Source organism: Roseovarius sp. THAF9 (genome assembly GCF_009363715.1).
Classification (GTDB): domain Bacteria; phylum Pseudomonadota; class Alphaproteobacteria; order Rhodobacterales; family Rhodobacteraceae; genus Roseovarius.
In genome coordinates, this window is the sequence record NZ_CP045404.1 from 3883793 (window position 1) to 3938785 (window position 54993).

Consider the following 54993-nt stretch of genomic DNA (forward strand, 5'->3'; position numbering starts at 1 on the left):
AAGTGAAAGGCGACGGGCATGACAGAGCATCAGACGACACATCAGGCGGAAGAGGATGCGCGGAACGAAGAGATCCTGATCTGGCTGAACGGGCGGATTGTGCCGAAGGCGGAGGCGGTCGTCAGTGTCTATGACAGCGGGTTCATGCTGGGTGATGGAGTTTGGGAAGGTTTGCGGCTGTATGACGGGAGGTGGGCCTTTGTTGAGGAGCATCTTGATCGCCTGTTCGAGGCGGCGAAGGCGATCGACCTTGATATAGGTCTGTCGCGCGAGGAGGTGTTGCAGGCGCTTCTGGATACGCAGAAAGCCAACGAGATGACGAGCGACGCGCACGCACGCCTGATGGTCACGCGCGGTATCAAGACACGACCGTTCCAGCATCCCAGCCTTTCGCGGCAGGGGCCGACGATTACGATCATCATGGAGCATTCGCGTCCCAAGATCGCGCGGCCCATACGATTGGCCACGGTGCCGCATCTCCGGGGCTTGCCGATGACGCAGGACCCGAAGCTCAACTCCCATTCCAAACTTAACTGCATCCTGGCCTGCATCGCGGCGGAAAAAGCGGGAGCGGACGAGGCGTTGATGCTGGATGTGCATGGCTTCGTGAACACCACTAATGCCTGCAATTTCTTTATCGTTCGTAAAGGGGCCGTTTGGACCTCGAACGGGGACTACTGCATGAACGGGATCACGCGGCAGAAAGTGATCGACCTGTGCCGTAAAAACGACATTCCGGTTTACGAGCGGAATTACTCGCTGGTGGACACCTATGGCGCGGACGAAGCGTTTCTGACCGGCACGTTCGGCGCGCAGACACCGGTGAGCGAGATCGACGGGCGACCGATTGGCGACGGTGAGGCCGGGCCGGTGACGCGGCGAATCCAAGCGCTTTACGAGGATCTGATTGCCAAGGAATGCGCCTGATGCGGATCGCGATGTGGTCGGGGCCGCGCAATCTGTCGACGGCGATGATGTATTCGTTTGCGGCGCGAGGGGATTGTGCCGTGATCGATGAGCCGTTCTATGCGGCCTACCTGACGATGACGGGGCTGGAACACCCGATGCGGGATGAGATCATCGCCTCGCAGCCGAGCGACCCAGGCAAGGTGGTCGAAGGGCTGATGGGGCCTATCCCACGGGGAAAGCAGCACTTTTACCACAAGCACATGGCGCAGCATATGATTGACGGTATGCCGCGCGACTGGATCAGGGACGTGGTGAACGTGTTCCTGATCCGGCATCCGGCGCGGGTGGTGGCGAGTTTCTCGGCCAAGTACGAAAAGCCCACGCTCGACGATATCGGCTTTCGCCAGCAGGCAGAGCTGTTCGAGCTGGTCAAGGCGCTGGGCGGCGACCCGGTGGTGATCGACAGTGCCGATATCCGGCGTGATCCAGAGGGTCATTTGCGGAGCCTTTGTGAGCGGATCGGGCTGGACTGGACGCCGGACATGCTGCGCTGGCCCAAGGGCGGACATGCGGATGATGGTGTCTGGGCCAGTCACTGGTATGGGGCGGTACATGGCTCGACCGGGTTCGCGCAGGCGGAGGGTGATGTGCCGGAATTGACCGGGTGGAAAGCGGATTTATCCGCCGCCGCGATGCCCTATTACGAGGCGTTGCGCGGGGAAGAGGTTAAAGCACCGTTACAGGGTTAATGGCCGAATCAGAGCCTGAAATGGCACGTCGGTATCGCATCGGTATTTCAGTGGTATTCCGACGGTGCCAGTTTTGCCGGGCTCCGTGGTGAACGGGCCGAACTTTTGTCGGCCCGACTGGGCTGCCTTGCTTAACCTTTCAGACGCCGGTTGCGCGCGGCGAGCAATTTCAGGCGCAGGGCGTTCAGTTGGATGAAACCAGCGGCGTCTTTCTGGTCGTAGGCGCCGGCGTCTTCCTCGAAGGTCACGTGGGCCTCGGAATAAAGCGAGTGATCCGACCAGCGGCCGACGCAAGTGGCCGACCCCTTGTAGAGTTTCAGCCTAACCATGCCGGTGACGTGTTCCTGGCTCTTGTCGATGGCGGCTTGCAGCATCTCGCGCTCGGGGCTGTACCAGAAGCCGTTGTAGATGAGTTCGGCGTAGCGGGGCATCAGGCTGTCTTTGAGGTGGCCCGCGCCGCTGTCGAGGGTGATCTGTTCGATGCCGCGATGCGCCTCGAGCAGGACGGTGCCGCCGGGGGTCTCGTAGATGCCGCGAGATTTCATGCCGACAAAGCGGTTTTCCACGAAATCGAGACGGCCAATGCCGTGCTTGCCGCCCAGCTCGTTCAGCTTGGTCAGGATCGTGGCGGGCGACATCGCCTCGCCGTTGATCGAGACGGCGTCGCCTTTTTCGAACCCGATCTCGACGAGTTCGGGGACGTCTGGCGCATCCTCGGGATTGGTGGTGCGCTGGTAGACATAATCGGGTGCGGGCTCAGCCGGGTCTTCCAGCACTTTTCCCTCGGACGAGGTGTGCAGGAGGTTGGCGTCGACGCTGAATGGGGCCTCGCCGCGTTTGTCCTTGGCGATGGGGATCTGGTTCTTCTCGGCGAACTCGATCAGGCGCGTCCGCGAGGTTAGGTCCCATTCCCGCCAGGGCGCGATGACCTTGATATCGGGGTTGAGCGCGTAGGCGGCGAGTTCGAACCGGACCTGGTCATTGCCCTTGCCGGTGGCACCGTGGGCAATGGCATCGGCGCCGGTCTCGGCGGCGATTTCGACGAGGCGCTTGGAAATGAGCGGGCGGGCGATGGAGGTGCCGAGCAGGTACTGGCCCTCGTAAAGCGCGTTGGCGCGGAACATCGGGAAGACGAAGTCGCGGACGAACTCTTCGCGGATATCCTCGATATAGATGTTGTCGGGGTTGATACCGAGCAGTTCGGCCTTCTTGCGGGCCGGATCGAGCTCTTCGCCCTGGCCGAGATCGGCGGTGAAGGTTACGACCTCGCAGCCATATTCGGTTTGCAGCCACTTGAGGATGATCGACGTATCGAGGCCGCCGGAATAGGCCAGCACGACTTTCTTGGGCGCGGACATCTTGGTACCCCTTTGCATGATGTTGCAGGGGCGATTACCGGGTTTTCACAGGCGGGGCAAGGCGGCGGAGGCTTGTCACGCGGGCCGCGATGGGCGAAGGACGAGGCATGAGCGATTTCAGAACCCAAGCCCGGGCTGCAGAGGCCGAAATGCGCGCCGTCTTCGAGCCGACGCCGTTGCAGCGCAATGCGCACCTGTCCGACAAGTACGGCGCGGAGGTGTACCTGAAGCGCGAGGATCTGAGCCCGGTGCGGAGTTACAAGCTGCGCGGGGCGTTCAACGCGATGCGCAAGGTGATGGCTGCGGGCGAGGATGCGCCGGTGTTCGTTTGTGCCAGTGCCGGGAACCATGCGCAGGGCGTGGCCTTCATGTGCCGGTATTTCGGAGTGAAGGGCGTGATCTTCATGCCGGTGACGACGCCGCAGCAGAAGATCGGGCAGACGCGCAAGTTTGGCGGCGATGCAGTAACGATCCGCATGGTTGGAGACTATTTCGACGATACGCTGGCACAGGCGCAGGGCTATTGCAGCGATGTGGGCGGGTATTTCCTGTCGCCCTTCGATGATGAGGACGTGATCGAAGGGCAAGCCTCGGTCGCGGTGGAGATCGAGGCACAGCTTGGCGCGGTGCCGGACCGGATCGTGCTGCCGGTGGGTGGCGGCGGGCTGTCGTCGGGCGTACGCAGTTACTTCGGGCCGGAGGCGAACATGGTGTTCGTGGAGCCGGTGGGCGGGGCCTGCCTTGCCGCTGCATTGGAAGCCAAAGAGCCGGTACGGTTGAACCATGTGAATACCTTTGCCGACGGGGCGGCGGTGGCGCAGATCGGGGCACGGACGTTTGCGCGGTTGCGCGATGTCGATCCCGCGAGCGTTCTGGCCGTGGCCGAGGATCGGGTCTGCACCACGATGCTGGAAATGCTGAACATCGAGGGCATGGTGCTGGAACCGGCAGGCGCGCTGGCGGTGGATGCGTTGAAGGATCTCGACATCAGCCCGGGCGAGACGATCGTTTGCGTGACTTCGGGCGGGAATTTCGATTTCGAGCGGCTACCGGAAGTGAAAGAGCGGGCGCAGCGGTTCGCGGGGCTGAAGAAATACTTTGTTCTGCGGATGCCGCAGCGACCCGGGGCGTTGAAGGATTTCCTGACGATCCTTGGCCCGGACGACGATATTGCGCGGTTCGAGTATTTGAAGAAATCGGCGCGCAACTTTGGCTCGGTCCTGATCGGGATCGAGACGAACGATGCCGCGAATTTCGAGCGGATCGAGGCAGAGATGACCGCAGGCGGGTTCGAGCACCGCGATATCACCAATGACCAGATCCTGGCGGAATTCCTAATCTGAGGTGAGGTGCGGCAGCTCGCCCAGGAACTTGGTCTTGGAAGAGGTGTAGGTCTCGACGATATGGGCGAGGTCGATATCCGTGGCGTCGCCGCGGGCGGCCGTGAGTTCGCCATCCTTGCAGAGTTTGGAAAAATCGTCGAAGCCGAGGTTGAGCGCGCTGCCCTTGAGGAAATGCAGCTTGGCCTCGAGCGTTTCGGGGGCCGGGTTGGCGCGAAGTTCGGCGATCTCCTCCTCGACCTCCTCAAGGAAGATCTCGACCACTTCGTCGAAATCCTCGGCCCCGATTTCGTCGCGCAGTTGGGTCACACGGTTCCAATCGATCATGGTATCCTCCTTTGCCCCGGACGCTAGGCGCGGCGAATTAAGGGCGCGTGAAGGATGAGTGTGAATTAGACAGCATTTTACGCTTCACATGGCATTAAGAGGCGCGTGGTTGCATATGGGCGAAAACGCATAGGCAAGACCGTGTCGGCCCACCCCAGAAAGGCGATAGATCCGCCGCCCGATCAGATGAGCATACGCCGTGTGCTGGTTGTCGACGACAGCCGGTTGCAGCGGCGTATCATCAACGCGGCCCTGTCGCGACTGGGGCTGGATGTGGTCGAGGCGGGGTCGGGCACCGAGGCACTTGCCATTTGCGAAGCGGCGCCGCCGGACCTTGTGATCAGTGACTGGATGATGCCGGGGATGAACGGGCTGGAGCTGTGCCGCGCGTTCCGCGCGCTGGCGCGAGAGGATTACGGGTATTTCATCCTCGTCACCTCGAAAAGCGAGAAGGAAGAAGTGGCGCTGGGCCTGGATGCAGGGGCGGACGATTTCCTGACCAAGCCGATCAACCCCGGTGAGCTGCGCGCCCGGATCGCGGCGGGGGACCGGATCGTGCGGATGCAGCGGGAACTGAGCGAGAAAAATCGACTGGTGCGCGAAACGCTGGAAGAGCTGCAGGGTCTTTACGATTCGCTCGACAATGACCTGATCGAGGCGAAAAAGCTGCAACAGTCCTTGATCTCAGAGCGGTTCAGGGACCTTGGGCCGGCGCAGGTGTCGTTGCTGTTGCGCTCGGCGGCGCATGTGGGGGGCGACCTTGTTGGGGTCTTTCCGGTCAACGAGACGCGGATCGGCTTGTATGCAATCGACGTGTCGGGGCATGGCGTGAGTTCGGCGCTGATGACCGCAAGGCTGGCGGGATACCTTTCGGCGACGTCACCTGAGCAGAACGTGGCGCTGGCGCATGGCCCGGACGGGTTTCTGCCTCGACCGCCCGACGAGGTACTGGCGGACCTGAACCACATGTTTTTGGGAGAAATAGAGACTGAATTGTACTTTACGATGTTGCTGGCAGATGCGGATCTGGCGACCGGGCGCGTGACCATGGCACAGGCGGGGCATCCGTGCCCGGCCATCCAGCGCGCCGATGGGCGGGTCGAGATCGAAGGCCCCGGGGGATTGCCCGTCGGCCTGATCGACGGCGCAACCTATGAGCGGTTCGACGTGCAGCTTTATCCCGGTGATCGGTTGTTCCTGCATTCCGACGGGGTGGACGAATGCGCGGATGGCACGGGCACGCTGTTGGGCGAGGACGGGGTGCGCCGCATCCTGCAGGAGTTGCGGCAGACCGAAGGCATGGCGTTTCTGGAGTCTGTGATCTGGAAGCTGGCGGAATATGCCGGGCGCGACGATTTCGACGATGACGTGTCGGTGGCGTTGCTGGAGTTCAAGCCAGTCGGAAAAGCGCCCTGACGAAGTGCCTGTCGCCGGGATTACCGACATGACGCGCGGCGGTTTCGGGATCGGCGAAAAAGGCGGTATGGCCCGGCTCGGACGGCGCAGAGAGCGGCCGGACAGGTTGGGCATGGTAGATGATGCAGATCTTGTCGGCCCAAAGGTCGTATTCCGGCATGTAGACGAAGCGCCGGAACGCCCCCAGCCGCCGGGGCGCGGCAACGCGCCAGCCGGTTTCCTCGAACACTTCGCGATGAAGGGCCTGCAGGGGCGATTCGCCGGGGTCGATGCCGCCGCCGGGTAGCTGCATCTCGGGCTTGGGCTCTTCCTGCCATGTCAGCAGGAGTTTTCCGTTGCGCGGCAGGATGGCGTAGGCGCCGGGGCGGGCGGTGTAGCGGATGTCGGGTCTTGGCGGCTTGCCGAAGCGTCGCATGGCGGGCCCCCCTTGGAGTATGCCTTGTTGCGCATATATAGTCGCGATATGCCAAGAACGGGCGCCCAAGAAAACCCCCTTAAGGATACGCGATGACACTCGGCCAGAAGATCGCCTGGGACGATACCGTCCTGCCATTTCAATTGGATCAATCGGACGTGCGCGGCCGCGTGGTGCGGCTGGACGGTGTGCTGGATGGTGTGCTGAAGCAGCATGACTATCCCGCACCGGTCGAGGCGCTGATCGCGGAAATGGCGCTGATGACGGCGCTGATCGGCCAGACGATCAAGCTGCGCTGGAAACTGTCATTGCAGGTACAGTCGCAAGGCCCGGTGCGGATGATCGCCACCGATTACTTTGCGCCGGAGGAAGAAGGCGAGGCCGCGTGGATCCGCGCCTATGCCAGTTTCGATCCAGATGGGATTACCGACGCGCCCGCGTTCGAGCAGCTGGGCGAGGGGTATTTCGCGGTGATTCTGGACCAAGGTCAGGATACCGCGCCTTATCAAGGGATCACGCCGATTGCGGGCGAGCGTCTTAGTGACTGTGCCGAGGCGTATTTCGCGCAGTCCGAACAACTGCCGACGCGGTTCGCGCTGAGCTATGGACGGTCGACCGAGCGCGATGGGCGCGAGCATTGGCGCGCCGGTGGCGTTTTGTTGCAGCTGATGCCCAAGGCGTCGCCCTTTGCCACGGGAGGCGGCAGCGGCGAGGATGGGTTGTTGCAGGCCTCGGATATTTTGGACGAGGACAGCGAAGAGAACTGGAACCGGGTGAACACGCTGTTGGACACGGTGGAGGATCTTGAGCTGATCGGGCCTTCGGTGTCGTCCTCGGACCTGCTTGTGCGGCTGTTCCACGAGGAGGTGCCTCGGGTGTTCGACGTTCAGGCGGTGCGGTTTGGATGTACCTGCTCGGAGGAGAAGGTACGCAGTAGCCTGTCGATCTATTCGGCCAAGGACATCGCGACGATGACGACCGAAGAGGGCATCGTGACTGCCGATTGCCAATTCTGCGGGGCGCATTACGCGATGGATCCCAAGACGCTGGGGTTCGAGGCCGAAGCGCAAGACGGCGATGAAGAGTGACCTTGTCGCGACCCTGCGCGCAGCGTTGCAGGGCGAAATGGCGCCCTCGTCGGATTACGACCTGAACCCGGACGTGGTTTTGCCGGAGGGGCGCAAACTGCGGCCCGCCGGGGTGCTGGTGCCGATCGAGGTGACGGAGGCGGGCGCAAGGCTGTGGCTGACCAAGCGGTCCTCGGCCTTGCAGCATCATCCGGGGCAGGTGGCCTTTCCCGGTGGCAAGCAGGAGGACGGCGACGCCGATATCGTGGCCGCCGCGCTGCGCGAGGCGCATGAGGAGATCGGGTTGGCACCGGACATGGTGGAGGTTCTGGGCACGTTGCCGCCGCATGAGACGGTGACGAGCTTCTACGTCACGCCGGTGATCGGGGTGATCTCGGGGCCGTTTTCGCCGGTGCCAGAGGCGGGCGAAGTGGAGGAAGTATTCTCGGTTCCGCTTGAGCATGTGTTGGAATTGACCCGGTTCAGGGTCGAATCCCGGCGCTGGCGCGGGACGCGGCGGCACTATTTCGCGGTGCCCTACGGGCCCTATTACATCTGGGGCGCGACTGCGCGGATGTTGCGCGCGATGGCCGAGGCTGTACGGTTGCAGCATGACGCTGACGGGTGACTGGATCGACGCGGGCGAGACGCAGGATGTGTGCCGGATGCTGGAGGCCGCCGGGCATAGGGCGTTGATGGTCGGCGGCTGCGTGCGCAACGCGCTGTTGGGCGTGGCGGTGAACGACATCGACATCAGCACGGATGCGCGCCCCGAAACCGTGGTCGCGCTGGCCAAGGCGGTAGGGATGAAGCCGGTGCCGACGGGTATCGAGCATGGCACGGTGACGGTCGTCTGTCGGGGTGTGCCGTTCGAGGTAACCACCTTTCGCAAAGACGTGGAAACGGACGGGCGGCGGGCCGTGGTCGCCTTTGCCGATGACGTGGAAAGCGATGCGCGGCGGCGGGATTTCACGGTGAACGCCCTTTATGCGACGCGGGAGGGCGCGGTGATCGACCCGCTGGACGGGCTGCCCGATATTGAAGCGCGGCGCATCCGGTTCATCGACGATGCCGAGACGCGGATACGAGAGGATTACCTGCGTATCTTGCGGTTCTTTCGCTTTCACGCGGTTTATGGCGACCCTGCCGAGGGGTTGGATCCTGACGGGCTGTCGGCCTGCGCGGCGCTGGCGGACGGGATCGACGGGTTGTCGAAAGAACGGATTGGGGCGGAGATGGGCAAGCTGCTGGCGGCGCGCGACCCTGCGCCGTCGGTTGCGGCGATGCGGCAGGCGGGGGTGCTGGCGCATGTTTTGCCAAGGGCAAATGACCGGGCGCTGGCGCCGCTGGTGCATCTGGAAGAAATGCATGGGATCTCGCCCGACCCCGTGCGGCGACTGGCGGCGCTGGGCGGGAAAAGCCCGGTTGAGGCCTTGCGGCTGAGCCGGAAGGACGCGCGGCGGCTTGAGGTGTTGCACGATGGGGCCGCTGGCACGCAGACACCCGAGGCGCTGGGCTATTTCCACGGGTCGGAGATGGCGCGGGATATCGTGCTGTTGCGCGCCGCCCTGTTCGAGATGCCTGTTCCGCGTGATGCTTTCGCTGCCGCGGAGCTGGGCGCCAATGCGGTCTTTCCTGTCAGCGCGCAGGACCTGATGCCGACGCTGGAAGGCCCGGCATTGGGCAAGGCTCTGAAAACGCTGGAGGAGGCGTGGATCTCATCCGGCTTTACGCTCGACCGGCAGGCATTGCTACGCCTGGCGACATGAAACGGTCATTTGACTTCGCCGTGGTTTGGCGGCATCTTTTACGCACCACATGGAGGTTGAGACATGTTTATCGGGGATTTTGAACGCTCATAAGCGCCGGATCGCAGGAGTGATCCCGTGCGCGGCGTCGCGCCCCTTTGCCATGTCTTTCCCTTCGCGGAGTTTCCTCCATGTTCAAGCTTTTCGAAAACCTCGTTGATCCCTATGTGCCGTATGAAGAGACGGACAGGCCGCCGACGCGGCTGTGGCCGTTCATGCGGCTATACATGGCGCCGTTTCGCCGCGTGTTCTGGGCGGCCGGGATCATGTCGGTCGTCGTGGCCGCCATCGAGATCTGGCTGATCTACTACATGGGACGGATCGTCGATATCTTGGCGGGCGACCCGATGGAGGTCTGGGCGCAATATGGCACCGAGATCATCGTCGTGGCGGTGTTCATTCTCTTGATCCGCCCCGCGATACAGGCGGTGGACGTCCTGATCCTGAACAACACGATCCTGCCGAATTTCGGCACGCTGATCCGCTGGCGGGCGCACAAGCATGTGCTGCGGCAGTCGGTGGGATGGTTCGAGAACGACTTTGCCGGGCGTATCGCCAACCGGATCATGCAGACCCCGCCCGCGGCGGGCGAGGCGGTGTTTCAGGCGTTTGACGCCATCGCCTTTTCCATCGCGTACATCATCGGGGCGGGCATATTGCTGAGCGATTCCGATCCGCGGCTGATGCTGCCGCTGGTGGGGTGGCTGGTGCTGTACGGCTGGCTTGTGCACTGGACGGTGAAGCGGGTGCAGCCAGCGTCAAAGGCGGCGTCGGACGCGCGGAGCCAGGTCACGGGCCGGGTGGTGGATGCCTATACCAACATTCATTCTGTGAAGCTTTTCGCGCACAACACGCGCGAGGTGGAATACGCCAAGGAGGCCATCGAGCATGCGCGGCAGACCTTCCAGAACGAGATGCGGATATACACGGTGATGGACGTGGTGCTGACGCTGCTGAACGGTCTTTTGATCGTGGCGGTCGTGGGCTGGGCCATGTGGCTGTGGATGCAGGGGCAGGCGAGTGTCGGCGTGGTGGCGGCGGCGACGGCGCTGACCCTGAGGTTGAACGCGATGACCGGGTGGATCATGTGGGCGCTGACCTCGTTCTTTCGTCAACTGGGTGTTGTGGCCGAAGGGATGGAGACGATTGCACAGCCGATTACGCTGGTGGATTCCAAAGGCGCGAAGCCGCTGGATATGCAGCAAGGTCGGATCGAGCTGCGCGAGTTGTCGCATCATTTCGGGCGTGAGAGTGGCGGGCTTGACCGGATTTCGCTGAGCATTCAGCCGGGCGAGAAGATCGGGCTGGTTGGCCGGTCCGGGGCCGGGAAATCGACCCTGGTCAAGCTGCTTTTGCGGTTTTACGACGCCGAGAAAGGCCAGATCCTGATCGACGGACAGGACATCTCCGAGGTGACCCAGGACAGTCTGCGCGACCGGATCGGGATGGTGCAACAGGACAGTTCGCTGCTCCACCGCTCGGTGAGGGACAACATCCTTTATGGCAAGCCCGAGGCGAGCGAGGCGGACATGCTGGAGGCCGCGAAGAAGGCGGAAGCGCATGAGTTCATCCTCGATTTGCAAGACCCGCAAGGCCGCACGGGCTATGACGCACATGTGGGGGAACGCGGTGTGAAGCTGTCCGGTGGCCAGAGGCAAAGGATCACGCTTGCGCGGGTGATCCTGAAGGATGCGCCGATCCTGTTGCTGGACGAGGCGACAAGTGCGCTGGACAGCGAGGTGGAGGCGGCGATACAGGAGACGCTTTATGGCATGATGGAGGGAAAGACCGTGATCGCGATTGCCCACCGCCTGTCGACGATCGCGCAGATGGACCGCATTATCGTGCTGGATCAGGGTCGAATTGTCGAGGAAGGCGGCCATGCGGAACTGCTGGCGCAGGGCGGGCTTTATGCCCGGTTCTGGAGCCGTCAGTCGGGCGGGTTCATCAATGCGGACGAAGCGGCGGAGTAAGTCATGTCCGAGTTTGTGATCGAGCGGTTGGGCTATCTGGGCGACGGGATTGCCGAGGGCCCGGTCTATGTGCCCGGTGCCCTGCCCGGCGAGCGTGTGACCGGGACGCTTGAGGGCAACGTGGTGCGCGATGTGAAGATCGTGGAGCCGTCGGGGACGCGGGTGAAGGCGCCGTGCCGACACTACAAGTCCTGTGGCGGCTGCCAGTTGCAGCATGCGGAGGATGCATTTCTGGCCGAGTGGAAGACAGGGATCGTGCGCGAGGCGCTGACAGCGCAAGGGATCGAGACCGAGTTTCGTGAGATCGCCGTGTCCCCGGCAAACGCGCGGCGCCGGGCCGGGTTTTCCGCGCGACGCACGAAGAAGGGCGCGACGGCGGGGTTTCACGCCAAGGGATCGGACCTGATCGTGGAATTGAGCGAATGCCACGTGGTGGCGCCGAAGTTGCTGGAGGGCGCGCGGGTGGCGCAGGAGCTGGCCCGGATCGGCACAAGCCGGAAGGGCGAATTGAGCGTTGCGGTCACGCTGTCGGAGGCGGGGTTGGACGTGCGCGTAGAGGGCGGCAAACCGCTGGACGGGCCGCTGCGGATCGCTCTGGCGCAACTGGCCGAGAGTGAAGACCTGGCGCGGCTGGCCTGGGACGATGAAACTGTGGTCACGCGGCGGCCGCCGATGCAGCGTTTCGACGGCATCGCCGTGACGCCGCCGCCGGGGGCGTTTTTGCAGGCGACTAAGGAGTCCGAGCGCCTTTTACAGAAGGAAGTCGCGGCGATTTTGGCTGGAACAGAGCCTGCTATCGACCTGTTCGCCGGGTGTGGCACCTTTGCCCTGCCGCTGGCGCGGGAGCGAGCGGTGCATGCCGTCGAAGGCTCCGCGGCGATGACGCGGGCGCTGGATGAAGGCTGGCGGCACAGTGAGCGGCTGAAGCAGGTCACGGTCGAGGCGCGGGACCTGTTTCGACAGCCGATCATGGCCGAAGACCTGAAACGCTTCGGTGGTGCCGTGATTGACCCGCCACGCGCCGGAGCCGAGGCGCAGTGCCGCGAGCTGGCCGAAGCGCAGGTGCCGGTGATCGCCTATGTCTCCTGCAACCCGGTGACATTTGCCCGCGATGCGAAGATCCTGACCGATGCGGGCTACGTGGTGGAATGGGTGCGGCCCGTCGACCAGTTCCGCTGGTCGGTACATGTTGAGCTTGTTGCAGCGATTCGCCGCAAAATAGGCTGACCGGCACAAATTTGAAATGACGTAGCGGGTCGGACGCGGTAAAACGCTGCCAGGGACAGGCAACAGGTTTATCGAGCAATGAATCGCAGGAATTTCGTACTTCTGTCGGTCGCCAGCGCATTTCTGGCGGCCTGTGGGTCCAAGTTCAAATCGTACAACGGGCCCGAGGTGACTCAGGTTCTGATAAGCAAGAGCCGGCGGCGGATGTATCTGTTTCACCACAACAAGGTGCTGAAAGCCTACGATGTCGATCTGGGCTTTACCGCTGCGGGGCACAAGCAGTTCGAGGGGGACGGCAAGACGCCGGAGGGCGATTACACGATCGATCGTCGCAATCCGAACAGTTCCTTCCATCTGTCGCTGGGAATTTCTTACCCCAACGAGGCCGACCGCGCCTTTGCCAAGAAGCACGGCAAGAAGCCGGGCGGAGACATCTTTATCCACGGAGAGCCCAATGATCTGGGCTGGATCCGCAAGCGGCGTTTGGGCCGGGACTGGACTGCGGGATGCATTTCCGTGCGGAACAAGGAAATGGAAAAGATCTATGCGATGGTGCGGAACGGCACCCCGATCCGTATCACGCCGTGACGGGTGGGCTTATTTGCCCATCACCAGCGTCCACCAGATCTTGCCGTTGGGTTCCTGCTCCCATGAAAAGCCCATTTGGCGGGCATCGGGGGCCATGATGACCTGCTTGGTTGACGGCTCGTCCATCCAAGCAGTCAGGGTTTCAAGCTCGGTTTCATAGGTTTCCGAGATGTTTTCGCCGACAAGTTCGCCGCTATAGCCGACGCGGCGCACACGGTCGATCGGAGAGGAGCCGTCGGAGCCGAAATGCCAGGGGCGGTTCTGGACCGACATGTCGCGTGAATGCGTGGCGGCGGCGGCGTTCAGTTGCGCGTTCAGTTGAACGGCAGGCCGCCCGGCCGCCTGGCGCAGGGCGTTGACGGCATCGAGCATCCGGTACTGGATTTCGGCGGTCTGGCCCGAGCGGATGCGGTAAACCTGGGGCAACGGCTCGCCATTGGGGCCGACAGTGGTTTGCGGCGGCGGCGGGGCGCAGGCTGACAAGAACACAAGTGCGGAAACCAGAAGGCCGAAAATACGCGTCATCAGTGTCTACCACCCAGAAGTTCGTTCGACTCGCCTCTTATCGCGGGTCGCGTGGTGTTTCAAACCCACAACCGCGTCAGGTGGGCGAATGTTGCCGGTTTGAATTGCGACTGAGGCATTCGCGCCATATGATCTGGTCAGTTCCAAAGCAGACAATTGGAAGACAGACATGTCCTTTGATCCCCAAAACACATTCAGCCGGCGCGCTTTCCTGGCCGGAACCGCCGCAGCGCTGGGCGCGCCTGCGTTGGCGCAGACTGGCACGACCGAGATGGAGAGCGCGATTACCCGATCGGTACAGCGCAACATCTCGAGCTTTCGCGCCGCGGACTGGCGGCCGCATTTCAGCAGCCTGAGGAATGGCGCGATCCTGGTCGATATCTCCTCCCGCGCGCTGCATTTCTGGGACGAGGACGGGCAGACGAAGTTCCTGTTCCCGTCGAGCATCCCGATGTCCGAGGAATTGACGCGGCGGGGCCGGACGCGGGTGGTGCGCAAGGTCGAGGGCCCCGACTGGCGTCCGACGCCGTCGATGCTGAAGCGGAACCCTGAGTGGCCGTCCTATGTGCCGCCGGGGCCAAACAATCCGCTTGGGACACATGCGCTTTATCTCGGTTGGACCTATTACCGGATCCACGGCACGCATGACACGCGCAAGATCGGGCGTCGATCGTCGAACGGGTGTATCGGGCTTTACAACGAGCACATCGCGCAGCTGTTTGCGCGGGCCAAGGTCGGTACGCAGGTTCTGGTGATCTGAGGCATTTTGCGCTGGAATAGAGACGAATGTAGGCAGCGTTTCGGCGCTGCCTTTTGTCTTTCCAACGGGCGGATCGCTTTTCTACGCGCGGAATCAAGGCCGCAGGCCGCCGCGCATCGGACGGGCCGCCCCCCGGGCTGGCGATTGGGTGAAGTTGGCGTTTAGAACCGAGGTTATGCGGATGCGGCTGCCATAAAGCGCACCGAAGCATCGTCAGATCGCCATCCCGCGGTTTGGTAATCGCGCGGCTTTAGTCCAGCCAGCCCTTGAGGTTGTCCTCGATCACCGTGCTCAGCGCCTTGATATGGGCGTCGCTGTCATTGAGGCAGGGGATATAGAGGAATTCTTCGCCGCCGGCCTCTTCGAAGCTTTCCTTGATCTCTTCGTTGATCTCTTCGAGGGTCTCGATGCAGTCGGCGGAAAAGGCCGGGGCGATGACGGCGATGTTCTTCTTGCCGTCCTCGGCCAGCTTGGCGACATGCTCGACCGTGTAGGGGCGCAGCCATTCCTCGGGGCCGAAGACCGATTGGAACGTGGTGGTGATCTGGGTATCGTCCCAGCCAAGCCGTTCTTTCAGCAGGCGCGTCGTTTTCTGGCACTGGCAGTGATACGGGTCGCCCTGTTTGAGGTAGCGCTGTGGCATCCCGTGATAGGAGACGACAAGGATTTCAGGCTTGTTTTCAGTCTCTGCATAGGCCTTTTCGACCGATTGGGCCAAAGCCTCGATATAGAGCGGATGCTCGAAATAGGGTTCGACAACGCGGGCGATGGGTTGCCAGGTTTCCTCCATCAGCGCGCGAAAGAACTGGTCATTCGCAGTGGCGGAGGTGGCGCCGGCATAATGCGGGTAGAGCGGGAAAAAGAGGATTCGGGTGCAGCCGGCCTCGACCAGCTTGCGGACCTTGGATTTGGTCGAGGGGTTGCCGTAGCGCATGCAGAAATCGACCATGACATTGTCGCCGTAGCGCGCCTGCAGCGCCTCGGACAGCTTCGTCGTCTGGTCGCGGGTGATGGTCATCAGAGGGCTTTCCCCCTTGTCCTCGTTCCAGATGGATTTGTAGGCCTCGCCGCTGGTGAAGGGGCGTTTGGACAGGATCACCAGTTGCAGAAGCGGCTGCCAAAGCCAGGGCGAATAGTCGATCACGCGGCGATCCGACAGGAATTCGTTCAGGTAGCGCCGCATGGACCAGTACCCGTAATCGTCCGGCGTGCCGAGATTGGCGATGAGAACGCCTGTCTTGGGCTCCGGAATGGCCGGATGGTCGGACGGAGCGTGGACAGGACAGGTCTTGTTCTTGGCGGCGTCAAACATGGGCGGGCGTCTTTTCTTGTCGGATTGGATCACGGACACATAAAGGATTGCGGTCGGTCGTCAATCTTTGAGCTTGGTCTCGTACGTGCCGAGCGCGTCGGCGAGACGTGTTGTCGCGCTTCCGGGGCGCAGGGGCCGGGGCTGATCCTCGGACGGGGCCCAGCCGGTGAGGGTGATGAGCTCGAACGTTGCGGGGATGCGGCCGTCGGGGGTGCCGAAGGTTTCGACGTAGAGCTCCGCAGCGCGCAATAGGACGTCGCGTCGCGTGAAAGTGCGAGGCCGCGCATCGAGCGCGTTGGCCTCGCCCATGGCGCGCAGGTCGTGCATCAGGGCGATGAGGTTTTCGTAGCTGACATCGAGCGGGAGGGTATCTGCGACTGGCAGCGCGAAACCGGCGCGTTGCAGAAGCGCGCCGAGGTCGCGGATATCGCCCATCGGGACGACCCGGGGCGAGAGGCCGCCGCGCAGGTCGGATTCGGCCTGGGCGAGGACGGCACGCAGCTGGTGCAGGGTCTGGCCGCCGAAGAACACCGCGATGAACAGGCCATCGGGGCGCAGGGCGCGGCGGGATTGGATCAGCTGGCCAACCGGGTCGTCGGCCCAGTGCAAGGACATGGCGTGCAAAATCAGGTCGCGTGATTCAGGCTCTAACGCGAGGGTTTCGGCGTCTTCGATGATCTGCGCGTCGGGAAACGCGGCCTTCCAAGCGTCGGGTAGCCCGGTGACAATGCTTGTATCCGTAAAGGATTTTTTAACGAAACTCAGCCGATCCTGCACCTCGTCAATCGCGGTCTCGTGCAGGAACAGCGCGGGGTCGCGGCTGGCCCGTTGGCGGTTGCGCTGAAGCGCGCGGCGATCGGTGAGGGTTCTGGTCATGGTGGCTAAATAGAGTGGCTTTCGAGGCAATTCAAACGGCGCTTCGCGTGGTGTATCCGCCGCGCTGCACGCTATGCGGCGGGCTGGTGGACAGCGAGTTTGGCCTGTGCGGGCCGTGCTGGCGCGATACGCCGGTGCTGGCCGGGTTGGTGTGTGATCTGTGCGGCTGTCCACTCCCCGGAGAAGACGCGGGCGGGGATGCGCGGTGCGACGACTGCCTGCGCGTGGCGCGGCCCTGGCAGAAAGGGCGGGCGGCGCTGATCTACAAGGACAACGCGCGCAAGCTGGTGCTGGCTTTGAAACACGGCGACCGGCATGACGTGGTGCCTTTGGCGGCGACATGGATGAAACAGGCGGCGGGGCCGCTGCTGGTGCCGAATTGCCTGTTCGTGCCTGTGCCGTTGCACTGGACACGGCTGTTGAAACGGCGGTTCAACCAGTCGGCGCTGCTGGCGCAGGCGGTGGCGAAGGAGGTGAACGCGCAGTGGTGCCCCGACGTGTTGGAGCGGGTGCGGCGCACGCCATCGCTGGACGGGATGGGCATGGAGGCGCGGTTCGCAACGCTGGATGCCGCCATAGGCGTGCGGCAGGGGCGTCGGGTGCGGATCCAGGGGCGCGTGGTGATCCTGGTGGATGACGTGATGACCTCGGGCGCGACATTGGCGGCCTGCGCGGGCGCCTTGCTGGCGGGCGGCGCGGCGGAGGTCAGGACACTGACACTGGCGCGGGTGGTCAAGGATGCTTAGATAGGGGTCAGTCACGGAAAGGATTGGACCCTGTCATGAAACCCGTCGAAATCTACACCTCGCAGCTTTGCGGATTCTGCCACGCGGCCAAGCGGCTGTTGTCGCAAAAGGGCGTCGAGTACAACGAGATCGACGTGGGCCGGGAGCCCGACAAGCGGGCCGAGATGACGCAGCGTGCCAAGGGCGGGCGGACGGTGCCGCAGATTTTCGTGGGGGACGTGCATGTGGGCGGCTGTGACGAGCTTTATGCGATGGATCGGGCGGGGAAGCTGGATGCGTTGCTGAAGGCATGAAAACGGCTCTGATCCAGCTGAATTCGTCGGATAGCCCGGACGAGAACCTGCCGGTCACGCAAGGTCTGATCGACGAGGCGGCGGCAAGCGGCGCGGGGTTCGTGCTGACCCCGGAAGTGACGAATTGCCTGTCGGCCAGCCGGACGCGGCAGAAGGAAGTGCTGCGCCACCAGAAAGATGATCCGACGCTCGCGGGCCTTCGGGAACAGGCGGAACGACTGGGGATCTGGGTGCTGATCGGGTCGATTGCGGTTAAGACGGATGATGCGGACGGAAGGTTTGCCAACCGGTCTTTCCTGATCGACCCCAAGGGCGGGATCGCGGCGTGGTATGACAAGATTCACATGTTCGACGTGAAAGTCTCCGAGACGGAGCAGTACCGGGAATCAGCCGGCTATCGTCCGGGCGACAGGGGTGTGACGGCAGATACGCCGTTTGGCACGGTTGGCCTGACCGTGTGCTATGACCTGCGGTTTCCAAAGCTGTACAGGCGGTTGGCGCAGGCCGGGGCGGAGATCCTGACGGTGCCGTCCGCCTTTGCCGTGCCCACGGGCGAGGCGCATTGGGAAACGCTGCTGCGGGCGCGGGCGATCGAGACGGGGTGCTTCGTGCTGGCTCCGGCACAGACCGGGCAGCATTCGGCTACGCGCGGCAAGGAACGCCGCACTTATGGGCATTCGCTGGCCGTGGGACCGTGGGGTGACGTATTGGCAGATGCCGGAACCGAGCCGGGTGTGGTATTCGTGGACGTGAACCGGGAAGAGGTGACCCAAGCGAGGGCACGGATACCGGCAGTAAACAGTGAGGTCGATATCACTTGGTCGTAACCACGGATAACACGCTGCATTCGATTGCCGTTTCGCTGTTCAGCGAGGTTCTGGCGAACGAGCAGTTGATCCGGAGCCGGCTGAGCCGGGTGCTGCCGAAAGGCATGGAGATTTCGCATTTCTCGGTTCTGAACCACCTGGCGCGGGCCAATGGCGAGCGGAGCCCGGCGCAGCTGGCCAAGAGTTTTCACGTCACGCGCGGGGCGATGACCAACACGCTGAGCAAGCTGGAATGGGCGGGGTATGTGCATATCCGGCCCGACTGGGACGATGCGCGGCGCAAGATGGTGTCGATCAGCCCGGCCGGCACGCGCGCCAGGGATGCCGCGATTTCCGCCATCATGCCGCTGATCACAGAGGTGGTCGAAGAGTTGGGCGAGAGCAATGTGCGCGCCACCCTGCCCGTCCTGCGCGAAATGCGGGCGAAGCTGACGGATGAAAACTAGAACTTAATTCAGGGCTTCACGCTGGTCGTGACGTAGTTCACGGCCAGGTCGCGGTCCGAAAGGGACCACGACCAACTGATTGGATTGAAGACGAACCCCTTGCGGTCGACCGGGTCGAGGCCGGCGTCGCGCAGAAGGCCGTAAAGCTCTTCCGGGGTGATGAACTTGTTCCAATCGTGAGTGCCCTTGGGCAGCCAGCGCATGATGACCTCCGCGCCGACGATGGCAGCGGCGAAGCTCTTGGCGGTCCGGTTGAGGGTGGAGCAGATATGCAGGCCGCCCGGTTTCAGGAGGCGCTGGCAGGCGGTGAGGTAGGTGGCGGGGTCGGCCACATGCTCGACCACTTCCATGTTCAGCACAACGTCGAACTGCTCGCCCGCGGCGGCAAGCGCCTCGGCGGTGGTGTTGCGATAGTCGATGTCGAGGCCGGATTGCGCGGCATGGACCTGTGCCACCGGAATGTTGCCTGCCGCCGCGTCCGCCCCGACGACCGTCGCGCCGAGGCGGGCCATCGGTTCGGCCAGCAATCCGCCGCCGCAGCCGATATCCAGCAACCGCAGGCCGGTGAACGGTTTCGCCGTTTTCAGGTCGCGGTCGAATTCCGCCGCGATCTGGGAGGTGATATAGTCCAGCCGGCAAGGATTGAGCATGTGCAGTGGCTTGAACTTGCCGTTCGGGTCCCACCATTCGGCGGCCATCGCCTCGAACTTGGAGACTTCTTCGGTGTCGATCGTGGTCGAGTTGGGTTGCATTCCGCGTTCCATGTGCTCAATGTCTCAGACGGTCTATATAGGACATTCATGGACAAGTTTTCGAGCCAAAAGAGCGCAGCGCAATTCCTGTATCCGTCGATCGAGCCGTTCGACCGGCGAATGATGGACGTGGGTGATGGGCACACGATCTATGTCGAGCAGTCGGGCAATCCCGAAGGCACGCCCGTTGTGGTGCTGCATGGCGGACCGGGAGGCGGGTGCAGCCCGGCGATGCGGCGGTATTTCGACCCCAACCATTACCGGATCGTGCTGTTCGACCAGCGCGGCTGTGGCCGGTCGAAGCCGCATGCGAGCGTCGAGGACAACACGACATGGCACCTTGTGGCGGATATCGAGCGGATCCGCGATGCGCTGGGCATCGAGACATGGATCGTCTTCGGCGGAAGCTGGGGAGCGACGCTGGCGCTGATTTACGGCCAGAGCCATCCCGACGCGGTGGCGCATCTTGTGTTGCGCGGCGTCTTTACCATGACGCAGCGGGAGCTGGACTGGTTCTATGGCGGAGGTGCCGGGCGGTTCTGGCCCGAGACATGGGCAAAGTTCCGGTCGCTGATCCCCGAGGATGAACAGGACGACATGATCGGGGCCTATAACAAGCGCCTGTTTTCCGGCGATCGGGCCGAGGAGGTTCGGTTCGCCAAGGCGTGGAGTGCTTGGGAAAACGCGCTGGCCACGGTCAATTCTAACGGCCAGAGCGGTGACAGCCCGGCGGATTATGCCCGTGCCTTTGCACGGCTGGAGAACCATTATTTCCGGCATGGTGGGTTTTTAGGGCAGGACGGCTATATCTACGATAACATGGACAAGCTGGCGGAAACGCCCGGTGTGATTGTGCAGGGGCGGTATGACATGATTTGCCCGCCCGAGGCGGCGCACCGGCTGTCAGGGCTGTGGCCGAAAGGCGATCTGCGGATCATTCCGGTGGCGGGGCATGCCTTGTCGGAGCCGGGGATCAGCGCCGAACTGGTGAAGATCATGGACCGGATGGTAACCGGGCGATAGGGCCCTAGTCGAGGGAATACCGGAGGCAGTTTCTCTATGTCCCGGCTTTACCCCTTGCAGACTCACCCCGACGGGCGTATATCCCCTTTCAACAGCGGCGCGCTGGGGTCCACACCCGACGCTCCACCGGGAAAGACCAACGGGCCGCGCGCCCGTTTTTTTGTGTTTGAAAGACCCATGAGCAACGACCTGATTGCAAAATCCTCGATGGATCGGCGGCTGGCCGAGATCGTCACCCCTGTCATAGAGGACATGGGGTTCGAGTTGGTGCGCGTGCGTCTGATGGGCGGAAAGACCGCGACTTTGCAGATCATGGCCGAGCGGCCCGAGGGTGGTATCGAGGTGGACGAGTGCGCCGAGATTTCCACCGCCATCAGCGCCGTGCTGGATGTGGAAGACCCGATCGTCGATGAGTATACGCTGGAAGTGTCGAGCCCCGGCATCGACCGGCCGCTGACCCGGCTGAAGGATTTCGACGAGTTCGAGGGCTATGAGGCGAAGCTGGAGACCCACGAGCTGATCGACGGGCGCAAGCGGTTCAAGGGCGTTCTGGCCGGGACCGAGGGCGGCGAAGTGCTGATCAACGTCGAGGAAGGCACCATCGGGCTTCATTTCGACTGGCTGGCGGATGCCAAGCTGGTTCTGACCGATGAGCTGATCAAGGACATGCTGAAGGCGCGCAAGGAAGCGGGCGTTCTGAACGAAGACAATTTTGACGACATAGAGACTGACTCGTCCGAGGAGACCTGAGACAATGGCTATTACCTCTGCCAACCAGCTTGAGCTTTTGCAGACCGCCGAAGCGGTGGCGCGGGAGAAGATGATCGACCCGAGCCTTGTGATCGAGGCGATGGAAGAAAGCCTTTCGCGCGCGGCCAAGAGCCGGTACGGCGCCGAGATGGACATCCGCGTCAGCATCGACCGCAAGACCGGCAAGGCGACGTTCACCCGCGTGCGCACCGTGGTCGAGGACGAGGAGCTGGAGAATTACCAGGCGGAGTTCACGGTCGAGCAGGCCAAGCAATACCTGGATGACCCCAAGGTCGGTGACACGTTCGTCGAGGAAGTGCCCCCCGTGGACATGGGCCGGATCGCCGCGCAGAGCGCCAAGCAGGTGATTTTGCAAAAGGTGCGCGAGGCCGAGCGCGACCGCCAGTACGAGGAGTTCAAGGACCGTGCCGGCACGATTATCAACGGCGTGGTCAAGCGCGAGGAATACGGCAACGTCATCGTCGATGTGGGTGCGGGCGAAGCGATCCTGCGCCGGAACGAGAAGATCGGGCGCGAAAGCTATCGCCCGAATGACCGGATCCGCTGCTACATCAAGGATGTGCGCCGCGAGGCCCGTGGGCCGCAGATTTTCTTGAGCCGCACCGCGCCGGAGTTCATGGCGGAACTGTTCAAGATGGAAGTGCCGGAGATTTATGACGGCATCATAGACATCAAGGCCGTGGCCCGCGACCCAGGCTCCCGCGCCAAGATCGCGGTGATTTCCTATGACAACTCGATCGACCCCGTGGGCGCCTGCGTCGGTATGCGCGGCAGCCGTGTGCAGGCCGTGGTGAACGAGCTTCAGGGTGAGAAGATCGACATCATTCCGTGGAACGAGGACCAGCCGACCTTCCTGGTGAACGCACTGCAACCCGCCGAGGTGAGCAAGGTGGTTCTGGACGAGGAAGCCGAACGGATCGAGGTTGTCGTGCCGGAAGATCAGCTTTCGCTGGCGATCGGGCGGCGTGGTCAGAACGTGCGTCTGGCAAGCCAGCTGACCAACCTTGACATCGACATCATGACCGAGGCCGAGGACAGCGAGCGCCGTCAGAAGGAATTCGAAGAGCGCACCAAGCTGTTCATGGACACGCTGGACCTTGATGAATTCTTTGCGCAGCTTCTGGTGTCGGAAGGCTTTACCAACCTCGACGAGGTTGCCTATGTCGAGATCGAAGAACTGTTGGTAATTGACGGCGTCGACGAGGATACGGCCAACGAATTGCAGGCGCGTGCGCGTGACGTTCTGGAGGCACAGGCCAAGGAAGCGCTGGAAAAAGCCCGCGCGCTAGGAGCCGAGGACAGCCTTATTGAATTCGAGGGCCTGACACCCCAGATGGTACTGGCGCTGGCCGAAGATGACGTGAAAACGCTGGAAGATTTCGCCACCTGCGCCGACTGGGAACTGGCGGGTGGCTGGACCACCGTGGATGGCGAGCGCGTCAAGGATGACGGCGTGTTGGAACCTTTCGAAGTATCGCTGGACGAGGCGCAGGACCTTGTAATGACCGCGCGGGTCATGCTTGGCTGGGTCGATCCGGATGATCTGCACGCCGACGAGGACGCCGAGGACGAGGCCGGCGCTGAAGGTGACACCGCAGAGGAGGCCGAGGCCTGATGCGTCAGGCCTCGTAGGCGTTGATATGGGGCGCGGTGGACAGCCCAAGGACCGGACGAATGGTCCCGAGCGCAAGTGTATTGCCACCGGCGAGGTGCGCCCGAAACATGGGTTGATCCGGTTCGCCATCGGCCCCGAAGGTCAGGTGGTTCCGGATATCCTGGAGAAACTGCCGGGCCGGGGCATCTGGGTAAGCTCCACGCGGCAGGCGCTGGAAACGGCGGTGAAGAAGGGCCTGTTCTCGCGCGGTGCCAAGCAGAGCGTCACGGTGCGCGACGGGCTGGTCGAGCAGGTCGAGGCAATGCTGGCGCGACGGGTCGTGGAATTACTGAGCTTGGCGCGCAAAGGCGGGCAGGCGGTGGCCGGATACGAGAAGGTCAAGGACTGGCTGGCCAAGGAAGAGGCCGAAGTTCTGATCCAAGCGAGCGACGGGTCCGCGCGCGGGAAGACGAAACTGAGCACGCCCTATGGCGGTAGCTGGATCGGCTGGATCACCGCCGATGAGCTGGGCCAGGCCTTTGGGCGTGAAACAAGCATCCACGCTGCACTCGCTGCTGGCGGTTTGTGCGAGCGTGTTGTAGAGGAGGCGGCAAGACTCAAGGGCTTGCGCGTCACGGACGGGGAACGACCCCGCCGGAAAGGAAGTTGAGATAGATGAGCGACAACGACGGAAAGAAAACTCTGGGTGTGCGTGGTGGTGGCGGTCCTCGGTCGGGGAACGTCAAGCAGAGCTTTAGCCATGGCCGCACCAAGAACGTCGTGGTGGAAACCAAGCGCAAGCGCGTCGTGAAGCCCAAACCGGGTGCTGCGGCGCCTGCGCCGGGTGGCGCCAAGGCGGGTGCGCCCGGATCTGCATCGAAACGCCCGGCGGGGATCTCTGACGAGGAGATGGAACGCCGGATGAAGGCGCTTGCCGCCGCCAAGGAACGCGAGGCGGAAGAGGCCGCCCAGCGCGAGGCCGAGGCGAAGGACCGCGAGGAAGAGAAACAGCGCCGCCGCGAGGAGGCCGAGGCCAAGGAGCGCGAACAGCGTGAGGCCGAGGAACGCGCCAAGGCGAAGGCCGACGAGGAAGAGCGCAAGAAGCGTGAGGAAGCGGACGCCGCCAAGCAGGCTGCCGCCGCTGCCGCGGCCCCGCCGGCAGAAGAGACGCAGGCGCGTGCACCCAAGCAGGCCCCACGCAGCAAGGCGCCGGAGCGCGACCAGCGCGGCGATGATGGCCGTGGCAAGAGCAAGGGCCGTGGTGGCGACGATGGTGGCCGCCGGTCCGGGAAGCTGACGCTGAACCAGGCGCTTTCGGGTGGTGAAGGCGGCCGACAGAAATCCATGGCTGCCATGAAGCGCAAGCAGGAACGCGCCCGGCAAAAGGCCATGGGCGGCACGCAGGACCGTGAAAAGGTCGTGCGCGATGTGCAGGTGCCCGAGGCGATCGTGGTCAGCGAGTTGGCCAACCGTATGGCCGAACGCGTGGGCGACGTGGTCAAAGCGCTGATGAACAACGGCATGATGGTCACGCAGAACCAGTCGATCGATGCCGATACCGCCGAGCTGATCGTCGAGGAATTCGGTCACCGTATCGTCCGGGTCAGCGATTCGGACGTGGAAGACGTGATCGATTCGGTCGATGACAAGGAATCTGATCTGCAGCCGCGTCCGCCGGTGATCACGATCATGGGTCACGTGGACCACGGCAAGACATCTCTGTTGGACGCAATTCGCGATGCCAAGGTCGTGGCTGGCGAGGCCGGGGGCATCACCCAACATATCGGCGCCTACCAGGTGACGACCGATGGCGGGGCTGTTCTGAGCTTCCTCGACACACCGGGTCACGCCGCGTTCACCAGCATGCGCGCCCGCGGTGCGCATGTGACCGACATCGTGGTTCTGGTGGTGGCTGCCGACGATTCGGTGATGCCGCAGACGATCGAGGCCATCAACCACGCCAAGGCCGCCGAAGTGCCGATGATCGTGGCGATCAACAAGTGCGACAAGCCCGAGGCGAACCCCGACAAGGTGCGCACCGAACTGCTGCAGCACGAGGTGATCGTCGAGGCGATGTCGGGCGACGTGCAGGATGTCGAAGTGTCGGCCCAGACGGGCCAGGGCCTGGACGAATTGCTGGAAGCCATCGCGCTGCAATCCGAGATCCTGGAGCTGAAAGCGAACCCGGATCGCGCCGCCGAAGGTGCAGTGATCGAGGCGCAGCTGGATGTGGGCCGTGGCCCCGTGGCGACGGTTCTCGTGCAGCGCGGGACGCTGAAACAGGGCGATATCTTCGTGGTGGGCGAGCAGTACGGCAAGGTCCGTGCGCTGATCAACGACCGCGGTGAGCGCGTGAAGGAAGCCGGCCCGTCGGTGCCCGTCGAGGTTCTTGGCCTCAATGGCACGCCCGAGGCGGGTGACGTTCTGAACGTGGTGAAATCCGAAGGTCAGGCGCGTGAGATCGCCGAGTACCGCGAGAAGGCCGCGAAGGAAAAACGCGCGGCTGCTGGTGCGGGTACGACGCTTGAACAGCTTCTGGCGCAGGCCAAGGAGAACGAGAACGTCAAGGAACTGCCGATTCTGGTCAAGGCCGACGTGCAAGGCTCTGCCGAGGCGATTGTTCAGGCGATGGACAAGATCGGCAACGACGAGGTGCGCGTGCGCGTGCTGCACTCGGGCGTTGGCGCGATCACCGAATCCGATATCGGCCTTGCTGAAGCGTCGGGTGCGCCTGTGATCGGCTTTAACGTGCGGGCCAATGCGCCGGCGCGGAATTCAGCGAACCAGAAGGGCGTCGAGATCCGTTATTACAGCGTGATCTATGACCTTGTGGATGACGTGAAGGCGGCCGCCAGCGGCCTGCTGGGGGCGGAAATTCGCGAGAACTTCATCGGGTACGCCGAGATCCGGGAGGTCTTCAAGGTCACGGGCGTCGGCAAGGTTGCGGGCTGTCTGGTGACCGAAGGTATCGCCCGCCGGTCGGCCGGTGTGCGCCTGCTGCGTGACGATGTGGTGATCCACGAAGGCACGCTGAAGACGCTGAAGCGCTTCAAGGACGAAGTGTCCGAGGTGCAATCCGGCCAGGAATGCGGCATGGCGTTCGAGAAATACGAGGACATCCGCGAAGGCGACGTGATCGAGATTTTCGAGCGTGAGGAGTTTGAGCGTAAACTCGATTGAGGCTTGTCAGAGACTGATTTGGAAAAGGGCGGCCTGTTTGGCCGCCCTTTTTTGTACGGCGCGCCAAATCTTTTGGGAAAATATTTGGCAAAAGCTTTCATAAAGCTTTTACGGGTGTCAGAGCCAGTCGCGGAGGATCGGAATGAGGGGGATGTCCGCGGGTGGCATCGGGTAGTCGCGCAATGCGTTGGGCCGGACCCATTTCAGCGCCTGTTCTTCACGCGATTGGGGCATGCCGTCCCACTTGCGGCAGGCAAAGAGCGGCATCAGCAGGTGAAAGTCGTCGTAGCTATGGCTGGCGAAGGTCAGCGGCGCGAGGCAGCTTTCCCAGGTATTGATGCCAAGCTCTTCTTCCAGTTCGCGGATAAGCGCGACCTCGGGCGTTTCACCCGGTTCGACCTTTCCGCCGGGGAATTCCCAGAGGCCGGCCATGGATTTGCCCTCGGGGCGTTGTGCCAGAAGGATGCGACCGTCGACGTCGATCAAGGCGACGGCAGACACGAGTATCGTTTTCAAGACCGATAATCCGCGTTGATCGAGATATAGCCGTGGGTCAGGTCGCAGGTCCAGACATGGGCGGTGCCGCCGCCCAGACCGAGATCGACATGGATGGTGATCTCCTGGTTCTTCATGTGCGCGGCGCCGTCCTCTTCGCGGTAATCGGGACTAACCCAGCCTTTCTCGGCCACCAACGTGTCGCCGAACCAGATCGACAGCGTGTCGCGATCGGCAGGCGCGCCGGATTTGCCGATGGCCATGACGATCCGCCCCCAGTTGGGGTCTTCGCCGGCGATTGCGGTTTTCACCAGCGGCGAGTTGGCGATGGCGAGGCCGTGGGTCTTGGCGTCATTGTCGCTGGAGGCGCCGGTCACGGAGATGGTGACGAACTTGGTCGCCCCTTCGCCGTCGCGGACAACCTGGTGGGCGAGATCGAGCATGACGCCGCGCAGCGCCTCCATGAAGCCGACGCTGTGATCGGTGACGCGGACGCCCGAGGCGCCGGTGGCGGCAACGAGAAGCGTGTCGGAGGTGGAGGTGTCGCTGTCGACGGTGATGCAGTTGAACGTTTTCTCATTCAGAGCCGAGACCATCTGTTGCAGATGCTCTCGGTCGATGGCGGCGTCCGTGAAGATGTAGACCAGCATGGTCGCCATGTCCGGCGCGATCATGCCGGAGCCCTTGGCGATGCCGGCGATGCGCACCTCCTGCCCTTCGAACATGAGGGTCGCACTGGCCCCCTTGGGATAGGTGTCGGTGGTCATGATCGCGCGCGCGGCGTCCTCGATACCGTCGGGGGAAAGCTTGTGCTCAAGTTCGGACAGTTTCGCGGTGATGCGCTCGTGTTTCAGAGGCTCGCCGATGACACCGGTGGAAGAGCTGAAAATACGCGATTCCGGCAGGGATAGGGTCTGTGCGACGGCATTCGTCACCGCCTTGACCGACTCCGCTCCGTTGCGCCCGGTAAAGGCGTTGGAATTGCCGGAATTGACGATGATCGCCGCACCCTCTGCGGATTGGAAGGCGATCTTTTCCTGGCAGTCGAGCACCGCGGCGGAGCGCGTCGCGGACCGGGTAAAGACCCCCGCCATGGCCGTGCCCGGCGCCAGCCGCGCCAGCATCACATCCGTGCGGCCGACATAGCGCACGCCGGCCTCGACGCTGGCAAACTCCACACCGCCGATGGCGGGAAGTTCCGGAAATTTAGCAGGCGCCAGTGGCGACACGGCGAGGGTCTTGGCCATTGTCAGTTCTCCAGAAGTTCGAGCGCGTCGATCACGGTGGGGTCGATTTCCTCGAGATCGATGCGGTCGATCTCGGCGTTGGACTCCAGGCTTTCGATATGGGCTTCGAGTGCGCCCTGCTGAAGCTGCGCTGTCAGTTCGTCGCGCACGGTGTCCAGCGCGGGACGTTCCTTGTTGCGTGTCTCGGCCAGCGTTATCACGTGCCAGCCGAAATCGGTTTTCACCGGGTCGGAGACTTCACCCGGTTCGAGCGCCGCCACGGCGTCGAAGAACGTGGCGACCATGTCGCCGGCGCCGAACCAGCCGAGATCGCCGCCTGAGGCACCGGAGGGCCCGGTGGATTTTTCGCGGGCCAAGGCGGCGAAATCGGCATCGCCTTCGAGCGCGGTCACCAGTTCCTGCGCCTCTTCCTCGGTTTCCACGAGGATGTGCGAAGCGCGGTATTCGGTTTCCTGCACATCAGCGGGGTATTGCTCTTCGTAGGCCGCTTGCAGGTCTTCGTCGGAGGGGGCCTGCTGCATCACGCCGGCCATGACCTCGCCGGCGATGATGGCGCGTTCCTCGTTCTCGATCGAGACCTGGCTGCGCAGGGAAGGCTCGCCCTCCAGCGACTGGTTCAGCAGGGTATGCTGGATCAGTTGGTCGACGATGCCCTGCAACAGGAGGTTCGGCGGGAACTGGTTGTATTGCTGTGGCAAGGTGGCGCGCAGCGCGATGACGTGGGCCAGAGTGATCTCGGTGCCGTTGACCGTGGCGACGACCTGGCCGACATCTGCGTCGGGCGCCGCGTCAGTCTCTGTCTCGGCCGTTTCCTGGGCCAGGGCGCCATGAGCGAGCATGGCGGTGGCGCAGGCGGCGGTCAGAAGCGACTTGATCGGATGTGACATGGAAAACCCTTTGCTTTCTCGCGCCGGGACGCGGCGCGTTGTGACGTTGACAGTCCATGAGCGGCCCCTTACATCGCCTTATGATCAAAGGCAGGGCCGTCCCCTTGGGCCCGTTCTAGGGCGGTGCGGCGGACGGGGCAAGCGATTGCCTTTCACGAGATAGTCAAAGACCGGAACGGATAGGATATGCTGGGTATTGGAACGGTTGCCAGAAAGGTTTTTGGCACTCCGAACGACCGAAAGGTCAAGACGACCCGCCCGCTGGTGGAGAAGATCAACGCGCTGGAGCCCGAGTACGAGGCCTTGGACGACGCCGGGCTGATCGCCAAGACCCAGGAATTCAAGACGCGCGTCGCGGATGGTGAAAAGCTGGACGCGATCCTTCCCGAAGCCTTTGCCAACTGTCGTGAAGCCGCCCGGCGGGCGCTGGGCCTGCGGGCCTTCGATGTGCAGTTGATGGGCGGGATTTTCCTGCATCAGGGCAATATCTCGGAGATGAAGACGGGTGAGGGCAAGACCCTTGTGGCGACTTTTCCGGCCTATCTGAACGCGCTGACCGGCAAGGGCGTGCATATCGTCACGGTGAACGATTACCTCGCCAAGCGGGATGCCGAGTGGATGGGCAACGTCTTTTCCGCGCTGGGGATGACCACGGGCGTGGTCTATCCGCAGCAGCCGGATGAGGAGAAGAAAGGCGCCTATGCCGCCGACATCACCTATGCCACCAACAACGAGCTTGGCTTCGATTACCTGCGCGACAACATGAAATCGAGCCTCGAGGAAATGGCACAGCGCGGGCATAATTTCGCGATCGTCGACGAGGTGGACAGCATCCTGATCGACGAGGCGCGCACGCCGCTGATCATCTCGGGCCCGGCGCAGGACCGCAGCGAGCTGTACGTGACGGTCGACAAGCTGATCCCGGATCTGGAAGAAGATCATTACAAGATCGACGAAAAGACCAAGAACGTCACCTTTACCGACGAAGGCAACGAGTATCTCGAAGAGCTTTTGCATCAGAAAGGTCTGCTTGAGGAAGGTCAGTCCCTGTACGATCCCGAGAGCACGACCATCGTTCACCACATGAACCAGGGCCTGCGGGCGCACAAGCTGTTCCTCAAGGACAGAGACTATATCGTGCGGGACAACGAGGTCGTCCTGATCGACGAGTTCACCGGGCGGATGATGAGCGGGCGGCGCCTGTCGGACGGTCTGCACCAGGCGATCGAGGCTAAGGAAGGCTGCGAGATCAAGCCGGAGAACGTGACGCTGGCGCAGGTGACGTTCCAGAACTATTTCCGCCTTTATGACAAGCTGTCGGGGATGACCGGGACGGCGTCGACCGAGGCCGAGGAGTTCGGCCAGATCTATGGGCTGGGTGTGGTCGAGGTGCCGACGAACAAGCCGATTGCCCGGGTCGACGAGGACGATGCGGTTTATCGCACGGCGCAGGAGAAGTTCGACGCCATCGTGACGACGATCAAGGAAGCGCACGAGAAGGGTCAGCCGATCCTTGTCGGGACCACCTCGATCGAAAAATCCGAAATGCTGAGCGAGTTGCTGAAGAAGGCAGGGGTGAAGCACAATGTGCTGAACGCACGCCAGCACGAGCAGGAAGCGCAGATCGTCGCGGATGCGGGCAAGCTGGGTGCGGTGACGATTGCCACGAACATGGCCGGGCGCGGCACCGACATCAAGCTGGGCGGGAACCTGGACTTCCAGATCATGGAGGCGATTGCCGCCGATCCCGAAGGTGACCACGAGGAGCTGCGCAAGCGGCTGGAAGCCGGGCACAAGGATGATGAGCAGGCGGTGATCGATGCCGGTGGTCTGTTTGTTCTGGCCACGGAACGGCACGAAAGCCGCCGGATCGACAACCAGCTTCGCGGCCGGTCGGGCCGCCAGGGTGACCCGGGGCGGTCGGCCTTCTTCCTGTCGCTCGACGACGACCTGATGCGCATTTTCGGCTCTGAACGGCTGGAAAAGGTGCTGTCGACGCTGGGTATGAAGGAAGGCGAGGCGATCATTCACCCGTGGGTGAACAAGAGCCTGGAGCGCGCGCAGGCGAAGGTCGAGGGGCGCAACTTTGACATCCGCAAGCAGCTGCTGAAATTCGACGACGTGATGAACGAACAGCGCAAGGTGATCTTCCGCCAGCGTCTGGACATCATGGAGGCGACCGACCTGTCGGAGACCGTCAAGGACATGCGTGGCGAGGTGATCGACGACCTGATCGACCAATATATGCCGCCCAAGACCTATGCCGACCAGTGGGATATGGAAGGGCTCTATGCCGCCGTGATAGAGCGGTTGAACCTGGATGTGCCGGTGATGGCCTGGGGCGACGAGGAAGGCGTGGACGACGACGTGGTCGCCGACCGGCTGGAAGAGGCCGCCGACGAAATGATGGCCGAGAAGACCGAGGCGTTCGGGCCGGAACAGATGCGGATGATCGAGAAGCAGGTCCTGCTTCAGACCATCGACAGCAAATGGCGCGAGCACCTTCTGACGCTGGAGCACCTGCGCAGCGTCGTGGGTTTCCGGGGCTATGCGCAGCGCGATCCGCTGAACGAGTACAAGAACGAGGCGTTCCAGCTGTTCGAGTCGATGCTGGACAGCCTGCGGCAGGACGTGACGCAGCAGCTGGCCCGGATCCGCCCGATGACGGACGCGGAACAGCAGCAGATGTTGCGTGACCTGCAGGCAAAGCAGGCGGCGATGGCGCCCAAACCGTCCGAGACGGAAGAGCGCGAGCCCGGTGCGGTGACTTTGGAAGACCCCACTGGCGCCGCCCTGCCCGGCTTCGACGAGAACGATCGGTCGACCTGGGGCAATCCGGGGCGGAACGAGGCCTGTCCTTGTGGCTCGGGCAAGAAGTTCAAGCATTGTCACGGGCGGCTGGGCTGACGCCGGACGCCACAACACGGCCCAAATGACACCCACTGGTTGCCTTCAAGCAGCCATGTTCGCCGATTAGCGTTCTTTCGACCTATGACAGGTGTGGGAGATCGTTATGATCAAGTTGGGGAATCCGAAACGTATCGTCATGGCCAGCATGACCTTGGGCTGTGCCCTTGGGATCGGCTACTTGATGCAGATGTCGAGTGGTGATCGCACCGTGCCTTCGGCGCAGGCATCCGCGGTTGATCCCGCGTCTGCCGATGTGTTTTCGCAGGCGTTCGTGGGAGAGAGTCCAGAACCGAAAGATACGGCGCAGACGCCTGTCGCGGTTCCTGTCGAAAACAAGATTGAAGAGACCGCGCAAGCGGAAGAGCGCGAGGCGCCGGTCCTTGCCGCCGAGCCCGGGAAAGAGCAGCTTTTCCATGAGGCTTCGCTGGTGACCGGACAGAGCTTTGAGGCGGATGGCCTTGAAATTGAAAGCGTCACGCTGACGTCGGCCGAGCCGGTACCGCCGGCCGCAGCACCGCAGCCCAAGGCGCTGCCCGATGCGCCGCTGCAACTGGCCGCACTGGAGGATGCGCCGATCCGAACCTTCCCGAAGGAAGAAACGGCCCCGGCTCTGGCGGCGTGTGAAGGCGAGATCGAGATGGTTGCGCGCCCCGAAGCCGCAGCGATGGTTCAGCTGGACCTGACCGCGCCTTGCCAGGCGGACACGCAGTTCACCCTGCACCACAATGGCATGATGTTCAGCGCGATCACCGATCTCGATGGAACATGGTCGATGCAGGTGCCGGCCCTGACACAAAGCGCGGTGTTCATCGCGGCCTTCGAAAACGGCGAAGGTGCGGTGGCAAATGCCGATGTCGATATGCTGGACCATTATGACCGTTACGTCGTGCAATGGCAGGGCCGCAGCGGGATGCAGATTCACGCGATGGAATACGGTGCGGACTATGGTGAACAGGGCCACGTCTGGCGCGATGCGGCGCGGGATGTGTCCAGCGCAGCGACAGGCGAGGGCGGTTTCCTGTTGCGCCTTGGCGACGGGGTGATCGAGGAGACGACCCTGATGGCAGAGGTCTACACCTTTCCGACGCAGAACGCGCTGCGCGAGGGCGATATACAGGTGAGCCTGGAGACCGAGGTCAACGCGGCCAATTGCGGCCGGGATATCGAGGCGCAGGCGCTGATCAAGCCCGGGGCCGGGGAAATCTCGGTGCGCGACCTGACGATGGCGATCCCGGATTGCGACGCGGTGGGTGACTTTCTGGTGTTGAAAAACCTGTACGAAGACTTGAAGATCGCGCGCAACTGACGCTGCGATCCGAGGGCATCCATGAAAATGCTACGTGCGGCGGCTTACGCCGCACTTTTCTTTTTTGCGGGCGCGCTCCCGGTCAGCGCGCAGGACGTGACGCTGACGTCGCGTGACGGAAATGTCGAGATTACCGGCAACCTTCTGGGATTTGATGGCGAGTTCTACCGGGTCGATACGGTCTATGGCGAGCTGACTGTTGACGGCTCGGGCGTGGATTGCGCAGGGCCGGGCTGCCCCAATCTGGATACCTACGTGGCGCAGGTGGTGTTTTCCGGGGCGCCGACGATCGGGCGGCTGTTGATGCCGGCGCTGATCGAGGCGTTTGCCATCCGTGAAGGATATGAGATGAGCCGCGAGACCCTGGAGGACGGCAGCTTGCTGTTGTCGATCCACGACCCGGATGAGGCGCGCGTCGTGGGCGAGTTCCAGTTCCGGTTGACCAATTCCGACGAAGGTTTTGCCGACCTGATCGCGGATGTGGCGGACATAGCCATGTCGATGCGCGAGATCCGCCCCCGAGAGGTGCGGCTGGGCAAGGATGCGGCGCTGGGCGACATGTCGGCCAAGGGGCGTGGGCGGGTAATGGCGTTGGAGGCGCTGGTGCCGGTGGTGGCGCCGTCGAACCCGGTGCAGCAGGTGACGTTGACGCAACTGGCCGAGGTTCTGTCGGGCAAGATCGACAACTGGAACGCGCTGGGCGGGCCGGACGCACCGATTGCGGTGCATCTTTTCGATGCGCGGTCCGGTCTGGGACAGGCCAGCGAGGATCTTGTGGTGCGCCCGGCGGGCGTAAGTTTTGCCGAGACCGTCACCCGCCATGCCGATGGCGTGTCTTTGGCAAAGGCGGTGGCGGAGGACCCGTTTGCAATGGGCCTGACGGCGCGGGCCGAGACGGGAAACACGCTGACGCTGGCGCTCAGCGGAGAATGCGGGTTTGCGTTGCGCGCCACGCGGCGGGCGGTCAAGACCGAGGACTATCCGTTGACCGCACCGATGTTCCTGTATCTTCCGGCGCGGCGGCTGCCGAAGCTGGGGCGGGAGTTCCTGGCGTATCTGAAGGATCCGACCGCGCAGCTGGTGATCCGGCGGGCCGGTTTCGTGGATCAGGCGCCGGAGGAGATCGGGATCAACGAACAGGGCGACCGCTTTGCCAATTCGATTGCGCAGGCGGGCGAGGAATTGGGGCTGGAGGAGCTGCAGCGCATGGTGTCGGCCCTGACGCCGCTGAAGCGGCTGACAACCACGTTCCGGTTCGAGGCCGGGTCGGCGCGGTTGGATGCGCAGTCACGCTCGAACGTGGCGCAGCTGGCGCGGGCGATGGAGGTTGGCAAGTACGACGCGCGCCGGCTGGTTTTCGTGGGATTCAGCGACGGGGCGGGCCCGGCGGGAAACAACCGGCGGATCGCGCTGCGCCGGGCCGAGGCTGTGCGCAGTGCTGTTGTCGCGGCGGCGGAGACGGCGAACATGGATCGGATCACGACGGAGCTGGAAGCCTTTGGCGAGGCGATGCCGATGGCCTGTGACGGCACCGGCTGGGGCCGGCGGATCAACCGGCGGGTCGAGGTTTGGGTGAGGTAGGGTCTAAATCAAGCCTTGCGCGCGAAAGCTGGTCTCGCAGGATTTGCCGATGATGATGTGATCGTGCAGCGTGATGCCAAGTGCGCTGGCGGCCGTTTGGATCTGGATGGTCATGTCGATATCGGACTGGGAGGGCGTGGGATCGCCCGAGGGGTGATTGTGCACCAGGCAACTTAAACTAACCATGTTATTGAATTATATGTAGGAACTGTAATTCTGAGGATGCGTTGGGGCCGGTACTCGGGATCGGTATGGAATGCCTCATCGTGAGCATCACGGTTCGTCCTGATTCGCCACTCCTGAGCTTCGAGAGGCACGGCAAGTCACGAGATTCATTCTATCCCATTCCTCGAGCTCTTGAATAGGATAGAGCACTGCCTTGCCGATTTTCACGAACGCTGGGCCAACGCGCATAGCACGCCAATTGCGAAGGGTGCCAACGCTGATTTCCTCGCGGTAGCGCTTTGCGACTTCCTCTGCTGTTAAATACTTCTGCTCTTCCATCGTTATCACTCCCGAGCACTGTATCGCACGGGCGTAGGATGACAGTCCCGGCAGATCATGGAAGACCTTGATCGACGGAGTAGTGCAAAGACAGGCAATCGGCGGTGAAAGGCGATGGAAGCAGGCCGCCATACACACGAATGTTCCGATGTTCTTTTTCTCGATGTAGCTATCCGACGTGATTGATCCAGCGTTGCCCTCCGAAGGCTGATGTCAAGGGGCTGGGCGACAATGAGGAGACGAAAAGAGACAATAAGAACAAGGATTTGCGAGGCCCTCGTTCTGACCTTTCAACTCGCGAGAAGTTCACGTAAGCACTGCGTAAGCAGTTGCGACACGGCAAGTACCCATAGCTCAGCTGGATAGAGCGTCGCCCTCCGAAGGCGAAGGCCCCAGGTTCGAATCCTGGTGGGTGCGCCATTTTCCCAAATGAATCAACACCTTAATGGTGCGCACCTCTAAAGGCTTGGTGCTTACTGGCCAGGGAGTTTATCGGATAACCTGGATCAGAATATCGGCCACGGCACGAACAGCGGGCGAATCTTTTAGGTCGGTGTGAATGACGAGCCATACGGGGCGCGGTTCGGGATGTTCATCGGCGACACGGGAGAGGTTCGGGCACCGCTCCGCCATGACGCAGGGCAACAGCGCGACGCCCAAACCGGTCTCTGCGGCGGCGCGCTGGCTGTGGAAGTCGCCGGTTAGCAAATCGAGCGGCCGGTCTCCGGCAAACTCCTCCAACCAGCGTTGCTGCGGCACATGGGCGAGCGTTTCGTCGAAGGCAATGAAGCGCCACTGGTTCCGCGGAAGTTTTGCGACGTCTGAGGTGGCGTAGAGCCCGAAGGCGACCGAGCCGATTTTGCGGATTATATTCTGCCGCCCTTGCGGCTCGACCATGCGCACGGCCAGATCAGCCTCACCGCTGTCTAGCGAGGCGAGATGCGAGTTCGCGGACAGCACTATCTGAAGGTCAGGATGCGTGGCGCGCAACTCGCGCAATGCGGGAATGATGAGTTCGCTGACCAGCACCGGCGGCGCGGTCAATCTGATCCGACCGGATAGCGTGCCCTGGGCGGCATGGGCGAGGCGCTCCACGCGGTGCGCCTGCTCTTCCATTTGCATGGCGATTTCGGCGATCTTTCGCCCCTTGTCGGTCAAAGGCGTGGAGCGAGCGAGACGCCGCACTAGTTTGTGGCCGAGGCTCTCCTCCAGGGCGGAGATACGGCGTGACACCGTGGCATGGTTTACGCCAAGCGAACGCGCCGCGCCGGCAAGCGACCCTTCGCTTTGCAGTACCGCCAGAACATGCAGATCATCCCAGTTCATCTGAGCGTTATTGCACGGATGGCATGTCCATATAAGGAATTTTCGACAGAAGGCTCACCTGTCAAGCATTTCCACACATGAAAGACAGGAGCAAAGCCATGATCCCAACCCTTCCTCTCAGCGCCGACGGCCCGGAACTTCCCGCGGTCGGCCTAGGCTGCATGGGCATGTCCGAATTCTATGGCGAGACGGATGATGCGCAGTCACTGGCCGTTCTGGCTCGCGCCCATGAACTGGGCGTGCGGATGTTCGACACCGCCGACATGTATGGCAACGGCCACAACGAAGAGCTACTGGCGCGCTTCCTGAAAGAGGGTAGGCGAGATGCTTTCATCGCTACCAAGTTCGGCATTCGCAAGGCGGCCGGCGCATATGCCCGCGGCATCGACAACAGCCCGGATTATATCCGTGAGGCCTGTGACGCATCGCTCAGGCGTCTCGGGATCGAGCGGATCGATCTGTATTATGTCCACCGCGCCGAAGCCGGCCGACCGATCGATGAGACCATGGGCGTACTGGCCGATCTGGTGCGGGCGGGCAAGATCGCGCGCATCGGCCTTAGTGAAGTCTCAGCCGAGACCCTTCGCCGCGCTCATGCCGTCCATCCGGTGGCGGCGGTGCAAAGCGAATACTCGCTGACCACGCGCGACATGGAAGCAGATGTACTGCCCACCTGCCGGGAATTGGGAATCGCCTTCATCGCCTATAGCCCGTTGGGGCGCGGCTTGCTGTCCGGCACGATGAAAAGAGTCGATCTGGCCGAGGACGATTTTCGCCGCAACGCCCCGCGCTTTGTCGGGGACGCGTTGGAGGCGAACCTAGCTCGTCTCGATACGTTGCGCGCGATTGCCGATCAGCGCGAGGCAACGCCCTCGCAAATCGCACTTGCCTGGGTGCTCTACAAAGGCGTGTTCGCAATACCCGGCACCAAGCGAATGAGCTATCTGGAACAGAATATTGCCGCCGCGAGCCTGCGCCTGTCGGCCGATGAAGTCGCCAAGCTGGATGACGCCTATGCACCGGGCAGCTTCACCGGCGAACGCTACACCGCCGAGGGCATGAAAGGGGTGAACGCATGAGCCTCGCGACGGACAACCCTGATCAAGTCGCGTTGATCGGACGCCGTGCGATGCAAGCCATCACGGGCGAGGCGATGAACGATATCCTGGCAACGGTCGGCAGCCATTCGCCGCAACTAGCGGGTAATCTCGTCACACACGCCTTCGCCTCGGTGATCGCGGACCCGGCGCTTGGACACACTACGCGGGAACTGGCAACCATTACCATGCTCGGCGCCATGGGCGGTTGCGAGGGTCAGTTGCGCACCCATCTCGGCTTCGCGCTTGATTGCGGCCTGGCGCCCGAAGAGATTGTCGCCTGTGCCGAGCATGTTTCCGTTTATGCCGGTTATCCGCGCGCGCTGACCATGTTGCGGATCGCGCGCGAGGTCTTGGCAGATCACGGAGAGGAGTTGTGCGTCGCGGGGCCCTTCCACCTACGTGATCATACGACCCGGCTGTTCGACAGCGGCGGCGACAAACCGCCCATGGTGCTGCTCCATGCGCTCGGGCTGGACTGGAGAATGTGGTCTCGCGTGATCCCGCTGCTAGTGCCGCATTATCGGGTGATCGCCTATGATCTGCGCGGATTTGGCGGAGCGTCCTTCGCGCCGCAGGCTCGCGATCTCGCGCATTACGCTGAGGATGTGGCCGACCTGCTTGACCGGCTCGGTCAAACGCGGGCCCATGTCACCGGATTATCTCTTGGTGGATCCATCGCGCTGGAACTTGGTCTCCAGCGGCCGGATTTGGTTGCCAGCCTATCGGTAGTCGCCGCCACGGCGTGGTCTTTCCCTGCATTCGAAGAACGCGCCCGCGCCGCTGAGACAGAGGGAATGGAGGCGCAAGTCATTCCAAGCCTCACGCGTTGGTTCCGCTCTAACGATCTGGCCACGAACGACTGGGCTGTGCGCTACGCCCGCAATTGCGTGCTGCGTGCGTCAGTCGACGACTGGAGCGCCGCGTGGCGCAGCCTTGCCCGCGTTTCTCTCGACGGCAGGCTCCGCGATATTGAAGCACCGACGCGGATCATCGCAGGAGAATGCGATCAATCCACACCGCCTAGCCTGATGGAACGCCTGCTCGTCGCACCGCAGTGCGACTTTACCGTCATTCCTGCTGCCCCACACATGGTGTCGCTTACTCATGCAGAAGAACTCGGCAAGGCGATACTCACGGGAAATTGCGACCGCACTGGCTCGGCTCCCGAATTCTGAGGTAGCCGACTTTGGCCGAAGTAGGGACGAAAGTCGAGCCAACGTTTGCGGTCTTCTTGGGCAGCGAGCAAGCGAAGGGAGAGGCGGCAAAGTGAATGTACCGCGCGCATCGCGGATGAACCGTGCGTTGGTCGAACGGAAGAAGAGCTCACGGAAAGGACTGACACCTAACCGATCTCGGCCAAAAGGCCGTTGTAGAAATTCCGGAGCTTGGCGGACCTTTCATCCGCCATCTTTTGTCCTGTCGGCGTGCAGAAATTGTCGCACAGCTTGAAGAGCTTGGTGCGAAAGTGATCGAGAGCATAAGTACCGTCATCGTGGTCTCTGTTACTCGCGGCGGGATCGGAGATATGATAAAGTGACGCGTTGTGCATCCCCGCTATATACATGCATCGCGCGACTCCGATGAAGCCGATCGCGTCAAGTCGGTCGGCATCCTGAAGAATTCTTGCCTCCAAACTCCCGGGAGAAACTTGCGCAGAAAAACTGTGCGCCTCGATTGCATGGCTCGTTCTCTGGATCTGATCGGTTGCCCACCCAAGATCGGAAAGAACGTTTTCAGCCTTTAGTGCCGCAAGCCGGGACGCCCTGCTGCGTTCAGGCGATTGTTTGTCGACCCAAACGCTGTCGTGTAATAGGCAAGCGGCCAGGAGGATTTCCGTATCTCCGCCTTCGACTGCCAGTATTAGTTCTGCATTGCGCCAAACCCGCAAGAGATGCGCTTGGTCATGTGCGCCATCTCGGTGATCAAAGGCGTGTGGCAGCAGTTCGCGCGCGAGGTCTGGGTGCGGAAATTCGTGGTGCATACAATGCAATTCATACGCTGAGTCTGTCGGGCCGAATACCCAGCATGTGGCCTCCTGGCCGGTCTCTGCAAGTCCAACGCACCGACCAGGCCTTTACCAAGTGGTTTCCCGGAGTCTCGCATTCCAAATGATAGCAAGAAAGAATGTCACAACAGCAAATATGGCGCCAAAGAGGAATGGGGTCGCGCCCGAGGCAGAAACGAGGCCTGAAACGAGCGCGGCAATACACATCTGCAGCGCACCTAGGACACCGCTCGCGGTTCCTGCCGCCGACGCGAATTCCTCAAGCGCGAACGCCTGGGCCGTCCCGTAGCTCCAGGAGAACCCGACCGACCCGGCCGCGACCGGCAACACATAGGCTAATGGCGAATTAATCGAACCGACGCCGTCGATGACCGCAAGCACGCTGCTGCAGAAGAACATCAATAGGAGACCTGCCAGCGTGACTTTCGCCGTTCCAAATCCCTCGGTCATGGGCGCTACCACAAGAGAGGCGAAGATGATCACAACCGCGTTCGCGGTGAAGAACAGCGTGAATGTGCTTTCATGAAGACCGAGGCGATTCATGAGAACCACGGGTGCCACGCCGACATGGCTCATAAGAAACGACAGTCCCACGACGGTGATGACGCCGGGAAGCCAGGCACGCCGGTTTCTGATAACCAACCGGAACGAGATGGCTTGTCTACCCGAGCGCGAATGTCGCAACGTCTCGGTCATCCCCGATCCAGTCACGATCGCTGCTACGCATCCTAGCACAACATATAGCCAGAATACCGAGCGCCATCCGAACAGCAAGATGGGTCCGAGACTTATCAGTGGCGCAAGACTGGTCAATAGATTTAGCGTGGCCGTCAATCCGGCGTATCCCCGGGCCGCGTCACGGCCTTCGTAGAGATCGCGGACGGTCGCGAAGGCACAGACAGTCGTCGCGCTGGCGCCCACGCCCTGCACAACACGTGCGACTAGTAGGACAGGCAAGTTCTGGGACAGGGCGGCAATAATCGAGCCGCTCGTGAAAATAGACAGCCCGCAGAGAGCTACAGTTTTTCGACCCCATCGATCGCTCAGCCGGCCGAAGGGCACCTGTCCAGCCCCCAATGTGATCAGAAAAAAGCTGACTAGCAGACTCGCTCGCTCAGCGCGCACATTGAGATCGGTCGCGACCATATCCACGGCGGGAAGAGCTAGGTCGATACCGAGCGGGCTAAAGGAGACCAGGGTAATCGCAAAGATCATGCCGGTTCGTGATGTCTGGATCATCTTAGCGCCCCCAAGGATCAGGCTGACAGCAACAGCTTCAGCGCGATCGCCCACATGACGAGTCCGACGAGGGCGTCGAGTATTCGCCAAGCATTTGCCCGCGCGAAGACCGGCCGCAGCAGGGACGCTCCATGTCCTAGGCTGAAGAAAAAGAGGAAGGAGGCGGTCGCCGCGCCCATCGCGAAGACCATCTCGCTGCCCGGAAAACGGGTCGAAACGGCGCCCAGCAGGAAGACGGTGTCCAGGTAGACATGCGGGTTGAGCCAGGTCATCGCCAGGCAAACGCCCAGCGTCGCGCCCAGCCCAGCGGTCCCGCCGCCCGAGGGTGCGAGGGTCTCCGTGGATACCATGGCCGAGCGCAGGCTCATCGCTCCGTAGGTCACGAGGAACGCGGTCCCGAAGTAGAGGAGCACGGGCTCCAGCCAAGCCGCCAGCGAGACGATAGCCTGGAAACCGGTGACCCCGAGAGTGATCAAGAGCGCATCCGAGAGCGCGCAGGTAAAGCACACACTGTTCACGTGCTCGCCGCGGATGCCCTGCCGTAGTACGAAGGCATTCTGCGACCCGATCGCCAAGATCAAGCTTGCACCGACACCGAGCCCGGTAAAAAATGCGCCCGTCATCAGGTGCCACCCATCTCCGGGAACTGTTCGGCCCCCGGCACCGTGACCTCGCTCCACTCGGCCTCGGCACCGGCTCGGATCAGCAACTCGGTGAGCTCCGCAAGAGCGCTCCGTGACGCTGTTACTTGCTCGGGTGAGGTGCCTTCGCTCATGATCAGCGCCTTGCTGGTTTCCGGCTCGAGGCAGAAATCGGCGGAGTCGCGGTGATTGAGGCCCCAGCAGAGTAGGTCATGGCCGGCCGCGTAGACCAGCAGGTCTTCGCCGCCCTTCGACATATCGATCCGTCCGCCTACAGGCGTGTAGCGATCCGTCTCGCGCCGTGCGCGACGGAGTGTGACTTCCCGCCCATCGATCTTGTCGAGATCGTAGCCACCCATGGGCACGCCATGGATGATCGACATGGCGTTGTAGAGATCAATGGACGGCTCACCCGTCAACCAGGCATTTTCCCCCTTGCGGGCACGCTTGGTAAGGGCTTCCACCGAGGAGAGGTACTTGCTCGGCTTAAGGCCCATCTTACCGTAGACGGGCCGCCAGGTGCCGACGATTTCGCGATCCTCGGCCGCCGCCGCAGCGACCCGCTTCCGGAGATGATCCATCTGGATCAATCGGGCCGCGAAGCCGTACCCGGAGAACCGGATCCCGTGAATCTCCAGACCCGGGAAGATGTCCCGGGCTTGGCGCGTCAGTCTCAGCATGGGTGATCTTGTATTTCTGGACTACGCAATGGGCGCTCCAATTCTGCCGTTTCCGTCACAACTCTTGCAGCCGTAAGGCGAATACGACATGAATACCAATGATCTTACCTCATTTCGGATGAGGAAAATTCAGGAGGGGATGTGATCGATTACTCGGGCCTCGAAGCTGTCTTCGCCGTAATCGAGGAAGGGTCCTTTGACCGCGCGGCGGGCCGTCTGAACGTGACGCCGTCGGCCATCTCCCATCGCGTGAAGGGACTCGAGGACCGGATGGGTACCGCCCTCATCGTCCGCGGTACACCTTGCCTGCCGACCGAGGCCGGCCGCCGGGTGAGTCGGCACATTGAGCGGGTTCATCTTCTTGAGGCTTCGCTGCAGGAGGACTATCCGGGCCTGGCCGCGCGGCAAGCGCGACCGCGTCCTGCCAAAGCGCGGGTCGTCGTGAACGCTGACAGCCTAAGCACTTGGTGTATGGAAGCCTTTGCAGATTTCACGGACCGGACGGGCTGTATGCTCGACTTGGCGATGGAGGATCAGAACTTTGCGCTGGACTGGTTGACCAAGGGCGAGGCAGACGCGGCCGTCACGGCGACAGAAAGCGCGTTGGCGGGCTGCGATGTCCATCGGCTCGGCACGCTACGCTACCACGCTACGGCCAGCCCAGGTTTCGTGCGTCACTATTTCCCCGATGGCGTTACAGAGGAGGCCTTCGCGGGCGCTCCGAGCCTTACGTTTAACCGCAAGGACGCGCTTCAGCGACGATGGAGCTGCGAAATGTTTGGTCGCCATGTCGAGCATCCCACGCACTGGGTTCCATCCTCCACGGCCTTCGTGGACGCCGCGCTCCGGGGCATGGGGTGGGGGATGAATCCAGAGCATTTGGTTGCCGATCACCTCGCCTCGGGTTGTCTCATTGAACTCGTCCCAGGGCGGGTAATCGACATACCACTCTACTGGCAGATTAACCGGATCTCAGCCGATCTGCTGAAGGAGCTTACGGCAAGTGTCCTGCGTAGCGCCGGACGCCACCTGCGAGGCGGCGCCGCCACGTCGTCTTTCGGCCCGAGGGCTCGAAGCGCAATGTCCGCTCCGAACCCAACTTGACTGATGCTGCGGCCCGCGTAAACGACAGGTCTTCGAATGCCGGTGCATTGTCACGTCAATGCGGTAGAGCCTTTTGCCTGCCAGGCGGCTGACATACCTTACGTCGGTTGTTCCTTAACGCTCCTCGGCAGCCTTCATCAACTTTGAGAGCGCGGCGTCTAATTGAGCGATCTCATCTCCCGACAGGGCAGCCAGAAGCGATTTCTGTGTTTCCACGTGATCGGCAAGCGCGGCTTCGACCAACTCACGGCCCTTGTCGGTCAATTCGACCACGGCGCGGCGGGCATCTCTCGCGTCCGGACGCCGAGTGACGAAGCCCGCCTTGGCGAGCTGATCGACCCGGTTCGTCATAGTTCCAGACGTTATCATCATCGAGGACATCAACTCGCCGGGGGACAGTGCGTGGGGCGGGTCGGATCGGCGCAAGGTGGCAAGAACGTCGAACCCGGCCGCGTTCAATCCGTGCAGGGCAAACGTTTCGCCCATGCGCCGCGTGAAGTGATGGAAGACCCTAGAGAGGCGGCCGACGGGCCCCATCGCGGAAGTGTCAAGGTCAGGCCGCGCGGTGGCCCATTGCTCCAAAATCCGATCAACAGCATCCATGCCATCAAATTTATGGCAGTATTTATCTTGACGTCAAGACAGATAGGAATATCTTGATGTCAAGATAATGCCGTGGAACCGCCCGTGCCCCGAACACTCAACGTTATCCTGACCGCGCTTGCCCCTACGGTATGGGGTAGCACTTACATTGTGACGACCGAGCTTCTACCGGAAGGCTATCCGATCACGGCGGCCATGCTTCGAGCGCTGCCGGCCGGTCTCTTGCTACTTCTGCTCGTGCGCTCGCTTCCTCGGGGGCGGTGGATCGCCCGAGCCTTCGTTTTGGGTGCGTTGAACTTCTCTGTGTTCTGGTGGCTCCTCTTTGTCTCGGCCTACCGCTTGCCCGGCGGTGTCGCGGCGACTATCGGTGCGGTTCAGCCCCTGATCGTCCTCGTGCTGGCGAGGCACTTGATGGGACAGCCGATTACCGGAACCGGATTGATCGCGGGCATCGTGGGTGTCGGGGGCGTCGGCCTACTCGTCCTGACGCCTGAGGCGACACTCGATACCGTGGGCATCATCGCCGCCTTGGGCGGAGCAACCTCCATGGCACTTGGCACGGTGCTCACGAAGACATGGCAGCCTCCGGTATCGCCGCTTACTTTCACTGCGTGGCAACTCACTGCCGGGGGCATCCTCCTATTGCCTGCCGCTCTTCTGTTTGAGCCATCTCTCCCGCCGCTTTCAACGGCTAACGTCCTAGGCTTTGTTTATCTCGGTCTCGTCGGCGGCGCGATTACCTACATCCTCTGGTTTCGGGGGATCGCGTTACTTGGACCTTCGGCCGTTTCCCCACTCGGCCGACTGAGTCCTGTCGCGGCCGTCCTGCTTGGTTGGTTCCTGCTGAACCAAACGCTCACCCCACTCCAAGTCGTCGGCATGCTCCTCGCGCTTGCCAGCGCGTGGTTCGGGCAGAAGTCTCAACAGACGCCGACGATGGTCGCTCAACCACCGCAGCGGGCTTAGATTGCGTCGCGCAAGGGTAAGGAAATCGAATTTGCTTCATGGACTTCCTAGCTCACATCTGAACCTTGATCACCCGTCCGGCATAGGATGCGAAGAAACGCTTGATCTGAATCATGCGGTGGTCGGCGCCCCACCCGGACGGGTCCATGACCGCAAAGTGATTGCCGCGCCAGCCATGGAGTAGCACAAGGTGTCCCCCACAACCTTCAACCGGAAACTTGTAGCCGACGGAACAGATGAACATGGCATCCGACAACGCGGATCTGATCGCCCCAGACGAGAATGGCGCTGCATGTGCGCGAGGGCCGAATTCTGAGATGATCTCGGCAAGACGATGGTGGATCGCTCCCCGTTCGCTGAAGCCCTCTCGCACTCTCATTGTCTCATGAAAACTGTCTACCGTAACCGTTTTCCCCGTGAGCGCATGAATGGCTGCCACAGCGCAACATGAGCCGCATCCGCGCTTTTCCACGTCCGCAAGTAACTCTTCCGAGCGACAATTGGCGGAGCGGTAGAAGCGTGATTTGGGCGGAATGGCGTGTCGCGATTGAGGCACTCGCGAAACCTCTGTAATCACGTTTCCCTCTTGGCGGTAATCGCAGGGTTGGCGTTAGGGGCGAGATCTCGATCGGCGGTGTCGAACCCGTCGAACCGCACCATCGCGCTACCGATCAGGCGGTCGATCAGCTGTGGTAACGACAGACCGCTCGCAGCCATAGCTTTGGGATACATGCTGATGTCGGTGAATCCCGGGACGGTGTTCAACTCGTTTACGATCAGCCGGTCGTCGCCGGTCAGGAATACATCGACCCGTGCCATGGTATCGCAGCCGACGGCCCTGAAGGCCTCGGCGGCAAGCGAGCGTACGCGCTTTTCCAGTTGCGTGTTCAGAGGAGCCGGCACCAGAAGGTCGGCTCCCGCGGCGTCGACGTACTTGGCCTCGTAGGTATAGAACCCATGCTGCGCGCCAGTCGCGATCTCGCCGGGCCGGGACGTGAAGAGGTGCCCGTCGGCATCCTCTAGAATGGCACATTCGATCTCTCGGCCGTCGATGAACTCTTCGGCGATCAGGCAATGGTCGACGTGGAAGCCGAGTGTACGCGCCGTCTCGAACTCGTCTGGCGACGTGATCTTTCCCACGCCGACTGACGAGCCTTGCGTCGCCGGTTTGAGAAAGTAGGGAACCCCCAGAGCCTCCGCGAGGGTCTCGAACGGCACATTCTCGCCCCGGCGCAGAGCGACGGATCGCGCCGTTGGCAGGCCGGCCTCGGAAAGAAGACGTTTTGCCAGCCCCTTGTCCAACGCATTCGCGGAGCCAATTATTCCGCAGCCGATCAACGGGAGACGCGCGACCGATGCCAGTCCCTGGACCGAGCCGTCCTCGCCCCATTGCCCGTGGAGAAGTGGAAAAATTGCGTCGACAGCAGGGAAAGCTTGCGAGCCTCCGGCCTTGTCCACGGCTATCATTCGGCCACGCCTCCCGGGAAGAAGACTGAGAACGGGTTCTTCCTTCCTACGCTGAAGGTCCGGGTCGTTCGGAGAGGCGGGACGCCAGCACCCTTCGGGGTCGACATACACCGGCACGGCCTCATAGGCACATTCTCCCATTGCCGCGACGACCGTTCTCGCGGACAGGATCGAGACATCGTGCTCTGCGGAGCGGCCCCCGAACAGGATCAAAATGCGCGGACGATCTGTTGCTTCAGTCATGGGATGGCCCATTGACCAACGGGGAAGCCAGCTCTTTGTCCTCCACGTCGCGTATCTCCCGCATCGCTGCACGAAGTCCCTGCACCCCCTTCTCTGGCAATGGCAGAACAGGGCGCGGCGGCATGGCTTCGGTCAGGTCGAGCTCATGAGCCATGGCATACGCTACTCTCAAGCTGCCGTAGCTGCGAAACAGGTCCCACAGCGGGGTAAGCCGGGCGTTGATTGACCACGCCGTGTCCGCGTCGCCGTTGCAGGCAGCCCCCAAGATCCGCAAGGCAGTGTTCGGAAGGATCCCCCCGAGCACGCTGAACCAGGCATCGGCCCCCGCCAGTAGCGCCTCGGTGCAGCCCCAATCACCGCTATAACCGATGGCGAAGTCCCGGGGCAGGCGGTCGCGTAGGTCCTCCAACTCGGCTGCGACAGTTTGCCCGGCGGGAAGCGGCATCTTGATGGCCGCAATGTGATCCAGGCGGGAGAGGCGTTCAATCAGAGCAGGGGAGAAGGTAAAATGCGTCGTCGAGGGGTTGTTGTAGAGGCAGAGCGGCAGAGCGCCCGCCTCAGCCACGCTCCGACAGTGCTCAAATACCTCGTCCTCAGTAAGGGGCGTATAGGAGACCGGCGCCAACAGCAGCCCATCCGCGCCCGTCTCTCTTGCGTCCCGCGCCAGCGCCACGGCCTCGTCGGTCCGCAGGGCCCCGACGCCCGACACTAGGGGAATCTTGCCATCCAGACGCCTTACCGCGGCCTCGATGGCGCGGCGCCGTTCGTTCCTAGTGAGATAAGCGTAAATACCCGTGCTGCCCAGCAGGCCGACAGAGTGGACCTGTGCCACTAGCAGTCGATCCAGAAGACGATCAAAGGCGTCGATATCGACCCGTCCTTCGGTATCGGCGGGCGTGATCGGGAAGGCGGACAGGCCGTGGAATATCGTCATTCGGCACTCTCTTCGGTATGAGAAAGTTCTTTGGAGATTGTCTCCAGCGCCATCTTGAGATCGGGGAGCGGTACTCCGCCGAACGCAAGGCGGATCGCTTGTGGCGGCGGATCAGTAACCGCGTAGGGTCTGGCCGGAGACACGGCGACACCCTTCTCGCGCAGCCGTGCCACCAGTGGGTCCACCCGCCGCCGTTTCGAAAGAGGCACCCAAGCGAAACCCGCATTGCGGTGACACACCAGATGTTCGTTTGTAAGTACGCGGCGACACAGGTCCTGCCGCGCAGCACCATCCTGCCGGCGCATCTCCTCGCAAGTCGCCACGGTGCCATCTTCTATCCACGACGCGACGAGCGCGGTCATAATCGCCGGCGTATTCCAGGTTGTCGCGCGGAGTGCGCTCGTCAGGCGGTCGACGCAGCCCTCTGGCGCGATTAGGTAGCCGACCCTCAGACCGGTACCAAGGCTCTTGGAAAAGCTTCCGATGTGGATCGTTCGTTCGGGAGCCAGGGATCGAAAGCTCGGTGGCGGATCGGTTTCCAGGAAAGCATAGGCGCTGTCCTCGATTACGAGGAGGTCATGCTTTCGCGCAACCCTGACGAGTCCTTGGCGAATCTCTTCGCTCATAACCGCCCCAAGCGGGTTCTGGACGGTGGGCATGAGGTAGACCGCTCGCAGCCCCGAACGGAGGCACTCCTGTTCGAGAGCGTCGGGGTCCATTACGCCATCAACTCCGGTGATTGGTACGAGCGGTGTGGTTTGAACGGCGGCAACCGTCTTGATACCGGCATAGGTGATGGGGTCGGTGCCGATCGCATATCCTGGCTTCAGCAGGCCGAGGGCTATAAGCGCCAAGCCGTGCTGGCCACCAGAGGTGACAAGAAGGGTCTCCGGGTCAACCGGCCCGAGCCGATCTTCGGAATGCTGCGCAATAATCCTGCGCTCGTGCAGGCGCCCGGCATGGGGCTGGTAGCGAAGCATGGCATCGAGATCGCCCCCACCCGCCAGCCGCTTCAGGCCCGCCCGCAACATCTCGGCGTCGGAAGAACCGCCGGGCATATTGAACACCAGGTCGATAAGCCCGTCTGAGGCCGCCTGCTCCATACCGAGAGCCTCCGGGACGCCGATGTCCCGGACGAACATCCCGCGACCGCGCTCTCCGACGATTAACCCGCGCCGTTCCAGCTCACGGTACGCCCGGGTGGCGGTCGCGAGAGCAACGCCGTGGCAATCCGCAAAGGTCCGATGAGGTGGCAGCTTGGTCCCCGGCGGCAAGGTGCCGTCGGCGATCTGCGTCGCAACTGTATCGGCAAGATCGATGAACTGTCGTTTGGGCATCGGAACAACTGTATTTAGTACAATAAATATATTGTATCAAAAAGGCCGCCGTGTCAACAAGGAGCGGAACGCAGTAACGCACTGGTAGGAAAAAATGCCCCGTATGTTGGCCGCTACGCTCTTGGCGCTGTCTCTTTTCGCTGTGACATTTGCCGTCAATCTGCAAGCCCCCCTGTACAGTTCCTACGTGGGGGATAGCGGTTTCGGAGCGACCGCAGTTGCGATCGCTTTCTCAGCCTACGTTGTCGGACTAATGCCTACCCTTGTCCTGCTCGGCGGCCTGTCGGACCGTATCGGCCGGCGTTCACCGATTGCTGTCGCCCTGCTGCTTGGGGCGTTTGCGACCGCGTTACTCGTTTTCGATCCCAGCTGGGGCAGCCTGATCGTTGCGAGAATCCTGCTTGGGATAGGAACAGGGTTGGCGACGACGGCAGGAACCGCCTACATGACTGAAATTATCGGGGGGGATCAGACTCGCCGCGCAGCGCTGGCCGTAACCTCTGCGACCTCTCTTGGGTTTGGTGGAGGCGCACTCGGAACAGGAATTAGCCTATCCCTTCAGGGGCCGACCTTTTTTCCATATAGCTTCGCCGGTCTGTTTATTGTGGCACCGCTACTTGCGCTGCTGATGGTCGCATTGCCGCGGGCGGATGATCCAAAGCCTGTTTCACTGTTGCGGTTGCCGGTGTTTCCAGGTGGCACACGATCGTTCGGCGCCGCCCTCGGTCTAGCATGGTCCTCGACCGGGATGACTATTGCGGTGGTTCCATTGGAGTTGGAGAGCCACGGTCTTTCCGAATGGACCGGTCTCGTAATTTTTCTCGCGATTTTCGTTGGCTTCCTTTGTCAGCCGCTGGCGAAAAGAATGTCTAACGAGATCGCTCTAGCTACTGGCCTAATACTGATCCCGCTCGGATTTTCCACTCTTCTTCTCGGAGTCTGGTTGAAGTCAATTGCTCTCGTACTGTTGGGGACAGCGCTATCAAGCGCATCTAGCTATGGTTTCACCTACCTCGCCGGGCTATCCGAGTTCGCGCTCCGGGCGCCAGACAATCGAGCGCGCGCCACTGCAGGCCTATTCGTTTACGCGTATGTAGGGTTTTCAATACCAGTGATCGGCAGTGGTTTTTTGGCCGATGCGATTGGCCTTTTTGAGGCGATGCTGGCGTTCCTCATTGTTCTTCTCACGGTTACGGCCTTTGTTGCCGCGCGTACCAGTGGCACTTGGAAGCCCCAATATGCACGGTCCGACCGATGAACAATTGTACCAGACGGTCACGGCTCAAGGAGTATGCAAAGTGGTGGTTTCGGATACTGGAGGTCCGTAGACAGCGCATGGCGCTTCTCGCCCTAGATGACACCTTACTTTCAGATGTCGGCATAAGCCGAGAAGCGGCGGTAGCAGAGGCTAAACGTCCCGTCTGGGATTTTCCAGAACGGATCGCACAGAACTGCGATCAAGTGAACTATATCAGAAATTCATTTAAGGAATGAACCATGTCTCTTTCCATAAATATTCCAACAGCACTATCAATGCGGACATAGAGGCCAAGGCTGTCGCTTGGAAGTCAAAGCTGTGGGTTAGGGCTTCGACTAGTCGCTGGCGCTGCGGTGAAATATGCTCCGCCGTATAGAGGTCTTTGATTTTGAGGTATTGCTTGCTGTTGCGGAATCCGGAAGTTTTCGGAAGGCTGCAATATACCTTGGCCTACGTCAATCAGGAGTCTCGCGACGCCTGCAGAAGCTTGAGGAGGCGCTAGGCGTTTCGCTGTTCGAGCGGCGCCGAAGCGGCGCACATCTAACTCCGGCGGGATGGTGCTTCGTGAAGTCCGCGCGTGGATTTCTTCGTGATGTCGGCACCGCGATCAAGAGCGCGCAGGCTGCGGGAGTCGCCGAAAGCGGCGTTCTCCACGTCGGTATTATCGCGTCACTCTCCAAAGGCGCACCACGCGAGCTAATTTCTGCATTCGTCGACAAGCACCCAGCCGTTGATATGTGTTTCGCCGAGTCGGATCGTAGTGAACTTCTCACGCTGCTCAGCCATCGTTTACTCGATGTAGTTATCGCGGCGGGCGAACCTGTATTCGAGGGCGTCGACAGCCTACTGCTCACTTGTGAGAACGTTTATCTGGCGGTTTCCTGCGACAGTTCGCTGGCGATGCGGGAACGTCTGCTATGGCACGACGTGAGCGAAGAGACGTTCATTGTCAGCACACGAGAGCCGGGTCCGGAGATTCATGACTACATTGTGCGCTGCGTGAGCGATCTCGGTCGACGCGCTAGCGTAGAGTCGCACCTTCTGGGTCGCGAGGGCATCATGAATCTTGTCGGCCTTGGTCTCGGCGTCAGCCTTGTCGCCGATCATTGGCGTGGCGTCAGCTATCCGAACGTAGCATTCATTCCGATAGGAAAAGTGGACGAGCAGGTTCCTTTCTCGCTGACCTGGCGACCGGAAAACGACAATCCGGCGCTCAGGCGGTTTCTGAGTCTGGCGCGCGAGGTCGCGAAGGCTGGTGCAAGGTTTTCCGCGCCTTCGTGAAGGCCCGGTCCGTTGCCATGAATCGCTGAAGCATGGGCGCGATCAGTTTCGCCGGTTCGGGCGCTGCCTGTCCGGTTTCGCGCGCCATCACGGCTGCATAGTCGAGCAGATCGCGGTGGACATCCGGAGGAAGCTCCACCGTCAGTTTTACCGGTTTGTCGTCGGGGACGGATGAGAGCTTCAGCTTGGTTGTCATGAATCAGTCTCCGTAAGCTTCGAGGACGAGATCTCGTGTGACGATCACACGCACCGGGAACCCCGGCCGGATGGTCAACGTCGGTGCGACCTGCAACTGGCGTTGGACAATCTGCTGGCCGGCGTCGTTGATCGTATCTTGCGCGCCGTTACGGATCGCCTGGATCAGACGGTCGTCGTCATCCATGGTGAGTTCGGCCCCGACCGAAAGCAGGGTCGAGAGGCCGGCCGCCTTGGCCAGGTCCCACCAGTGATAATCGACCCCGTCTTCGAGCCCGGCATAGCCTTGGGTATCGGCGCCGGGCTGGCGTTCGAGAACGATCGAACGGCCGTTGGGGAAGATCAGCCGGTTCCAGACGAGCAGCACACGCCGGTCGCCGAAGGCAACGTCGTTGCTGTACTCGCCGATGATGCGCGTACCCTGCGGGATCAGCACCATGCTGCCGGTGGGACTGTCGTAGATGTGCTGGGTGACCTGTGCCGTTATCTGACCGGGAAGGTCGGAGCGGATGCCGGTAATCAGCGCTGCCGGAATGACGGACCCGGCCTGCAGCACGAAGGGCGATGCCGGTGGCATGACGCGATCGAGCGACACGGTACGCCGGTCCACCGGGGCGTTGAGGAAGGCGAGATCGTTGTTCTGTGTGGCGCCCGGTTGGTTGCCGAGATTGAGCCCTGCGATGTTTGGCGCTGATGTTTCCCTCGCCGCGCCAGGTGCGGTCTGGAAGAACACCCGGCTGGTGCGCGCCGCTTCCTCTTCGGCCAGCCGTCGTTGTTCCTCCGGATCGACGGCCGGCGCGTTGATGGCGGGCGGCGGGACGGGCTGTCCGCGCTCCTGTGCATCGAGGATCGGGCGGCCGAGATCGCCGGGAAGTGGTGGACCGAGCACGGGACCGGTGTAGTCGCTGGGCAACTCGTTCAATCCGTCGGCGGTATTGCGGTTCTCGGTCGAATAAAGTTCGTCGCTGCCAGCGCCATTGTCGGGCGTCTGAAGCGCGTAGATCAGGGCGCCGCCGACCCCGAGCGCTCCGACCACACCGAGGCCGGCGAGAACGCGGCGCGAGAGCCGCGTGACGCGCGGCGGGGTTCCCCGGAGGCGCATCGGTTCGGTCGTATCGTCGGCCGGCGCGTCGAGCGGCACTTCCGCTTCGCTGGTGTTATGGATGTCACTCATGATCCGGGCCTCCCGTCGGTGCGCACGATCCTGACGGTCTGCTGGCGATCGCCGCTGCCAAGCCGTAGCTCGGCCGCCGCGAAGATGCGGTCCACGATCAGGATGTTTCGGTAGATGCGGCTGTTGACGATCTCCGGCTCGCCATCCGAACCGAGGACGAAGAGCGGCGGCATCTCGCCCTGCACGATCCCGGCAGGGAAGACGATGTAGACCCGTCGCCCGTCGTCGAAGACCGAGACCGGCCGCCAGGGCGGACTGTGGCCCTGCAAGCCATAGCGGTAATGGCGTGCCGACGCCGCCGGGATCCTCGGTGTTGTCGGCGTTGCGCGCTGCGTGGCGGGCGGCTGCGGATAGGCCCAGGCGACGGCGGGCATGTAGGGATCGTCGCGCGATCGCAGCTCGATCATGTAGGTGCGCCGGTCTGTGGTGATGACGAGGTTGGTGACGATGTCGGGCCGCGTCGGCTTGACGAGGATATGAACGCGCCGGGATGTCCCCGAACCACTCTCCGTGTCACCGATGATCCAGCGGGCGGTATCGCCGGCGGCGATGGGACCGGCGCCGGTCAGCGCTTCACCCGGTTCGAGCGCGATATTGGTGATCTGGCCGGGGGCGGCATAGACCTGATAGAGCGCGCCCTCGCTCCAGGGATAGATCTGGATGGCGTTGTAATAGCCTTCCTGCCGGGGCTCGACACGTGCGGCCGCATTGGCGTTCTCGACCCGTCCCGTCGGTGTGGAAGATGCCTGTCCACCTCGCGCGACCGTCCATGCCGGCGGCGTGTGGAGCGGCCTCGGCCGTTCATCGACCGCGGGTCGCTCGACCGTGGGCAGCGGCGGCACGCTGTCATCGTAGCTGATCTCCGGCGGGCGATAGGTGGCGCATCCGGCGAGCGCCGATGCGGAAATCAGCACAAGCGGCAATGCGGTTTTACGGAGAACCGGAAGCGCGGGTTTGCGGACAATCGTGCTCATTGACCCATCTCCCGCGACCAGTTGATGGCGTTGACGTAGATACCGAGCGGGTTGGCGCGCAGCCTCTCGGCGTCGCGCGGGGGCTGGATGACGATGGTCAGGATCGCGGTCCATCTCTCCGTCGTGGAGAGTTGGCCGTTCTCGTAGTGTCGCTCCGTCCAGGCGACGCGGAAGGAATTCGGCGAGGCGCGAATGACGCTCGAGACCTCCACGGCGATCTGCTGACGTCCGACCCGTGTGAACGGGTCGTTGGCGCGCGCGTAGTCGTTGAGCGCCAGCGCGCCGCGATCGGTGGTGAACTCATAGGCGCGCAGCCAGTTCTGGCGGACGATGATCGCGTCGGCGGGGATCGCGCGCACCTGCTCGATAAAGTGTGCGAGATGGAAGGCGATCTGCGGATCGCTTGGCTCGAAGCTGGCGTCCGCGGGGCCGACAGTATGGGCTTCGCCGAGATTGTCGACTTCGACGACCCAGGGCACGACGTTGCCGGTCGTGGACTGCCAGACTAGGGCGCTTGCGAAGCCGCCGGAGAGGATCAGGCAGCCGAACGCCATCAGACGCCAGTTGCGGGCCTGCACGCGGGCGGTACCGATGCGTTCGTCCCAGACCTGGGCCGCGCGTTGATATGGCGTCTCCGGTTCGGGGGATTTGCCGTAATGGGTGGTGGATCGTTTGAAGAAACTCATGAGCGGTTCCCCTCGGAAAGATTGACAGAACTGGCGCCGCCATGGCTGTCGCCGGAGCGCACGGCATGCGCGGCGGCCTGGACACCGTGGGAGAGACGCTGCGAACGCTTCATCCGCTTGGCCCAATCCGGCGGACCGCCTGCTGCGGCGGAAGAAGAGACGGGAGCCGAGCTACTGGATGCATCACCCAGGTTCCCGCCGGTCGCCTCGAAGGCCGACCGGGCGCCCGACTGGAAACTCTGCTTCATGCTGCCGGACGCTCTGGCCGCGGCGCTCCGCAACGGGGACGTCGCGGCCTTCGCGCCTGTGCTCGCCACCGCGCCGAGACCGGAAGCAACGCCAGCGGCGCCGGACTGACCGGCCGAACCGAGGCTATAGGCAGTTGCGGCTCCACCTGAGGCCGATGCGCCGCCGCGCGCGGCGGCGGCCGTACCGGAGAGCGCCATGCCGCCGCCTCTCGCTGCGAGACCCGCGGCACCGGCACCCGCCAGGGCGGCTCCGCCTACGGCAAGCCCGGTTCCGACCGCAGCGCCGGCGCCGAGTTGCGGCCCGCCTGAGACGATGCCGT

General features: G+C 62.4%; 56 protein-coding genes, 1 tRNA gene and 2 pseudogenes (1 of these 59 running past the window's edge). 32 read left to right on the top strand and 27 right to left on the bottom strand.

Annotated features, from left to right (window positions below):
• Positions 1 to 18: 18 nt before the first annotated feature.
• Positions 19 to 927 (top strand): D-amino acid aminotransferase, encoded by a 909-nt coding sequence (locus FIU86_RS19035; RefSeq protein ID WP_152476514.1) that lies wholly within the window; start codon positions 19 to 21, stop codon positions 925 to 927.
• Positions 927 to 1658 (top strand): HAD family hydrolase, encoded by a 732-nt coding sequence (locus tag FIU86_RS19040; protein WP_152476515.1) that lies wholly within the window; start codon positions 927 to 929, stop codon positions 1656 to 1658. Before FIU86_RS19035 ends, FIU86_RS19040 begins: the two co-directional genes overlap by 1 nt.
• Positions 1659 to 1789: 131 nt before the next feature.
• Here the strand turns inward: FIU86_RS19040 and FIU86_RS19045 are convergent, their stop codons facing one another.
• Positions 1790 to 3016: an argininosuccinate synthase gene (locus FIU86_RS19045; protein WP_152476516.1), complete on the bottom strand. Its 1227-nt coding sequence runs from the start codon at positions 3014 to 3016 to the stop codon at positions 1790 to 1792.
• Positions 3017 to 3123: 107 nt separating this feature from the next.
• Here FIU86_RS19045 and ilvA point away from each other — a divergent pair, with 107 nt between their 5' ends.
• Positions 3124 to 4359 carry a threonine ammonia-lyase IlvA gene (gene ilvA / locus FIU86_RS19050; protein WP_152476517.1) on the top strand — a complete coding sequence of 412 codons (1236 nt, stop codon included), beginning with the start codon at positions 3124 to 3126 and terminating at the stop codon, positions 4357 to 4359.
• Here ilvA and FIU86_RS19055 read toward each other — a convergent pair.
• The gene (locus FIU86_RS19055) at positions 4351 to 4683 is read right to left on the bottom strand and encodes an Hpt domain-containing protein (RefSeq protein WP_152476518.1); all 333 of its coding nucleotides are present in this window, start codon (positions 4681 to 4683) and stop codon (positions 4351 to 4353) included. The two genes, ilvA and FIU86_RS19055, sit on opposite strands and share 9 nt — an antisense overlap.
• A gap of 186 nt (positions 4684 to 4869) precedes the next feature.
• On the opposite strand from FIU86_RS19055, the gene FIU86_RS19060 reads away from it, so the two are divergent.
• On the top strand, positions 4870 to 6099 hold the full coding sequence (locus tag FIU86_RS19060) for a PP2C family protein-serine/threonine phosphatase (protein ID WP_152476519.1): 1230 nt from the start codon (positions 4870 to 4872) through the stop codon (positions 6097 to 6099).
• Here FIU86_RS19060 and FIU86_RS19065 read toward each other — a convergent pair.
• Positions 6074 to 6514: an NUDIX hydrolase gene (locus tag FIU86_RS19065; RefSeq protein WP_152476520.1), complete on the bottom strand. Its 441-nt coding sequence runs from the start codon at positions 6512 to 6514 to the stop codon at positions 6074 to 6076. The two genes, FIU86_RS19060 and FIU86_RS19065, sit on opposite strands and share 26 nt — an antisense overlap.
• Before the next feature lie 92 nt (positions 6515 to 6606).
• Here FIU86_RS19065 and FIU86_RS19070 point away from each other — a divergent pair, with 92 nt between their 5' ends.
• From FIU86_RS19070 to FIU86_RS19095, 6 genes are all read left to right on the top strand, one after another.
• On the top strand, positions 6607 to 7602 hold the full coding sequence (locus FIU86_RS19070; RefSeq protein WP_152476521.1) for an Hsp33 family molecular chaperone HslO: 996 nt from the start codon (positions 6607 to 6609) through the stop codon (positions 7600 to 7602).
• The gene (locus tag FIU86_RS19075; protein ID WP_152476522.1) at positions 7592 to 8209 is read left to right on the top strand and encodes a CoA pyrophosphatase; all 618 of its coding nucleotides are present in this window, start codon (positions 7592 to 7594) and stop codon (positions 8207 to 8209) included. The genes FIU86_RS19070 and FIU86_RS19075 overlap by 11 nt, the downstream gene beginning before the upstream one ends.
• On the top strand, positions 8193 to 9350 hold the full coding sequence (locus FIU86_RS19080; RefSeq protein WP_152476523.1) for a CCA tRNA nucleotidyltransferase: 1158 nt from the start codon (positions 8193 to 8195) through the stop codon (positions 9348 to 9350). The genes FIU86_RS19075 and FIU86_RS19080 overlap by 17 nt, the downstream gene beginning before the upstream one ends.
• Before the next feature lie 170 nt (positions 9351 to 9520).
• On the top strand, positions 9521 to 11362 hold the full coding sequence (locus FIU86_RS19085) for an ABC transporter ATP-binding protein (RefSeq protein ID WP_152476524.1): 1842 nt from the start codon (positions 9521 to 9523) through the stop codon (positions 11360 to 11362).
• A 3-nt stretch (positions 11363 to 11365) separates the two neighbouring features.
• Complete coding sequence (locus FIU86_RS19090; RefSeq protein ID WP_152476525.1) at positions 11366 to 12589, top strand: class I SAM-dependent RNA methyltransferase; 1224 nt, start codon at positions 11366 to 11368, stop codon at positions 12587 to 12589.
• Between the two features lie 78 nt (positions 12590 to 12667).
• Positions 12668 to 13177 (top strand): murein L,D-transpeptidase family protein, encoded by a 510-nt coding sequence (locus tag FIU86_RS19095; RefSeq protein WP_152476527.1) that lies wholly within the window; start codon positions 12668 to 12670, stop codon positions 13175 to 13177.
• Between the two features lie 9 nt (positions 13178 to 13186).
• Here FIU86_RS19095 and FIU86_RS19100 read toward each other — a convergent pair whose 3' ends face one another.
• The gene (locus FIU86_RS19100; RefSeq protein ID WP_152476529.1) at positions 13187 to 13702 is read right to left on the bottom strand and encodes a CAP domain-containing protein; all 516 of its coding nucleotides are present in this window, start codon (positions 13700 to 13702) and stop codon (positions 13187 to 13189) included.
• 169 nt (positions 13703 to 13871) lie between these two features.
• Here FIU86_RS19100 and FIU86_RS19105 point away from each other — a divergent pair, with 169 nt between their 5' ends.
• Positions 13872 to 14462 carry a L,D-transpeptidase gene (locus FIU86_RS19105; protein WP_152476531.1) on the top strand — a complete coding sequence of 197 codons (591 nt, stop codon included), beginning with the start codon at positions 13872 to 13874 and terminating at the stop codon, positions 14460 to 14462.
• Positions 14463 to 14712: 250 nt separating this feature from the next.
• Here FIU86_RS19105 and hemH read toward each other — a convergent pair whose 3' ends face one another.
• Complete coding sequence (hemH, locus tag FIU86_RS19110) at positions 14713 to 15774, bottom strand: ferrochelatase (protein ID WP_152476533.1); 1062 nt, start codon at positions 15772 to 15774, stop codon at positions 14713 to 14715.
• 60 nt (positions 15775 to 15834) lie between these two features.
• Positions 15835 to 16650, bottom strand: coding sequence for a methyltransferase domain-containing protein (locus tag FIU86_RS19115; protein ID WP_152476535.1), 816 nt, complete (start codon positions 16648 to 16650; stop codon positions 15835 to 15837).
• Between the two features lie 47 nt (positions 16651 to 16697).
• Here FIU86_RS19115 and FIU86_RS19120 point away from each other — a divergent pair, with 47 nt between their 5' ends.
• From FIU86_RS19120 to FIU86_RS19135, 4 genes are read left to right on the top strand one after another with little or no spacing between them, the layout of a single operon-like run.
• The gene (locus FIU86_RS19120) at positions 16698 to 17396 is read left to right on the top strand and encodes a double zinc ribbon domain-containing protein (protein WP_152476537.1); all 699 of its coding nucleotides are present in this window, start codon (positions 16698 to 16700) and stop codon (positions 17394 to 17396) included.
• 35 nt (positions 17397 to 17431) lie between these two features.
• Positions 17432 to 17689: a glutaredoxin 3 gene (gene grxC / locus FIU86_RS19125; protein ID WP_152476539.1), complete on the top strand. Its 258-nt coding sequence runs from the start codon at positions 17432 to 17434 to the stop codon at positions 17687 to 17689.
• A complete protein-coding gene (locus FIU86_RS19130) occupies positions 17686 to 18516 on the top strand; it encodes a carbon-nitrogen hydrolase family protein (protein ID WP_152476541.1) in 831 nt (276 codons plus the stop codon). Before grxC ends, FIU86_RS19130 begins: the two co-directional genes overlap by 4 nt.
• Positions 18507 to 18962, top strand: coding sequence for a MarR family winged helix-turn-helix transcriptional regulator (locus FIU86_RS19135; RefSeq protein ID WP_254703891.1), 456 nt, complete (start codon positions 18507 to 18509; stop codon positions 18960 to 18962). The genes FIU86_RS19130 and FIU86_RS19135 overlap by 10 nt, the downstream gene beginning before the upstream one ends.
• Before the next feature lie 8 nt (positions 18963 to 18970).
• Here FIU86_RS19135 and ubiG read toward each other — a convergent pair whose 3' ends face one another.
• A complete protein-coding gene (gene ubiG, locus FIU86_RS19140) occupies positions 18971 to 19714 on the bottom strand; it encodes a bifunctional 2-polyprenyl-6-hydroxyphenol methylase/3-demethylubiquinol 3-O-methyltransferase UbiG (protein WP_152477244.1) in 744 nt (247 codons plus the stop codon).
• 48 nt (positions 19715 to 19762) lie between these two features.
• Between ubiG and pip the strand changes: the two genes are divergently transcribed.
• The 5 genes from pip to infB all read left to right on the top strand — a co-directional run bounded on the left by pip (position 19763) and on the right by infB (position 26282).
• Positions 19763 to 20737 (top strand): prolyl aminopeptidase, encoded by a 975-nt coding sequence (gene pip / locus FIU86_RS19145; protein WP_152476543.1) that lies wholly within the window; start codon positions 19763 to 19765, stop codon positions 20735 to 20737.
• A gap of 177 nt (positions 20738 to 20914) precedes the next feature.
• A complete protein-coding gene (gene rimP / locus FIU86_RS19150) occupies positions 20915 to 21487 on the top strand; it encodes a ribosome maturation factor RimP (RefSeq protein ID WP_057795417.1) in 573 nt (190 codons plus the stop codon).
• Between the two features lie 4 nt (positions 21488 to 21491).
• Positions 21492 to 23123 (top strand): transcription termination factor NusA, encoded by a 1632-nt coding sequence (gene nusA / locus FIU86_RS19155; RefSeq protein ID WP_152476545.1) that lies wholly within the window; start codon positions 21492 to 21494, stop codon positions 23121 to 23123.
• Positions 23124 to 23148: 25 nt separating this feature from the next.
• On the top strand, positions 23149 to 23772 hold the full coding sequence (locus FIU86_RS19160; protein WP_152476547.1) for an RNA-binding protein: 624 nt from the start codon (positions 23149 to 23151) through the stop codon (positions 23770 to 23772).
• Positions 23773 to 23777: 5 nt separating this feature from the next.
• A complete protein-coding gene (infB, locus tag FIU86_RS19165; RefSeq protein WP_152476549.1) occupies positions 23778 to 26282 on the top strand; it encodes a translation initiation factor IF-2 in 2505 nt (834 codons plus the stop codon).
• 117 nt (positions 26283 to 26399) lie between these two features.
• On the opposite strand, the gene FIU86_RS19170 is transcribed toward infB, so the two are convergent.
• Genes FIU86_RS19170 through FIU86_RS19180 form a run of 3 tightly spaced genes read right to left on the bottom strand, consistent with a single transcriptional unit; the run spans position 26400 to position 28911 of the window.
• Complete coding sequence (locus FIU86_RS19170; RefSeq protein ID WP_152476551.1) at positions 26400 to 26798, bottom strand: (deoxy)nucleoside triphosphate pyrophosphohydrolase; 399 nt, start codon at positions 26796 to 26798, stop codon at positions 26400 to 26402.
• Positions 26795 to 28024 (bottom strand): bifunctional glutamate N-acetyltransferase/amino-acid acetyltransferase ArgJ, encoded by a 1230-nt coding sequence (gene argJ, locus FIU86_RS19175; protein ID WP_152476553.1) that lies wholly within the window; start codon positions 28022 to 28024, stop codon positions 26795 to 26797. Before argJ ends, FIU86_RS19170 begins: the two co-directional genes overlap by 4 nt.
• A 2-nt stretch (positions 28025 to 28026) precedes the next feature.
• On the bottom strand, positions 28027 to 28911 hold the full coding sequence (locus FIU86_RS19180; protein WP_152476555.1) for a peptidylprolyl isomerase: 885 nt from the start codon (positions 28909 to 28911) through the stop codon (positions 28027 to 28029).
• Between the two features lie 186 nt (positions 28912 to 29097).
• Here FIU86_RS19180 and secA point away from each other — a divergent pair, with 186 nt between their 5' ends.
• The 3 genes from secA to FIU86_RS19195 all read left to right on the top strand — a co-directional run bounded on the left by secA (position 29098) and on the right by FIU86_RS19195 (position 34708).
• On the top strand, positions 29098 to 31818 hold the full coding sequence (gene secA / locus FIU86_RS19185; RefSeq protein ID WP_152476556.1) for a preprotein translocase subunit SecA: 2721 nt from the start codon (positions 29098 to 29100) through the stop codon (positions 31816 to 31818).
• A 106-nt stretch (positions 31819 to 31924) separates the two neighbouring features.
• Positions 31925 to 33127: a hypothetical protein gene (locus FIU86_RS19190; RefSeq protein ID WP_152476558.1), complete on the top strand. Its 1203-nt coding sequence runs from the start codon at positions 31925 to 31927 to the stop codon at positions 33125 to 33127.
• Positions 33128 to 33148: 21 nt separating this feature from the next.
• Entirely contained in the window at positions 33149 to 34708 is a 1560-nt protein-coding gene (locus FIU86_RS19195; protein WP_152476560.1) for a substrate-binding domain-containing protein, read from the top strand.
• Between the two features lie 3 nt (positions 34709 to 34711).
• On the opposite strand, the pseudogene FIU86_RS19200 reads toward FIU86_RS19195, so the two are convergent.
• Positions 34712 to 34876: pseudogene (locus FIU86_RS19200) on the bottom strand (JAB domain-containing protein); the annotation flags it as partial.
• 105 nt (positions 34877 to 34981) lie between these two features.
• A complete protein-coding gene (locus tag FIU86_RS19205; protein ID WP_152476562.1) occupies positions 34982 to 35212 on the bottom strand; it encodes a helix-turn-helix domain-containing protein in 231 nt (76 codons plus the stop codon).
• Positions 35213 to 35555: 343 nt separating this feature from the next.
• On the opposite strand from FIU86_RS19205, the gene FIU86_RS19210 reads away from it, so the two are divergent.
• Positions 35556 to 35632: transfer RNA gene (locus FIU86_RS19210), tRNA-Arg, on the top strand.
• Positions 35633 to 35701: 69 nt separating this feature from the next.
• Here the strand turns inward: FIU86_RS19210 and FIU86_RS19215 are convergent.
• Positions 35702 to 36538 carry a LysR family transcriptional regulator gene (locus tag FIU86_RS19215; RefSeq protein ID WP_152476564.1) on the bottom strand — a complete coding sequence of 279 codons (837 nt, stop codon included), beginning with the start codon at positions 36536 to 36538 and terminating at the stop codon, positions 35702 to 35704.
• 98 nt (positions 36539 to 36636) lie between these two features.
• On the opposite strand from FIU86_RS19215, the gene FIU86_RS19220 reads away from it, so the two are divergent.
• Both FIU86_RS19220 and FIU86_RS19225 read left to right on the top strand, forming a co-directional pair.
• A complete protein-coding gene (locus tag FIU86_RS19220; protein WP_152476566.1) occupies positions 36637 to 37617 on the top strand; it encodes an aldo/keto reductase in 981 nt (326 codons plus the stop codon).
• Positions 37614 to 38813 carry an alpha/beta fold hydrolase gene (locus FIU86_RS19225; protein ID WP_152476568.1) on the top strand — a complete coding sequence of 400 codons (1200 nt, stop codon included), beginning with the start codon at positions 37614 to 37616 and terminating at the stop codon, positions 38811 to 38813. The genes FIU86_RS19220 and FIU86_RS19225 overlap by 4 nt, the downstream gene beginning before the upstream one ends.
• A 167-nt stretch (positions 38814 to 38980) precedes the next feature.
• Here FIU86_RS19225 and FIU86_RS19230 read toward each other — a convergent pair whose 3' ends face one another.
• From FIU86_RS19230 to FIU86_RS19245, 4 genes are all read right to left on the bottom strand, one after another.
• Positions 38981 to 39619: an HD domain-containing protein gene (locus FIU86_RS19230; RefSeq protein ID WP_152476570.1), complete on the bottom strand. Its 639-nt coding sequence runs from the start codon at positions 39617 to 39619 to the stop codon at positions 38981 to 38983.
• A 93-nt stretch (positions 39620 to 39712) separates the two neighbouring features.
• Complete coding sequence (locus tag FIU86_RS19235) at positions 39713 to 40882, bottom strand: multidrug effflux MFS transporter (protein WP_152476572.1); 1170 nt, start codon at positions 40880 to 40882, stop codon at positions 39713 to 39715.
• 17 nt (positions 40883 to 40899) lie between these two features.
• Entirely contained in the window at positions 40900 to 41505 is a 606-nt protein-coding gene (locus FIU86_RS19240; RefSeq protein ID WP_152476574.1) for a LysE/ArgO family amino acid transporter, read from the bottom strand.
• Positions 41505 to 42203 (bottom strand): B3/4 domain-containing protein, encoded by a 699-nt coding sequence (locus FIU86_RS19245; RefSeq protein ID WP_152476576.1) that lies wholly within the window; start codon positions 42201 to 42203, stop codon positions 41505 to 41507. Before FIU86_RS19245 ends, FIU86_RS19240 begins: the two co-directional genes overlap by 1 nt.
• A 141-nt stretch (positions 42204 to 42344) precedes the next feature.
• Between FIU86_RS19245 and FIU86_RS19250 the strand changes: the two genes are divergently transcribed.
• On the top strand, positions 42345 to 43307 hold the full coding sequence (locus tag FIU86_RS19250; protein WP_152476578.1) for a LysR family transcriptional regulator ArgP: 963 nt from the start codon (positions 42345 to 42347) through the stop codon (positions 43305 to 43307).
• Positions 43308 to 43421: 114 nt separating this feature from the next.
• Here FIU86_RS19250 and FIU86_RS19255 read toward each other — a convergent pair whose 3' ends face one another.
• The gene (locus FIU86_RS19255; RefSeq protein ID WP_152476580.1) at positions 43422 to 43910 is read right to left on the bottom strand and encodes a MarR family winged helix-turn-helix transcriptional regulator; all 489 of its coding nucleotides are present in this window, start codon (positions 43908 to 43910) and stop codon (positions 43422 to 43424) included.
• A gap of 84 nt (positions 43911 to 43994) precedes the next feature.
• Between FIU86_RS19255 and FIU86_RS19260 the strand changes: the two genes are divergently transcribed.
• Positions 43995 to 44876: an EamA family transporter gene (locus FIU86_RS19260; RefSeq protein ID WP_152476582.1), complete on the top strand. Its 882-nt coding sequence runs from the start codon at positions 43995 to 43997 to the stop codon at positions 44874 to 44876.
• A gap of 52 nt (positions 44877 to 44928) precedes the next feature.
• Here the strand turns inward: FIU86_RS19260 and FIU86_RS19265 are convergent, their stop codons facing one another.
• Genes FIU86_RS19265 through FIU86_RS19280 form a run of 4 tightly spaced genes read right to left on the bottom strand, consistent with a single transcriptional unit; the run spans position 44929 to position 48857 of the window.
• Positions 44929 to 45453: a hypothetical protein gene (locus FIU86_RS19265; RefSeq protein WP_172977558.1), complete on the bottom strand. Its 525-nt coding sequence runs from the start codon at positions 45451 to 45453 to the stop codon at positions 44929 to 44931.
• Entirely contained in the window at positions 45450 to 46586 is a 1137-nt protein-coding gene (locus tag FIU86_RS19270) for a D-alanine--D-alanine ligase family protein (protein WP_152476586.1), read from the bottom strand. The genes FIU86_RS19265 and FIU86_RS19270 overlap by 4 nt, the downstream gene beginning before the upstream one ends.
• Positions 46579 to 47520: a dihydrodipicolinate synthase family protein gene (locus tag FIU86_RS19275; RefSeq protein ID WP_152476588.1), complete on the bottom strand. Its 942-nt coding sequence runs from the start codon at positions 47518 to 47520 to the stop codon at positions 46579 to 46581. Before FIU86_RS19275 ends, FIU86_RS19270 begins: the two co-directional genes overlap by 8 nt.
• Positions 47517 to 48857, bottom strand: coding sequence for a PLP-dependent aminotransferase family protein (locus tag FIU86_RS19280; protein ID WP_152476590.1), 1341 nt, complete (start codon positions 48855 to 48857; stop codon positions 47517 to 47519). The genes FIU86_RS19275 and FIU86_RS19280 overlap by 4 nt, the downstream gene beginning before the upstream one ends.
• Before the next feature lie 103 nt (positions 48858 to 48960).
• Between FIU86_RS19280 and FIU86_RS19285 the strand changes: the two genes are divergently transcribed.
• The 4 genes and pseudogenes from FIU86_RS19285 (at position 48961) to FIU86_RS19295 (ending at position 51396) form a co-directional block, all read left to right on the top strand.
• Positions 48961 to 50115, top strand: a complete 1155-nt coding sequence (locus FIU86_RS19285; protein WP_368373143.1) for an MFS transporter — start codon at positions 48961 to 48963, stop codon at positions 50113 to 50115.
• Positions 50112 to 50351: a DUF1127 domain-containing protein gene (locus tag FIU86_RS19290; protein ID WP_152476595.1), complete on the top strand. Its 240-nt coding sequence runs from the start codon at positions 50112 to 50114 to the stop codon at positions 50349 to 50351. The genes FIU86_RS19285 and FIU86_RS19290 overlap by 4 nt, the downstream gene beginning before the upstream one ends.
• A 124-nt stretch (positions 50352 to 50475) precedes the next feature.
• Positions 50476 to 50658, top strand: a pseudogene (locus tag FIU86_RS23130) (LysR family transcriptional regulator); the annotation flags it as partial.
• A gap of 21 nt (positions 50659 to 50679) precedes the next feature.
• Entirely contained in the window at positions 50680 to 51396 is a 717-nt protein-coding gene (locus tag FIU86_RS19295; protein WP_254703893.1) for a LysR family substrate-binding domain-containing protein, read from the top strand.
• On the opposite strand, the gene FIU86_RS19300 is transcribed toward FIU86_RS19295, so the two are convergent.
• From FIU86_RS19300 to trbL, 5 genes are all read right to left on the bottom strand, one after another.
• Positions 51329 to 51592: a DUF2274 domain-containing protein gene (locus FIU86_RS19300; RefSeq protein ID WP_152476599.1), complete on the bottom strand. Its 264-nt coding sequence runs from the start codon at positions 51590 to 51592 to the stop codon at positions 51329 to 51331. The two genes, FIU86_RS19295 and FIU86_RS19300, sit on opposite strands and share 68 nt — an antisense overlap.
• Before the next feature lie 3 nt (positions 51593 to 51595).
• Positions 51596 to 52693: a TrbI/VirB10 family protein gene (locus tag FIU86_RS19305; RefSeq protein WP_254704033.1), complete on the bottom strand. Its 1098-nt coding sequence runs from the start codon at positions 52691 to 52693 to the stop codon at positions 51596 to 51598.
• Between the two features lie 68 nt (positions 52694 to 52761).
• The gene (gene trbG / locus FIU86_RS19310; RefSeq protein ID WP_152476603.1) at positions 52762 to 53739 is read right to left on the bottom strand and encodes a P-type conjugative transfer protein TrbG; all 978 of its coding nucleotides are present in this window, start codon (positions 53737 to 53739) and stop codon (positions 52762 to 52764) included.
• On the bottom strand, positions 53736 to 54425 hold the full coding sequence (gene trbF / locus FIU86_RS19315) for a conjugal transfer protein TrbF (protein WP_152476605.1): 690 nt from the start codon (positions 54423 to 54425) through the stop codon (positions 53736 to 53738). The genes trbG and trbF overlap by 4 nt, the downstream gene beginning before the upstream one ends.
• Positions 54422 to 54993: the end of a P-type conjugative transfer protein TrbL gene (gene trbL, locus FIU86_RS19320; protein ID WP_152476607.1), read on the bottom strand. 778 nt of this gene lie beyond the right edge of the window; 572 of the gene's 1350 nt are visible here — the last part of the coding sequence; its start codon lies off the right edge, out of view; it ends in the stop codon at positions 54422 to 54424. Before trbL ends, trbF begins: the two co-directional genes overlap by 4 nt.

Coding starts and splice junctions, on each gene's coding strand:
- FIU86_RS19235 (WP_152476572.1), bottom strand. CDS start 40,882: ATGATCCAGACATCACGAACCGGCATGATCTTTGCGATTACCCTGGTC.
- FIU86_RS19215 (WP_152476564.1), bottom strand. CDS start 36,538: ATGAACTGGGATGATCTGCATGTTCTGGCGGTACTGCAAAGCGAAGGG.
- grxC (WP_152476539.1), top strand. CDS start 17,432: ATGAAACCCGTCGAAATCTACACCTCGCAGCTTTGCGGATTCTGCCAC.
- FIU86_RS19065 (WP_152476520.1), bottom strand. CDS start 6,514: ATGCGACGCTTCGGCAAGCCGCCAAGACCCGACATCCGCTACACCGCC.
- FIU86_RS19105 (WP_152476531.1), top strand. CDS start 13,872: ATGTCCTTTGATCCCCAAAACACATTCAGCCGGCGCGCTTTCCTGGCC.
- secA (WP_152476556.1), top strand. CDS start 29,098: ATGCTGGGTATTGGAACGGTTGCCAGAAAGGTTTTTGGCACTCCGAAC.
- FIU86_RS19255 (WP_152476580.1), bottom strand. CDS start 43,910: ATGGATGCTGTTGATCGGATTTTGGAGCAATGGGCCACCGCGCGGCCT.
- FIU86_RS19270 (WP_152476586.1), bottom strand. CDS start 46,586: ATGACTGAAGCAACAGATCGTCCGCGCATTTTGATCCTGTTCGGGGGC.
- FIU86_RS19225 (WP_152476568.1), top strand. CDS start 37,614: ATGAGCCTCGCGACGGACAACCCTGATCAAGTCGCGTTGATCGGACGC.
- FIU86_RS19205 (WP_152476562.1), bottom strand. CDS start 35,212: ATGGAAGAGCAGAAGTATTTAACAGCAGAGGAAGTCGCAAAGCGCTAC.
- FIU86_RS19305 (WP_254704033.1), bottom strand. CDS start 52,693: ATGCGCCTCCGGGGAACCCCGCCGCGCGTCACGCGGCTCTCGCGCCGC.
- FIU86_RS19090 (WP_152476525.1), top strand. CDS start 11,366: ATGTCCGAGTTTGTGATCGAGCGGTTGGGCTATCTGGGCGACGGGATT.
- FIU86_RS19040 (WP_152476515.1), top strand. CDS start 927: ATGCGGATCGCGATGTGGTCGGGGCCGCGCAATCTGTCGACGGCGATG.
- trbF (WP_152476605.1), bottom strand. CDS start 54,425: ATGAGTTTCTTCAAACGATCCACCACCCATTACGGCAAATCCCCCGAA.
- FIU86_RS19130 (WP_152476541.1), top strand. CDS start 17,686: ATGAAAACGGCTCTGATCCAGCTGAATTCGTCGGATAGCCCGGACGAG.
- FIU86_RS19290 (WP_152476595.1), top strand. CDS start 50,112: ATGAACAATTGTACCAGACGGTCACGGCTCAAGGAGTATGCAAAGTGG.
- FIU86_RS19220 (WP_152476566.1), top strand. CDS start 36,637: ATGATCCCAACCCTTCCTCTCAGCGCCGACGGCCCGGAACTTCCCGCG.
- FIU86_RS19190 (WP_152476558.1), top strand. CDS start 31,925: ATGATCAAGTTGGGGAATCCGAAACGTATCGTCATGGCCAGCATGACC.
- FIU86_RS19045 (WP_152476516.1), bottom strand. CDS start 3,016: ATGTCCGCGCCCAAGAAAGTCGTGCTGGCCTATTCCGGCGGCCTCGAT.
- FIU86_RS19280 (WP_152476590.1), bottom strand. CDS start 48,857: ATGCCCAAACGACAGTTCATCGATCTTGCCGATACAGTTGCGACGCAG.
- FIU86_RS19075 (WP_152476522.1), top strand. CDS start 7,592: ATGAAGAGTGACCTTGTCGCGACCCTGCGCGCAGCGTTGCAGGGCGAA.
- FIU86_RS19180 (WP_152476555.1), bottom strand. CDS start 28,911: ATGTCACATCCGATCAAGTCGCTTCTGACCGCCGCCTGCGCCACCGCC.
- FIU86_RS19230 (WP_152476570.1), bottom strand. CDS start 39,619: ATGCACCACGAATTTCCGCACCCAGACCTCGCGCGCGAACTGCTGCCA.
- pip (WP_152476543.1), top strand. CDS start 19,763: ATGGACAAGTTTTCGAGCCAAAAGAGCGCAGCGCAATTCCTGTATCCG.
- FIU86_RS19300 (WP_152476599.1), bottom strand. CDS start 51,592: ATGACAACCAAGCTGAAGCTCTCATCCGTCCCCGACGACAAACCGGTA.
- FIU86_RS19195 (WP_152476560.1), top strand. CDS start 33,149: ATGAAAATGCTACGTGCGGCGGCTTACGCCGCACTTTTCTTTTTTGCG.
- nusA (WP_152476545.1), top strand. CDS start 21,492: ATGGCTATTACCTCTGCCAACCAGCTTGAGCTTTTGCAGACCGCCGAA.
- FIU86_RS19285 (WP_368373143.1), top strand. CDS start 48,961: ATGTTGGCCGCTACGCTCTTGGCGCTGTCTCTTTTCGCTGTGACATTT.
- FIU86_RS19100 (WP_152476529.1), bottom strand. CDS start 13,702: ATGACGCGTATTTTCGGCCTTCTGGTTTCCGCACTTGTGTTCTTGTCA.
- FIU86_RS19160 (WP_152476547.1), top strand. CDS start 23,149: ATGGGGCGCGGTGGACAGCCCAAGGACCGGACGAATGGTCCCGAGCGC.
- FIU86_RS19080 (WP_152476523.1), top strand. CDS start 8,193: ATGACGCTGACGGGTGACTGGATCGACGCGGGCGAGACGCAGGATGTG.
- FIU86_RS19070 (WP_152476521.1), top strand. CDS start 6,607: ATGACACTCGGCCAGAAGATCGCCTGGGACGATACCGTCCTGCCATTT.
- FIU86_RS19275 (WP_152476588.1), bottom strand. CDS start 47,520: ATGACGATATTCCACGGCCTGTCCGCCTTCCCGATCACGCCCGCCGAT.
- ubiG (WP_152477244.1), bottom strand. CDS start 19,714: ATGCAACCCAACTCGACCACGATCGACACCGAAGAAGTCTCCAAGTTC.
- trbG (WP_152476603.1), bottom strand. CDS start 53,739: ATGAGCACGATTGTCCGCAAACCCGCGCTTCCGGTTCTCCGTAAAACC.
- rimP (WP_057795417.1), top strand. CDS start 20,915: ATGAGCAACGACCTGATTGCAAAATCCTCGATGGATCGGCGGCTGGCC.
- FIU86_RS19055 (WP_152476518.1), bottom strand. CDS start 4,683: ATGATCGATTGGAACCGTGTGACCCAACTGCGCGACGAAATCGGGGCC.
- FIU86_RS19115 (WP_152476535.1), bottom strand. CDS start 16,650: ATGACCAGAACCCTCACCGATCGCCGCGCGCTTCAGCGCAACCGCCAA.
- infB (WP_152476549.1), top strand. CDS start 23,778: ATGAGCGACAACGACGGAAAGAAAACTCTGGGTGTGCGTGGTGGTGGC.
- FIU86_RS19060 (WP_152476519.1), top strand. CDS start 4,870: ATGAGCATACGCCGTGTGCTGGTTGTCGACGACAGCCGGTTGCAGCGG.
- FIU86_RS19245 (WP_152476576.1), bottom strand. CDS start 42,203: ATGCTGAGACTGACGCGCCAAGCCCGGGACATCTTCCCGGGTCTGGAG.
- argJ (WP_152476553.1), bottom strand. CDS start 28,024: ATGGCCAAGACCCTCGCCGTGTCGCCACTGGCGCCTGCTAAATTTCCG.
- FIU86_RS19035 (WP_152476514.1), top strand. CDS start 19: ATGACAGAGCATCAGACGACACATCAGGCGGAAGAGGATGCGCGGAAC.
- FIU86_RS19085 (WP_152476524.1), top strand. CDS start 9,521: ATGTTCAAGCTTTTCGAAAACCTCGTTGATCCCTATGTGCCGTATGAA.
- ilvA (WP_152476517.1), top strand. CDS start 3,124: ATGAGCGATTTCAGAACCCAAGCCCGGGCTGCAGAGGCCGAAATGCGC.
- FIU86_RS19240 (WP_152476574.1), bottom strand. CDS start 41,505: ATGACGGGCGCATTTTTTACCGGGCTCGGTGTCGGTGCAAGCTTGATC.
- hemH (WP_152476533.1), bottom strand. CDS start 15,774: ATGTTTGACGCCGCCAAGAACAAGACCTGTCCTGTCCACGCTCCGTCC.
- FIU86_RS19095 (WP_152476527.1), top strand. CDS start 12,668: ATGAATCGCAGGAATTTCGTACTTCTGTCGGTCGCCAGCGCATTTCTG.